28 protein-coding genes are annotated in these 41,818 nt (G+C 44.7%); 12 read left to right on the plus strand and 16 right to left on the minus strand.

Features of this window, described 5'->3' with window-relative positions; translation table 11 throughout:
* Positions 1 to 155 precede the first annotated feature (155 nt).
* The 6 genes from rtxH to AB204_RS09285 all read left to right on the plus strand — a co-directional run bounded on the left by rtxH (position 156) and on the right by AB204_RS09285 (position 17,526).
* Positions 156 to 539, plus strand: coding sequence for a protein RtxH (gene rtxH / locus AB204_RS09265; RefSeq protein ID WP_047963099.1), 384 nt, complete (start codon positions 156 to 158; stop codon positions 537 to 539).
* 35 nt (positions 540 to 574) lie between these two features.
* Positions 575 to 1,036 (plus strand): RTX toxin-activating lysine-acyltransferase RtxC, encoded by a 462-nt coding sequence (gene rtxC, locus AB204_RS09270; protein ID WP_047963100.1) that lies wholly within the window; start codon positions 575 to 577, stop codon positions 1,034 to 1,036.
* Between the two features lie 23 nt (positions 1,037 to 1,059).
* Positions 1,060 to 14,721 (plus strand): MARTX multifunctional-autoprocessing repeats-in-toxin holotoxin RtxA, encoded by a 13,662-nt coding sequence (gene rtxA / locus AB204_RS21980; protein WP_047963101.1) that lies wholly within the window; start codon positions 1,060 to 1,062, stop codon positions 14,719 to 14,721.
* Positions 14,722 to 15,265: 544 nt separating this feature from the next.
* Positions 15,266 to 16,282, plus strand: a complete 1,017-nt coding sequence (locus AB204_RS09280) for a hypothetical protein (protein ID WP_047963102.1) — start codon at positions 15,266 to 15,268, stop codon at positions 16,280 to 16,282.
* A 138-nt stretch (positions 16,283 to 16,420) separates the two neighbouring features.
* A complete protein-coding gene (locus AB204_RS22720) occupies positions 16,421 to 16,579 on the plus strand; it encodes a hypothetical protein (RefSeq protein WP_161796549.1) in 159 nt (52 codons plus the stop codon).
* A 140-nt stretch (positions 16,580 to 16,719) separates the two neighbouring features.
* Positions 16,720 to 17,526 (plus strand): inositol monophosphatase family protein, encoded by an 807-nt coding sequence (locus AB204_RS09285; RefSeq protein WP_053067873.1) that lies wholly within the window; start codon positions 16,720 to 16,722, stop codon positions 17,524 to 17,526.
* A gap of 156 nt (positions 17,527 to 17,682) precedes the next feature.
* On the opposite strand, the gene AB204_RS09290 is transcribed toward AB204_RS09285, so the two are convergent.
* A complete protein-coding gene (locus tag AB204_RS09290) occupies positions 17,683 to 18,420 on the minus strand; it encodes a class I SAM-dependent DNA methyltransferase (protein WP_047963103.1) in 738 nt (245 codons plus the stop codon).
* Positions 18,421 to 18,680: 260 nt separating this feature from the next.
* Entirely contained in the window at positions 18,681 to 19,460 is a 780-nt protein-coding gene (gene ybfF, locus AB204_RS09295; protein ID WP_047963104.1) for an esterase, read from the minus strand.
* 259 nt (positions 19,461 to 19,719) lie between these two features.
* On the opposite strand from ybfF, the gene seqA reads away from it, so the two are divergent.
* Together seqA and pgm are read left to right on the plus strand one after the other, a co-directional pair.
* A complete protein-coding gene (gene seqA, locus AB204_RS09300) occupies positions 19,720 to 20,253 on the plus strand; it encodes a replication initiation negative regulator SeqA (protein ID WP_047963105.1) in 534 nt (177 codons plus the stop codon).
* Between the two features lie 99 nt (positions 20,254 to 20,352).
* A complete protein-coding gene (gene pgm / locus AB204_RS09305) occupies positions 20,353 to 21,993 on the plus strand; it encodes a phosphoglucomutase (alpha-D-glucose-1,6-bisphosphate-dependent) (protein ID WP_047963106.1) in 1,641 nt (546 codons plus the stop codon).
* A 92-nt stretch (positions 21,994 to 22,085) separates the two neighbouring features.
* Here pgm and AB204_RS09310 read toward each other — a convergent pair whose 3' ends face one another.
* On the minus strand, positions 22,086 to 22,514 hold the full coding sequence (locus AB204_RS09310; protein ID WP_047963107.1) for an EamA family transporter: 429 nt from the start codon (positions 22,512 to 22,514) through the stop codon (positions 22,086 to 22,088).
* Between the two features lie 293 nt (positions 22,515 to 22,807).
* On the opposite strand from AB204_RS09310, the gene pulA reads away from it, so the two are divergent.
* The gene (gene pulA, locus AB204_RS09315; RefSeq protein ID WP_047963122.1) at positions 22,808 to 25,630 is read left to right on the plus strand and encodes a pullulanase-type alpha-1,6-glucosidase; all 2,823 of its coding nucleotides are present in this window, start codon (positions 22,808 to 22,810) and stop codon (positions 25,628 to 25,630) included.
* Positions 25,631 to 25,658: 28 nt separating this feature from the next.
* Here pulA and kdpD read toward each other — a convergent pair whose 3' ends face one another.
* From kdpD to kdpF, 5 genes are read right to left on the minus strand one after another with little or no spacing between them, the layout of a single operon-like run.
* Positions 25,659 to 28,385: a two-component system sensor histidine kinase KdpD gene (gene kdpD, locus AB204_RS09320; RefSeq protein ID WP_047963108.1), complete on the minus strand. Its 2,727-nt coding sequence runs from the start codon at positions 28,383 to 28,385 to the stop codon at positions 25,659 to 25,661.
* Positions 28,386 to 28,388: 3 nt separating this feature from the next.
* Positions 28,389 to 29,015, minus strand: a complete 627-nt coding sequence (kdpC, locus tag AB204_RS09325) for a potassium-transporting ATPase subunit KdpC (RefSeq protein ID WP_047963109.1) — start codon at positions 29,013 to 29,015, stop codon at positions 28,389 to 28,391.
* Between the two features lie 10 nt (positions 29,016 to 29,025).
* Entirely contained in the window at positions 29,026 to 31,146 is a 2,121-nt protein-coding gene (gene kdpB, locus AB204_RS09330) for a potassium-transporting ATPase subunit KdpB (protein WP_047963110.1), read from the minus strand.
* Positions 31,147 to 31,161: 15 nt separating this feature from the next.
* Positions 31,162 to 32,859 carry a potassium-transporting ATPase subunit KdpA gene (gene kdpA, locus AB204_RS09335; protein WP_047963111.1) on the minus strand — a complete coding sequence of 566 codons (1,698 nt, stop codon included), beginning with the start codon at positions 32,857 to 32,859 and terminating at the stop codon, positions 31,162 to 31,164.
* Positions 32,860 to 32,949 carry a K(+)-transporting ATPase subunit F gene (gene kdpF, locus AB204_RS23935; protein WP_047963112.1) on the minus strand — a complete coding sequence of 30 codons (90 nt, stop codon included), beginning with the start codon at positions 32,947 to 32,949 and terminating at the stop codon, positions 32,860 to 32,862. It lies immediately after the preceding gene.
* Positions 32,950 to 33,300: 351 nt separating this feature from the next.
* Between kdpF and AB204_RS09345 the strand changes: the two genes are divergently transcribed.
* Together AB204_RS09345 and AB204_RS09350 are read left to right on the plus strand one after the other, a co-directional pair.
* On the plus strand, positions 33,301 to 33,510 hold the full coding sequence (locus tag AB204_RS09345) for a YbfA family protein (protein ID WP_047963113.1): 210 nt from the start codon (positions 33,301 to 33,303) through the stop codon (positions 33,508 to 33,510).
* 299 nt (positions 33,511 to 33,809) lie between these two features.
* On the plus strand, positions 33,810 to 34,553 hold the full coding sequence (locus AB204_RS09350; RefSeq protein WP_047963114.1) for a type 2 GTP cyclohydrolase I: 744 nt from the start codon (positions 33,810 to 33,812) through the stop codon (positions 34,551 to 34,553).
* Positions 34,554 to 34,620: 67 nt separating this feature from the next.
* Here the strand turns inward: AB204_RS09350 and AB204_RS09355 are convergent, their stop codons facing one another.
* On the minus strand, positions 34,621 to 35,742 hold the full coding sequence (locus AB204_RS09355) for a multidrug effflux MFS transporter (RefSeq protein WP_047963115.1): 1,122 nt from the start codon (positions 35,740 to 35,742) through the stop codon (positions 34,621 to 34,623).
* 173 nt (positions 35,743 to 35,915) lie between these two features.
* Here AB204_RS09355 and AB204_RS09360 point away from each other — a divergent pair, with 173 nt between their 5' ends.
* Positions 35,916 to 36,713: an AraC family transcriptional regulator gene (locus AB204_RS09360; protein WP_047963116.1), complete on the plus strand. Its 798-nt coding sequence runs from the start codon at positions 35,916 to 35,918 to the stop codon at positions 36,711 to 36,713.
* 176 nt (positions 36,714 to 36,889) lie between these two features.
* On the opposite strand, the gene AB204_RS09365 is transcribed toward AB204_RS09360, so the two are convergent.
* From AB204_RS09365 to AB204_RS23950, 7 genes are all read right to left on the minus strand, one after another.
* On the minus strand, positions 36,890 to 38,035 hold the full coding sequence (locus AB204_RS09365; protein ID WP_047963117.1) for an acyl-CoA dehydrogenase family protein: 1,146 nt from the start codon (positions 38,033 to 38,035) through the stop codon (positions 36,890 to 36,892).
* Positions 38,019 to 39,620: an amino acid adenylation domain-containing protein gene (locus AB204_RS09370; protein WP_053067874.1), complete on the minus strand. Its 1,602-nt coding sequence runs from the start codon at positions 39,618 to 39,620 to the stop codon at positions 38,019 to 38,021. The genes AB204_RS09365 and AB204_RS09370 overlap by 17 nt, the downstream gene beginning before the upstream one ends.
* On the minus strand, positions 39,617 to 39,865 hold the full coding sequence (locus AB204_RS09375) for an acyl carrier protein (RefSeq protein ID WP_047963118.1): 249 nt from the start codon (positions 39,863 to 39,865) through the stop codon (positions 39,617 to 39,619). The genes AB204_RS09370 and AB204_RS09375 overlap by 4 nt, the downstream gene beginning before the upstream one ends.
* A gap of 34 nt (positions 39,866 to 39,899) precedes the next feature.
* Positions 39,900 to 41,024: a 3-oxoacyl-ACP synthase III family protein gene (locus AB204_RS09380; protein ID WP_047963119.1), complete on the minus strand. Its 1,125-nt coding sequence runs from the start codon at positions 41,022 to 41,024 to the stop codon at positions 39,900 to 39,902.
* A gap of 102 nt (positions 41,025 to 41,126) precedes the next feature.
* Entirely contained in the window at positions 41,127 to 41,381 is a 255-nt protein-coding gene (locus AB204_RS23940; RefSeq protein ID WP_411354711.1) for a S66 peptidase family protein, read from the minus strand.
* Positions 41,338 to 41,478, minus strand: a complete 141-nt coding sequence (locus tag AB204_RS23945; protein WP_200898222.1) for an LD-carboxypeptidase — start codon at positions 41,476 to 41,478, stop codon at positions 41,338 to 41,340. Before AB204_RS23945 ends, AB204_RS23940 begins: the two co-directional genes overlap by 44 nt.
* Complete coding sequence (locus AB204_RS23950; protein WP_047963120.1) at positions 41,453 to 41,665, minus strand: LD-carboxypeptidase; 213 nt, start codon at positions 41,663 to 41,665, stop codon at positions 41,453 to 41,455. The genes AB204_RS23945 and AB204_RS23950 overlap by 26 nt, the downstream gene beginning before the upstream one ends.
* Positions 41,666 to 41,818: the final 153 nt, after the last annotated feature.

Here is a 41,818-nt window from a genome sequence, read left to right on the forward strand (position 1 = left end):
CTGCTGAGGCAGTTCAAGCAGTTGTAGTCATGTTCTTAGTAATGAGGTTTAATTATAAATGAAACCATAATAAATATGGGATTCATTTGTCATTTAATCATTTTGTTTTAATGATATTTTAACATTAAATCAATATTTATTTAATGGATAATGATATGTCTGAGAAATTCGTTCAAACCATTTCAAGCGTTAATTATAACAAAGGTGTGTTCTCCCTTTATTTTGTTGGTCAAGATCCTAATCGAATGGCAAATGGCATATTGGCAGAAAGTGATCAGGAATTACAATTAAAACAAACTATTCATATGCCTGCATCGGGTTTTATGTATATGGTTTCCATGGTAAAAAACATGCTTGAAGATCCCAGAATGGAAGCTGAAATCAATAAACTGATTGCCGCAGGTTTTTTACCTATGCCAGAAATAAATGAAACTGAAACGTCGGCACAAACTGATGCGATGGTTGCAGAAACAGCTGATGTTGCAGAAACCACTGAGCCTAAAAAGCGCGTAACACGCAATTCAGAAACATCAAAATAATATCTGTACATTCCTAGTCAAGTGGTTGCTCACTTATGATGGTCACACATCAATCAGCAACACTGAGTACGACTGAAATACAGGCAATGATTGGTGGGGTAATGTTGCTTTGTCAACATTCCCCTTTGCACCGACGCTATTTGGTTGCTGAGTGGCAACAACGAATCTTGCCGTCATTTGAGCTTAATCAGTTTTGCTATTACGAAGATGAACATAAACGCCCAGTTGCTTTTTGTAATTGGGCTTTTTTGTCTGACAGCAGTCGGGAGGCGATTCTTGCGGGAGAGCGAGAAATATCGCGGGAAGACTGGCGTTCTGGTCAGCATATCTTTTTTCCAGAAATGATTGCGCCTTTCGGACATGCCCGTGACATTGCCTGCGATCTTCGTCGGCGTGTCTTTGCAGCATGGAAAGGGCAAAAAGCCTGCACAGTCAGGGGAACTCTGGATATTCAAAATGACCGCTGTATCCGCAAGGTACAGTGGTTTAATGTTTAATTTTTCTACCCAAGGATTATTTTATGGGGAAATCATTTAACCGCAGTGCAGAATATTTCTTTACTGGGGTATATGAAGATGATGATGGTGGACACAAAATAGATGCCATCAGATTAGGTAGTGGTGTCATTAACGCTTATGGTGGAAACGACTATATCGTCGTCGGTTCTTTTAGTGCGTTAGTCAATACAACATGGGGCAATGACACAATTGTGGGAGCGTCTGGCTATCTGGAAGTCAATGACACTAGTGGCGATCTTACTGTGAAAGGAGTAACTGGCTACACTACCATTACTAAGACACAGGGTGGAGCAATAACATTTGAAGGTGTTTCCGGTGCGGTAAAAATCAATCATACCGGTACCAGTATCGGTGAAAAGGATGACATATTTTATTCTGGCGCTGCCGGATACAATAGTATTACCCGCAAAGGGTTGCAGGGTGACGTTAGTTTCAAGGGCGCAGGTGCATACAACGAAATCTGGCATGAAACCCAGTGGAGCAATCTGTCTTTTAGCGGCGCAGGTGCCGGCAATAAGATCGACCGTACTTGGTTTGACAGATATCAGGGTTCTAAGGGAGATGTGACCTTTAATGGTGCTGGTGCCGCGAACGTCATTAGCTCCAGAGTCGAGACGGGTAATATTAGTTTTACGGGTGGCGGGGCATATAACCATCTCTCTCGTAAGGGTAAATTCGGCAACATCACTCTGAAAGGTGCGGGGGCTTATAACCGTCTTGAGCGTACACGTCAGGCGGATGATGTTTATTCTGAAACCCGGGGAGATATCCGGTTTGAGGGGGGGGGTGGATATAATAGCCTCTACTCCGATGTTGCGCACGGTAATATCTATTTCACGGGGGCGGGTGCCTATAATGAAATTACCCGCAAGGGTGCAGCCAATGACTTAGGCAGCGAAGGGATGGAATATGCCAGAGCTGAAGAGGTTGTGCTGACAACTGCAACCATGAGTGGTTCATGGATTGGCAACTCCCATCAGGTGACAGGGTTTAAATCGGCGCGGGAGGCGAACACTTACCTGTTTGCGTTTGAGGATGGTACTTACACTAAAATCAACAAGGTTCAGCTCCGCAATGATCCTGACACTGGCAAACTGAAATACGTTTCAACGGCTTGGTATAAAGAAGGTAAACATCTTAAGGGGCTGGAAAAACAAGATATCTCTGCTCAGGATGGCTTTAATTCAGTCGGTACTGACGGTGCATACACGTTATCAAATCTGACCGTTGAACAACGGAAACCGGTAACGGTTCATGCCGTTGAGAAAAAACTGACAGAAAACGAATGGGTGAATTATGGCAATGGTGTCCAGATTGACGCGGCAGATATTACTTTGTCAGACGCGAAAATGGGTGGTTACGCGATTGACAGAGATGGAACTACCATTGATGTAAAAGCTGTGAAATCCAATCGTATGCCAAACACTTATGTGTACGCCACAAGACACGACATATACACAAAAATTATTGTGGTTGAACTGAGGAACGATCCCAAAACAGGAGTACTGCAATATATTGCACGTCCTTGGTATAAGGAAGGTGATCACACCGCTAATGTGGCGAATGAAAATATCCCTCCTGCCAACGGTTATCACTGTATGGAAACTGGTGGCTACTCGCTGAGTGATCTTCATTACAGCGTGAATACTGTGCGCACAACTTCCGGTCGTGTGCCTGATATGCATGAATATCGTGATCTTGAGCTGTTCAAATCGACAACCAGCAGTGGTGAAAGTTCGGGCGATGTTCATTATATAGGTGTAGGCGGCGGCAACGTCATCAAATCCAACGTGACCCGTGGCAATATTTACTTTTATGGCGCGGGCATTGCCAATGTTATTGAACATAGTTCTGAGTTTGGTAATACAGAGTTTCGTGGTGCTGGCGGTGCCAATATCCTGACGAGAAAGGGTAAAGGAAATGTACAGGCTATCATGGGCGGTGGTGCCAATGTTCTGACACATGTTGGTGATGGCAAAACTACCGGTATTATGCTGGGCGGTGCCAATGTCCTGACGAAAAAGGGCAAAGGAAATGTACAGGCTATCATGGGCGGTGGTGCCAATGTTCTGACATATGCTGGTGATGGCAAAACTACCGGTATTATGCTGGGCGGCGCGAATATCCTGACCAAAGTCGGTGATGGCGACACCAAGGGCATTATGCTGGGTCTGGGCAACGTCCTGACACATGTTGGTGATGGACAAACGCTGGGCGTCATGGGCGCAGCAGGCAACATCTTCACTAAAGTCGGTGATGATACAACGATTGCGGCTATGGTCGGGATTGGCAATATTTTCACCCATGTCGGAGAGGGCAATGCCTGGGCGCTGATGGGCGGTGCAGGCAACATCTTCACCAAAGTCGGCAACGGCGATGCACTGGCATTGATGCTGGCACTTGGCAATGTTTACACCCACATTGGTAACGGCACCAGCGTTGCGTTGATGATTGCTAAAGGCAACATTGCAACCAAAGTCGGTAACGGTGAAGCACTTTCTGCCATGATTGGCAAAGGCAATATCTTTACCCAGATTGGTGATGGTTCCACTTTTGCGGCCATGATTGGCGGTGTAAACGTGCTGACCAAAGTGGGTGATGATCTGACAGCGGCATTGATGGTGGGTAAAGCCAACATTTATACCCATGTCGGAAAAGGAACAAGCATTGGTTTGTTTGCTGGCACGGCCAACGTCATGACCAAAGTGGGTGATGGCACAACGCTTGCTGCTATGTTTGGCAAGGCCAATATCATGACTCATATCGGCAATGGTTTGACAGGCGTACTTGCATTAGGCAAGGCCAACATTGTGACAAAAGTCGGTAACGACTTCATGGGCGTTGTGGCGGCGGCTGAAGCCAATGTGGTGACGCATGTTGGTGATGGCGCGACAGCCGCTTTGTTGGCCGGAAAAGGTAACGTACTTACCAAAGTCGGTGAAGGAACCACAGTTGGCCTGTTAGTTTCCAAAATCGGCAACATTATGACGCATGTTGGTAATGGAACAACGGTCGGGTTTGCCAAAGGTGACGCTAATATCATTACCAAAGCGGGTGATGGATTAGGTATCAATGCAGCTTGGGGCAAAGCTAATATCCTGACCCATGCTGGTGATGGCGATCGTTATAACTTTGCCAAAGGTGATGCCAATATCATTACCAAAGTGGGTGATGGTCAGGAAGTGACCGTTGTTCAGGGGCAGGCTAACATTATAACCCATGTGGGTGATGGTGATGATTATACCGGCGCCTGGGGTAAAGCCAACGTTATCACTAAAGTGGGTGATGGTCGCAATGTTGTACTTGCCAAAGGTGATGCCAACCTTGTCACTCAAATCGGTGATGGCGATAGCTTCAATGGATTGTTGAGCCAGGGCAATGTGGTCACCAAAGTGGGTGATGGCATGCAGGTCACGGCTGCTAAAGGTAAGGGTAACATCACGACTACCGTGGGCAATGGACTAAGCGTGACTGCTGTTCATGGCGATCTGAACGTTAACACCAAAGTCGGCGATGGCGTTTCCGTCAATGTGGCTTGGGGTAAACTCAACGTCAATACCCGCGTGGGTGACGGCCTGAATGTTTCAGTAATGAAAGGTAAGGGCAATGCCAACATCCGTGTGGGTGATGGCTTGAATATCAACGCATCTTATGCCCGCAATAACGTGGCAATTCAGGTGGGCAACGGGGATTTCTATAGCCTTGCCGTGGCGGAAAGCAATACCCAAAGCAATAAGCTGGATACATTGTTTGCTAATGTTAAACAAACATTATTGGGAAATGTGGGCAGTCAGGGGATCAGCTATCTGGTCAATGGCGATGAAGCCAATACATCGGGAACCCATCAAGGGCGCGGAGCCATTAATCTGCCGGAAGTTTCTTCCCTGAATGGCTTTAAACTGACAGAAATTGATGAAATCGCTTCTGATTTGCAGGGAAGCCTGAAAGGTTCCGTAACGGGTGTTGATACCCCGGATATGGAAGGTATCCAGAATTCATTTGACAATGATCGGCGGATCATGTCTTCCCAGTCACGTAATCTGATCGTCAATGGTGACTTTGAACAAGGTGAGACGGGCTGGAAATTCACTAATGGCTTTGAAGCCCGCCACTCGGCTCAGGCTTACGGCCTCAGTGTTGAAGGACATGGCAACCTCGTCAGTGAGCTTGATGTCAGCGGTAACACACATATCTATCAGGATATTCAGAATCTGGTCGCGGATGAAGAAATTACCGTTCAGTTCGACTTTGCAAGACGTGCTGGTTGCTCTGCTGATAACGGGCTGGAAGTGTGGTGGAATGGCAAGGTTGTTTTTGCAGCCGCCAACGGTAACGTCGAATGGCAAAATAAGACATTGACCTTAAAGGCCAAAAAGGGCAATAACCGACTGGAATTTTCTGGAATCGGTCTGAATGATGGCCTGGGCTATGTTCTGGATAATGTTTCTGCAACCTTATTGCCTGGTAAATCAGATAAGATCATTACTGAGCATATGCAGCAGGACAAAGCTTCACAACATGCCTTGCAGGATAAAGAAAGGGCGGAAGCTGACAAACAGCGTCTGGCACAGGAAAAAGACAAACAACTGGCGGCGATTTCTGGCACACAGGCACAACTGGAAGCCACGGATCTGGATGCTTTAAACGCGAACGGGCAAACACAGCGCGATGCCATCAAAGACGAAGCTCAGGCAGTGACAGATGAGCTGATGGCACATGCCAGAAATCTGGATTCACTGAGCAGTCATCACGCATATGATGGGGAATCTGGTGAACAATGGCGTGATCAGTTTGCTGGTGGCTTATTAGGGCGCTTGCAGACCGACCTGGACAAAGCAAGCGAGACTGCACAGAACCAGTTAGATAACTCACAAAAAGCGGCAGCAGCGCGTCTGGGGGATATCAAGGATGCGGTTGCCAAATCAGAATCGGGTACGCTTAAAGCTGAACAAAATCATCAGCATGCCAAGCAGGATGTTGAAGAAGCGCGCGCACAGGCCGAAAACAGAGAAAATGAATCCATCGCTCAGAAACAACGGGCTGAACAGGCAAAACTTGATGTTGACTATAAGCCGACACGCACAGGCGCAACAGGCAGCCATTTGTCAGGTAAAGCGTATGAATCTGACTATTCTGAAGACATAGAAAAAGCTGAAAAATCCAAGAGCAAAGTTAACCCTGAATTGAACGTTGAGGCAGATGGTGGGTTCAGTGAAGAACTGCAATACCTGAATGAAGATTTGAATGAACTGACCAATGCTAAAGATGCTTTGCATCGCTTGCAGATTAACGCGGGTATACGTACCAAAAAAGCATCTGTTGGATCGATTCAGACATCAGTATCTGCCGAAATATCGGTTAATCAACTAGTCAGCAAACCGGCTGATGTGACGACTGAGTGGCTCAGAACTACACCGGAAATTTCGGGTTTAGATCTCAGTGGCTTGAAAGCACTGGGTGAAGAATCTGTTATAAGCAGAGCACAGAAAGTGGCTTATGTTTACCGTTGGATAGAGAAAGGCAAAGATGGCCTTCGGTTAAATAAAGACAACGAGCTTGCCACTAAAAAATATATTCCTGTGCCGGGGTTTGATCGCGTGGATGCCGATATTCCGGATGACCTCAGACAGCAAATGGTCGCCTATATTGTTGATCCACAGTTAGGGGACACGAGTAATCTATCAAAAGCCCAAATTGCTTCACTGAAAAAACTATTTCAAAAGATCAGGGATACAAGTATACCGAAAGACCAGTTTACTTCACTGGTAAGACTCTTTGTTGATGCCACCATTGATTACGATTGGGACAAGCGCACCGAATTCGTCTCGAAACTGGAAAGCTATGGTTATAGCTTCGAGCCTGTATATGGTGATAAGAGTATTGTTTCATTTTGGTCTGGCAAAGGCTTTAAGCAATCCCGTGAAGTTCTTGATGCAATACAGACTGATGGCAAGAAGGTAGTTTACGATATTGATGTCAAAGGTAACGAGTTTGCTATTGTTCTGAACAAAATGCTGATGAATTGGAGCGTTTTATCCCTCGATTCAAGTATTGCGGAACAGGAAGCGGTGCAATCGTCCGTTTTGGCTTCTGCACGCAGCAATACCGGATTTTGGAGTTCCCTCTATGCGACCGGATCACGTGGTGATGTCTATGTCATTGCGGAAGGCGGATTGCGTCTTGGCAACTACTTCTGGAATGTTGAATTACCTGTATTGCGTCAATTACAGCGTGAAGGCTTGGTCGGGGAAATTCGCCTGCTGGATAAAGCGGCCGAAGAATATCAAGGGATGTCACCTGAATCCATTGGTCGCAGACTGACAGAATCGGGCGTTTCTGTAAAAGTGCGCTTTGATTCACTCAATTTTGAAGAACAAGACAGACTGCTTAAATTGGATCCTGACGGATATAAACCGCATACATTGATTGATCTGGATATCAAAACGAGCGCCATTGATAGTTTGCTGAACAAAGCCCTGCCATTCTATGGATTGCGTACAGAGCGTGATTTGCTGGTGCGTAAATCCGATGATGAAGGCTTTAAAGTCCGTCCGTGGCCGGATAATAATAGTGATGAGTTTAAAACTATCATTGTGGAAGATCCGGATGATTCAGCACAAATCAAAGCCGTTGAGCGTTTTATCCTTGCCAACTATGACAATTACGACCAACTGCCTGATGCGTTGTATCTGGTAGAAGGGCGCATTGTTTCCCACGAGCAGGGGCGTACCCGCATTGTCGCTGAAAAAGTGGACGGTAGCTGGCGCTATAAACCGAAAACTACTGACTTGATGTCTGCGGCAGAGTTGCAGGAAGCGGCTTATGTTAAAGGTAAGATCCTCGGTGACAGCTATCGGAATGTGTTAGATGCTCTCAGTAATTACCAAAATGCCTTGCAAAACAACAAAGATTATGACTTTGAAGCAGTGGAGAAATTAATCGACCTGCTTCACCAGGTTGAAAGCTATTTGAATGGGCATCCAGATTCAAAACGCGTTCCTGCGCTACAAAATTTGTTGTCACAAGTGAATGTCCGTCTGGAAGAATCGCTGGTACTGGCAGATATTACACCAAGAAGTGGCGAAAAAGTTGCCATTAATAACGATGGTACGCCACCGCGTGACAGAGAACCCTCCAATTCAATAACTCGTTTCATAAACAATAATCTATTTGGCGCCAGAGAAGAGCGTCGAGAGGTAGATTATGATACCCAACTAATATTAGATGATGCTGTTACTCAAGGTGCAACGGATAAAATCACGCTACAGGGTGAAGCTGGACGTTTAACCGGTTATTACCATAATGGTGGTCAAAAAGATCAGGATGATCATAACTCGGCAAAAAAAGTCGTTCTTTTCCTTCATGGTTCCGGCTCATCTGCGGAAGAGCAAGCCAGTACTATCCAAGGCCACTACCAAAGACAAGGTGTTGATATGCTGGCGGTGAACATGCGGGGCTACGGCTCCAGTGATGGTCATCCGAGCGAAAAAGGGTTCTATCAGGATGCCCGTACCATGTTCAGATATTTAGTTAATGACCGTGGCGTCAAACCTGAAAATATCATTATTCACGGCTATTCCATGGGTGGGGCGGTTGCAGCGGATCTTGCCCGTTATGCAGAGCGCAACGGACAGGCCGTTTCTGGTTTGCTGCTTGACAGGCCAATGCCAAGCATGACCAAAGCGATTACTGCTTATGAAATGCTGAACCCTGCGGGGATCACGGCAGTGCTGGCTAAATTTGTTAATGGTCAGCTCTCGGTGGAGAAAAATCTGCAAGGCATCTCGAAACAGACGCCAATCATGCTATTAACCGATAACGAAGGACTGGGCAAAGAAGGGGAAAAACTGCGTGCTAAGCTCGTTGTAGCGGGTTATCAGGTATCGGGTGAGCAGACCTTCTATAGCCATGAAGCCAGCGGTCGGTTAATGAGCCAATATGCTGATCAGATTGTTTCAACACTTTCTGAACCTCGGCATGAAAATGGTAGCGTGAAGGCAAGCTTGCTAGAAAAATTGCTTTACCTCGTGTTTGATATGAAAGCAGGGGGAAAAGAGTTGGGTGAACACTCATCCCATTTCGCTCAGGGAGAGTCTCTGCTCAATAATCTTCAGAAACTTGTACCAGAAATTGGCAATGTTCTCCTGACTAATGGGAATCACGTTGAGTCAAAAGAATTTCTGGAAGGTATCTGTTTTGCCTTGTCTGGCCGTTACCTGATAGAAGAGCGAGTCCATGGAGTCGGTGGCGGTAAAGCGTATTTGTCGTGGCTGACTGATGCGGTCAAGGCTTACAATGACAATACGGTAAATAAAAAGAGTGATATCAATTCGATTGAAGCCTCTTTGCTTAATCAGTATCGTCGCCAAAATATCGGTCCGGCAATTCAAGATCTGCTATCGATGCAGTATAGCCAAACTCAATATCTGTCTACTCTGGAAGATCGCAGAAAAGCCAATCAGGCTTATGGCGGCAAGCTGAAAGCCAATGGATTAACGGGAGATAGAATCGACCGCTCGTTGAGCAATGATATTGCTGGCTATGAGTTTGTGATGGAACAGTTGCGTGATGTGGATAAAACGACATATATGTCCTTTATGTCTGAAGATCACGCAATGGCAGTTGTTGTACATAAAGGGGAAAATCAAACTGTTTGGTCATTCTATGATCCTAACCTTGGCATCAAGTCATTTGATAACTATAAAAACTTTGAACGCTTTATGGACTCTTTCCATAAGGGAATGATAACGGGATATAAATCCAAGCTTGCTTATACCTATGAAGCCAGCCGAGAAGAAGATCAAAGTTTCTATGTTAACTACAATACGTTTGAAGATGGCACCATTACCCATTATGACGGAGTCTGGAAACAGGCGCGTGACGGTGAACAACAGTACGTATTGCGTGCGCTGAAAGAGCAGGGTAAGGCTTTCAAGCTGGGTTCAAACGTAACGGGGCGTGTGGTTGATTTCGGTGACGATGCCGTGACGTTGGAAGTGACGACGAAGAAAGGTGAGAAAATCAGGGTTGAAGTTGAAAGTCACAATTTCAAGCAGGCAGCTAACCTTGTGCAGTCGAATATCGATAAAGTCGTTGCTAATGCGAAAAATGGCACATTTATACTCAAAGCGTCGGCAGAGAATATTATCAACCAACCCAATACAGGGCAGATTGCGACTGATTCGTTTGATGTAAAACCGCAGCCTGACGAATCAGAGATTCTCAAGGGCATCAAGAGCGATCTGAAACGTTACAATGAAGCGCTGAAACCACAGGTAAACAGCGTAGGCATCACGGTGAAGGATATCCGCACCACGGATGATTTCCTGACAGGCTATAAGCAAGGTCATGCAGAACAAGCGGTAGATGGCTTCCGTCCAGACATGAACATTAAGCAATTAGTGAATTTACTGGTTAAAGGTAACTGGAGTCCAGAGCAAAAAGGCGCTCTGGCTTGGGAAATTGAAAGCAGGGCCTTGAAAATCGCCTTCCAGCCGAAAGCGGAGAAATTCAATCACCTGTTCCGTGATGTTGCTTCAACGGGCATTGCTGATACTAAGGCGAGTGAACAACAGGCACCACAATTGTTGTTATTGAATCTGTCAAACGATGGCTTTGGTGGCCGCTGTGATCCATTATCGAAATTGGTTCTGGTTGCGAAACAACTTGAAAACAATGGACAAGATGGTGCTGCCCGTCAATTGCTGGAAAAAATGTATTCTGCGGCCGCCGTATTCAACAATCCAGATTTATATTCAGAGACTGAACGTGCAAATGCGAATAAGCTGTTGGGATCTTTGGCAGCACTCCATGCCAAGAACCCGATGGTGGACACATCCATCAAAGTGTGGAAAGAAAAACTGGAAAATGAGAATGCACTGGCAGTAGATGGAGTCATTCAGAAAATTACCGCTGGCAATACAGAAGGTAAACCCGTATTGCTTGAACTGGATAGTCCAAGCCATGCAATGGCGGCGTGGGCGAAAGGCAACGGTGAAAATCGGGTTTATGGTTTCTATGATCCAAATGTGGGAATTGTCGAATTCTCGTCAGCAGAGAAGTTTGGCGCTTACGTGACTCGTTTCTTCGGTGAATCCGGTCTGAATATGGCCCAAAGTTACGGATTGCCAAAAAATGAGGCAGGGGAAACCGTCTTCAAGCGTGTAGTGGTGATCGATGGTGATGTGCTGGCAACTTATCGACCAAGATTGGCTGATAAAACTACAAAAATCACAATGCGAGACATGCTTGAACTACCGGTATTTGATGACACACCTATCAAGAAACCGGCAGAGGTTGACACCCCTGACGGAATGAAAAAACCTTTGGGTGACAACTCGTCAAGTCATGTTCGCGTGAACAACCAAAATGTTGACTCTTGGGTGAATGTTGAGGTCAAACCGCAGCCTGAAAATAGCGATAGCCGCTTTAGCGGTCAGATCATTATCCAGACTGAAAATGATCCTGTTGCAGCGAAAGCAGCGGCAAGTCTGGCAAGCAAACACCCTGATTCCAGCGTGATTGTTCAGCTTGATGCCAATGGTCAATATCGTGTGGTGTATGGTGACGTTGGACAATTACCATCCGGCAAATTACGTTGGCAGATTGTTGGGCATGGACGTGATCAAAACGATATCACACAAAAAAATACGCGTATGAGCGGTTACAGCGCAGATGAGCTGGCCTTGAAACTGAAAAAGTTCAGTGCTGATTTCAAACAAGCCGGTACACCTGACCATATCAGCCTTGTTGGCTGTTCCTTGATTGGCGATGACAAGCGTGAAGGTTTTGCCCGCCGCTTTATTTCGGCGCTGGATAGTCAGGGTATCCGCACCACCGTTTCGGCGCGCAGCAGTGAAGTTGCGGTAGACAGCGTTGGCCGTAAACACACGAAAGATGCGCAAGATCAGTGGGTTCATAAACTCACGGATAACAAGATTGTGTTGGGCTGGAATGATAAAGGAGAAGTGGAAAGCCACTCCGAACGAGTTCGCCGTGGTATCTCTGAAAATGACATCATCTTGTCCCGTGTGGGGCAAACAGATGTTGGTGCAAAAGCGCAAGGTGCTATTGCGGACAATGCAGAGACATTCCGTGCACCAAAACAACGCGATGCAGTGGATAACCATTCAGCGGCGGCATCGTCAAACAATCAACTGAGCTATTCCGGCAATATTCAGTTACAAGTTGGTGACGGCGAATTCACTGCCGTTAACTGGGGAACCACCAATGTGGGCATCAAGGTAGGTACAGGTGGCTTTAAGTCTCTGGCCTTCGGTGACAACAACGTGATGGTTCATATCGGCAATGGTGACAGTAAACACAGTGTTAATATTGAAGGCTATCAGGCATTGGAAGGTGCACAACTGTTTGTGGGTAACCGCAACGTCAGTTTCAACGCAGGACGCAGTAACGATCTGATCGTCATGCTGGAAAAATCCATTCCAACCCCGCCGTTGGTTAACCCATTCGATGGTGCTTCCCGTATTTCTGGTGTATTGCAAGACATTGCCGGATCGTTTAACTCACCGGATTGGCTGGAGAAACAGGATCAGCAATGGACATTGGAAAGTGCGAAGAAATATGTCAGTGATCTGTCCGGTCTCGATTTAACCAGCAGTGTGGACTATAAGACCCTGACTGATCACGATTCTCAAAATGAACGTAGCAGCCGTGGCCTGAAAAGTGATCTCGAAAGTGCACTGAACAAGCAATACAACCAATTTCTGGGTGGTAATGGCAACACCCCGGAAATGGGTAAAATCAGTCGGGCGGATAAATTCCGTCAGATGAATGAAAAACTGGCTTTCAACTTTGCTGTTGGCGGGCAGGGTGCAGACATTCAGGTAACGACAGGTAACTGGAACTTTATGTTCGGTGATAACATCCAGTCGATCTTGGATACCAATCTGGGTTCACTGTTTGGCCTGATGACGCAGGAATATACCTCCACGGGCATGGCAAAAACCACGTTTACCTTTAGCCCGACGGATTTGCCACGTCAGCTCAAAAACAAACTGTTGGGGAATCTGGCAGGCGTCAGTGCGGATACTACGCTGGCGGATATTTTTGGCGTAGATTATACCCCGGATGGCGGCATTATCTCCCGTTCAAACCAGCCTGTTGATGGCGTTGCCATTCTGCGCGAAATGCTGGAAATCGTCGGTGAATTTAGTGGTGATCAGTTGAAGGCCTTCATTGATCGGGACAAGTTACTCGACAGCCTGAAAGCAGGGTTGAAAATGGGGGCTGATGGCGTGAAATCTTTTGCTGAAAGCCACGGACTGAAAGCGAAAGCACCTGATGAAAATCAAGAAGGACATGTCACCATTGATGAAGGCGATAAATCTACTGCGGAAACTAAAGCACCACAGACAGATCGCGCCCTTGGATTGACTTCCCTGAACCTGCCAAATCTGTTTGCAACGCTGTTCCATAAGGATAAGCAGACGGAGATGAAATCTCTGGTGACTAATCTGAAAGAGAACCTGACTGCTGATTTGTTGAACATGCAGAATAAAACCTTCGACTTCCTGCGTGATAGTGGTCATCTGCAAGGAGATGGCGATATTCATGTTTCACTGGGTAACTATAACTTTAACTGGGGAGGGGACGGTAAAGATCTCGGTGCTTATCTGGGAGATAACAATAACTTCTGGGGCGGTCGAGGTGATGATGTCTTCTACTCTGTGGGAACCTCCAATATCTTCGCGGGTGGCACAGGCAATAACACTGGCGTCATGATGGGGCGTGAAAATATGATGTTTGGTGGTGCAGGCAATGACGTTGCTGTACTGGCCGGACGCATCAACTACGCCTACATGGGAGCGGGTGATGATCAGGTGTTTGCCTTTGGCGAAGGTGGCATAATTGAAGGCGGCAAAGGACGCGATTATATCGTGGCTTCCGGCAACTTTAATCGTATTGATGCCGGAGAAGATCAAGATTACCTCGTCACCATTGGTAACAACAATCAGGCAGATTTGGGTGAGGGTAACGATTTTGCGACGGTATTTGGTAACTACAACCGAATCGACGGCAATGCGGGCAACAACTCTATCAAATTGATGGGTTATCATGCGGTGATCAATGGGGGTACAGGCAATGATCATCTGATTGCTGATGTGGTATCCAAGTTCAGCCAGATTAATGGCGGTGCTGGTGATGACCTGCTGGTACTGGGTGGATATCAGAACCACTTCAAAGGTGGCACGGGCGTTAATAGCTTCGTGGTCAGCGGTAGTATGATTGATAACGTAGTTGAAGATATCAAACAAGATGACAAGATTATTTTCAACGATATCAACTGGCAAAACCTGTGGTTCCAACGTAGTGGTTACGATTTGGTTCTGCTGACGGATCGCAATGTCAAAGATACTTCGGCACAAGGGAAGTTTGAAGCAATGGGGTCTGTGACCTTCAATGATTACTTCAATGGTAACCGTGCGGATATTGTTATCCAAATGAGGGATAAAGATGCACAGGGCGAGCGTGAATATACCGCCCTCTCTGCTAATGCGGTGGATTCTTTGGTGCAGGCGATGAGTGGATTTGCGCCTAATATGGGAGACAGTGGATTTATTGATTCGCTTGATAACCAAACGAAAGCCACCATCATAACTGCTTGGTCGGATACGACAAACGGGAAATCGAAACTGGTCTGATGGCTGGATAGGTTTGATCGTTAGATATATTTATTAAGCAAAATGGCTCACTATTGTGGGCCATTTTATTTTGGAGTAAACACATGACACCAAAATAGTAAAATTTGTTTTTATTCAATGTATTATATGAAATAAGGTGTTAATTGAGATAATAATTTCATTTTGTGATAATTTTTATTTGAAAATATCTGACTTTGTACTAGATTTTAAGGTGTCAATAAAATTTTTAATGACATTATATACCCAATGGATTTTAAGTTGCATCGCGGCGGCAAGGGAATGAATCCCCGGGAGCATAGATAACTATGTAACCGGGGTGAGTGAGTGCAGCCAACAAAGAAGCAACTTAAAAGACGAAGGGTATATACCTAATAGATTTCAGGATCCCAAATAGGGAGTGTAAAACGATTTTTAGAAGAAAAAATAATGGAATACGGAAATTATCTCTGGTATTAAAAATGTACTGGAAAAATTGGATGTTGATGATGGTTGGAGGTAATTTGGTTTACTGATTCTTATATTAAATTTATATATGGAGTGCAAGATGATTAATGTGACACTGCTAGCTTTTTCGGGTAGAAAAAATTATGAGTGGGATTATGGTTTTGATGATGAAAATAATCATCAAAATAAAGGCTTATTGGAGTTATTTAAATTAAACAAAGAAGGGATTAACTCTGACCTTGAAAAACATTTTAGGAAACTTGGGTTTTCTGGGTTTTATGTTGAATTTAGTGGCACCACGGTTGATGAGGCAAAGCAGCTTGGGTTACCTGAATATTTTTATGTTTGTGATGGGCAAGTATCAGGTTTAGCAAAGAGCCAATTGATTGGTCGAGAATTGCTTAAGGGTTTTAAAGAAGATAATAAACTTAGGGAGTATATAGAACTTGAAATAGCTTCTATTGAGCCCCAAAAAAGTATTGTTTCTGTAAATTCAATTCAACTCGAAGAAGCATACAATGAAGAAAAATATATAGAAAAAAAAGATTCACTTTTACGTGATGTAGTTAATCCTCGAATTAAAGAAGTATTGTTTTTTGATCTAAATACTGGAGGGCGTTATAAGGTGGATTGGCATCATATTAGAGATGATAAATCATTCTGGAATGAATATGAAAATGGTTCTAGGCTAAAAAAAACTAATTGTTATGCTTATGCGTGTAATTATGCGATCGAAGGGTTTCCTCAACCCGGAGGTTCTGGAAACTTTAAAGCGTATAAGGATAACGTTATAGAGGGAGCAATTGCAGATGGGTTAATTAAAATAAAAGACCATAACAAAAAATACATGGAAAAATCCCCAAGTTGTGTTGTTGCTCTTTATACGACTGATGATGATGTGAGTTATTTTGATTATCATTGGTATAAATTTGTCCAAACAGGTACAGAAGATAACCCTTGGGACCGAATTTGGGCACATAAACCCGGTAATTCTAAGGTAAGAGAAACAGACAATAAAGGAAGAATTATATATGATCCTTGTCATTCTGACCGTGGAGTATATAAGAATTTTTGCGGTTATTTTTTAGTTAACCGGGATGTGGTAATAAAACAATGATATTGAATAATTTTAATATATTAAATTGAATGCAATATTTATAATTAAAGGAGTCTTATGAAATAACATTAATAGTTTATAATATTATCCTTACAGGAGTAATCGATTTCTTAAAAAGACAATCCTTTCTGGAACGAAATGGAAAAAGTTGTTTCGGCTATGATTTCGTTACTTGGAGGACTATTTAATATATTGCGTGAAATAGGTTATCCACCTAAAGATGTGACAAATCTCATAAATGAGATCATGAATTCCCTTCATGAGGCTATTAAAGAAATTTTGGGTAAGCGGCAGTAATGATGACAGCCTACTCAGTAAAAATACATTATTAACCACTCTGGAGTATTATTCTGGAGTGGTTATCTATTTTATATTTTTTTATCATTTTCCCATGTTAGAGTATAACCATTAAAAATGATACAGGGAGTTATAAACAGATGTTGAAGATAGCCCTTGAAGCAGTGACCGCAATAAGAAAAAAAACGCAAGATGCTTTTGACGGAGCAGGGAAATTTGATTACAAACCTGATCGTTCTGTTATTACCCAGACTGATTTGATGTTAGAAACAGAACTTCGTGACATATTCACCAGACGCAGCCCGGGCGTGCCTATTTTGGGTGAAGAGTTTGGTCTGGAAGGCGCAGAGAAATTTGAATCAGGTTGGGTGATTGATCCTATTGATGGTACAAGAGCGTTTTTATATGGCATTCCATTATTTAGTACGTTGATTGCTTTTGTTGAACAAGGTGAGCCTGTGGTTGGTGTGATGAGCTTCCCGGCGATTTCGACAGTGGTTTATGCTGCAAAAGGTGAAGGTTGCTGGATGAGCGTTGAAGGCAAGCCACTGCGTCAACTCAAAATTGCAGAGAACTCACCGGAAAGTGTGGAACAGGCGGTAATCACTGCCTCAGGAATACACAGTACAAACTACCATCTTGCCGATGGCACAATCGCTTATAATTTGGATTCATTGGTAAAATCAGCTCGTGATTTTACTTTTGTCAATGATTGTTACCAACATGCAATGGTCGCCGCCGGTCGTCTGCATTGTGCCATTGATACTTTGATGAAACCGTGGGATAGCGCCGCTATTTTGCCTTGCATTAAGGAAGCGGGTGGGGATTTTTGTTCGTTGGATGGGAATCGAGAAAAAGTGATGTTTGGTGGTAGCTTGATATCGGCATGCACACCAAAATTGCTTGATAGCGTAGTAGAGAGAATGAATTCTTTTATTAGAGGATGAAATAAGTATTTTTTATTTTATAAATAGAACCACAGATTTTTCATTGAAAATGAAAATTTATTTTCTCTTATGGTACTAATTAAACCAAAAAGAAAACATTGGTATATCCGAAAATGAATATAAAAATAACCCCCGGAATTTCAGGGGGTTATCTTATTAAAATTGGCAAACAAGCGCTGTATCAAGACAGTTCTGTTGATAATTATCCCAAAAACCCGGAGGGTAATTATCAATATCGCTTTGCAACAGCATGGGTTTGTGCCATTCAAAGTGTTTGAGGCCTGCTTTATTGATCGCTTCTTGATATTGTTCACGGCTCCAGCGATGCATTGTAAAAGGAGTGGGAGGTGTAGTCAGAAATTCCGCTTTTACAAGAGTTGTGTCTTTTACTGGCTCTTCACTAAGTACTTTTATACAGTAATTTTCATAATTCCCTTTCTCTAATCGATAATCAGGTTCAAATGTATAAGCAACTAATTTACCGGAAGGATTAAGTTGATCGGCAATGACACGAAACATGGCTTCAAGCGCTTCAAGGGATTCTGCATGGCAGAATAACCAGGCAGCATTGATGATGTCAAATTTACCAAATGACTCCATTTTGCTGACATCTCTTAAATGAAATTCGATACCGTCACCGTATTGTTGCGATTTACTTTTCGCAATTTCTATCATAGTCTTTGATATATCTACGCCAATGACTTTTGAAGCACCTCGTTTTTTGTATTCCCGACTAAATAAACCATATCCACATGCTAAATCTAATACTGATTTTCCTTGTATATCTCCAGCCAGATTGAAGATATTTCGGATTTCTACCTCTATATGGGGCGCGGCATCCGAAAAACTTTCGTAAAGATGTGCGATAGGATCATATAAGGCATTATATTTCATAATTTTTCATCCTTAATTAAAGTCAAGATATTTTAATTGTCTATGGGATATATGATTTAGTATTGATGTGATAAATATTGAATGCTTTTTCTTATTATATATTAGAGGGTCAGCAATGAGTTAGATATAACTATTTTTATATTGGTTGTTTCTTTTGGATAGGTGTGAGAAATAAAGATGGAATTATTTTTAAAAGGAGTTCATATATTGAATGTGTTTTGTTTTTTTATCAACTCACTGAATGTGAGTTGATAATATCATTATTTTGTTCCCAGAAAACGATGAATTGCTCTGAGCACGGCTTCAGGTTTTTCTGCATGCACCCAATGCCCGCAACCTGCAACAACCCATGCTGTCGCTTGTGGATATTGGCTAATAATATCTCCCCGGTATTCTTCGGTAATGTAATCAGAATTCCCACCACGGATAAATAATGCCGGCTGTGACCATGCAGGAATACGTTCCCAACCGATGATTTTTTCGTACTCTTGTTGCAGGACAGGCAGGTTGAATTTCCATTCTCCCTGACGGAACGATTTCAGCAGAAACTGAATGACGCCATCTTCCCGGATATCCTGACGCATGATATCTGTCGCTGCTTGCCGGGTTTGTACGCCTGCTGCCGTGACTTTGTTCAGTGCCGCGAAAATACTATCATGGCGGCGGACGGGGTAAGCAACGGGAGCAATATCGATCACCACAATTTTCTCAATACGTTCTGGTGCAACCGCTGTCATGGTCATGGCGATTTTACCACCCATAGAATGCCCGATAATCGTGGCCTTTGGCACATTCAGTTCATCAAGGAGTGCCAGAACATCGTGTGCCATATTGCGGTAATCCATGTTTTCCATTCGTGGTGAAATACCGTGATTACGCACATCAATTTGAATCACCGGATAATGTTGCTGTAAATCACGCCCCAATACGCCAAGGTTGCTTAAATCACCAAAAAGTCCATGAATTAAGACAATGGGTGTGGATGATTGCGGATTTTCCGGTGTGTGAAAATGATAATTTAATTGACTATTTGACTTCATGATTTGCCTGAATTTAATGTCATTTATACAATGTTTAATATTGAGATGTTTAATATCATGACACGCAAGCCCTGACAAACTCAATGGGGTGAAAGAGTTGTAACTGATTGATTTATTTTAGAGGAAAGTTGCTTTTTTAAAGATTAGTAATTTTAAAAAGAATCACTTTAAGTTATTGAAAGTTTAATTGTTTTGTTTTGTGGCATTATATCTTATAATCTCAGGATAATTTTTTCATTAAGAACAGTACTGGATAGAAATGAAAACGATAGAAGTTGATGAAGACCTTTACCGCTTTATTGCAAGCCAAACTCTGCATATCGGTGAAAGTGCATCTGATATTTTACGGCGCATATTAAAATTGGACGCCGGGCAGCCAGTACAAATTACACCGCCTGCCAACGATCCTACACTTGTTGATAAAACTCCTGTTGCCCGTTCTCGTGATGCTGTTCGCGTTATTCGCGAATTACTGCTTTCCGATGAGTACGCTGAAAAGAAAAAATCCGTTGAGCGCTTTATGTTGATCCTGTCCACGCTGTATAGCTTGAACAGTGAAAGCTTTTCTAAAACAACGGAAGCGATGCACGGCCGTACCCGCACCTATTTTGCGGGCGATGAGCACACACTTTTGGCCAGCGGCAAGCAAACTAAGCCACGTCATATCCCCGGTACCCCTTTCTGGGTGATCACAAATACTAACACTGACCGTAAACGTAGCATGATCGAACATGTCATGCAGGATATGAAGTTTCCGGCCAATTTGATTGAAAAAGTGTGTGGCACTATTTAGTTTAGCCTTTTAGTTCAGCTCTGTTAGCTGCACTAGAGCACTTAACTTATTTATACTGCACTGGAAGGTAAGCCAGTGCAGTCTCCCAGGAGAAAAAACGTGGCAATTCACCCAAGAGCGGGACAACCCGCCCAGCAACATGATTTAATTAATGTTGCCCAGCTCACATCACAATATTACACCTTACAACCACATCCCGAAAATCCAGCACATAAAGTCAAGTTTGGCACTTCCGGTCATCGCGGCAGTTCTGGACGCAACAGTTTTAATGAAGCTCATATTCTGGCTATTTCTCAGGCGATCGCAGAAGTTCGTTCGCAGCAGGGAATTACAGGACCATGCTATGTGGGTAAAGATACTCATGCGCTTTCAGAAGCGGCGTTTATTTCCGTATTGGAAGTGTTAACGGCGAATGGTGTGGATGTGATTGTGCAGGAAAATAACGGTTTTACCCCGACGCCTGCGATTTCCCATGCCATTTTATGTTACAACCGTCAGGGAAAAAATCTGGCTGATGGTATTGTGATCACGCCATCTCATAATCCGCCGGAAGACGGTGGCATTAAATATAATCCCCCCAATGGCGGGCCAGCCGATACCGATTTGACTGCTATCATTGAACGGCGTGCCAATGAGTTACTCGCAAATGATCTTAATGGGATAAAACGGTTGCCTTATGAACAGGCATTGAAGAGTGAGTCCCTTCATTCGCAGGATTTGGTTGACCCTTATGTTACAGCGCTGGGTGAAGTTGTGGATATGGCCGCGATTCAGAAAGCCGGCCTGAAAATCGGTATTGATCCATTGGGCGGCTCTGGCATTGCTTACTGGCAGCGCATTGGAGAATACTACAATCTCGATCTGACGCTGGTTAATGATAAGGTCGATCAGACATTCCGCTTTATGACACTGGATCATGATGGGGTGGTCCGTATGGATTGCTCATCTCGTTGGGCAATGGCAGGATTGTTGGAGCTGCGTGGTAAGTTTGATCTGGCTTTTGCCAATGATCCTGATTATGACCGTCACGGGATCATCACACCGGCTGGTTTGATGAATCCTAACCATTATCTGGCGACGGCAGTGGATTACTTATTCCGCCATCGTCCACAATGGCCTGAAAATGTCGCAGTAGGCAAAACACTGGTTTCCAGTGCCATGATTGATCGTGTTGTCGCTGATTTGGGGCGTGAATTAGTCGAAGTTCCTGTCGGCTTTAAATGGTTTGTAGATGGCTTATATAAAGGTGAACTGGGCTTTGGCGGAGAAGAAAGTGCGGGGGCTTCTTTCCTGCGTTTTGACGGTACGCCGTGGTCAACGGATAAAGACGGCATCATTCTGTGTCTGCTGGCTGCTGAAATGACCGCAGTTACCGGGGAAAACCCACAGCAACGTTATGACAAACTGGCGGCTCAATTCGGTACACCAAGCTATAGCCGTATTCAGGCTGCTGCTACTCATCAGCAAAAAGCGTTGTTATCCAAGTTGTCGCCAGAAATGGTTAAAGCCGATATGCTGGCTGGTGATCCGATCACTGCCCGCCTGACAACTGCATCGGGTAATGGTGCTTCCATTGGCGGTTTGAAAGTGATGAGTGATAACGGTTGGTTTGCTGCCCGTCCTTCTGGCACGGAAGAAGCCTACAAAATCTATTGTGAAAGTTTCCTCGGCGCAGAACATCGCGAAAGAATTGAGCAAGAGGCACTGGAAATCGTCAATCAAGTATTTGCTGCGGGTTAAGCCATCTCTTTTTTGACTCGAATAATGAAAGCCGTGGCGTTTGCTGCGGCTTTTTCATTTTTATGGGTGTTATTGATGGCGGCTATGGCGCTTTATCCCAAAGCAACCATCAAAGCACCTATGGTAATCAAGGCAACGCCTGCGGCAGCGACCAGAGAAACCTTTTCACCGAATAGGATCACCGCTAAAATTACGGCAAATACCACACTTAGCTTATCGATCGGCGTTACTTGGGAAACGTTGCCATGCTTGATCGCCAGAAAATAGAATAACCAAGAGAGAGCACCAGCAACTCCACTTAATAGAATAAACAGCAACGCCTTACGATTGGTAAGAATTTCACTAATAAGATTTAACTTTCCTTGTACTACGACAACACCAACGAGAAACAATGCCATGATAACGGCGCGTACGGCAGTTGCTGTGTTGGCATCCAGATTTTGTAATCCGATTTTACCAAAAATAGCCACCAGTGCTGCTGTCAGCGCTGAGAGTAAGGCATAAATCAGCCATGTACTCATATTCAATTAGTCCTATGTGGGTAAACAGCAAATAAATAGTTCATCCTTTATTCTCCTCCCATCTTTATTGATAAAAGGATGAGGCGAGAATGTCTAATACAATATTTAATCATTATTTTCGTCTTTATTAAAAATAAAATGATCGATGTTATCTTCCCATATAAAAATATTTAACTATGAAATTGAATTGTTGGAGAAAGATTTATCTTATTTTATTCAGCGGGTTATTTATTTTATTGCTCACAAATTGCACTAAAAATAAAAATTATTTATTCAAAATTCAGGAGGAGCCTGTGACACATAGTTTGAATCAGATATCAAATGAACAAATTTATCTGCATCGTGCAGAAGCCTCTGGTTCTGAATCCAAAATTTCTCAGGCTTCTGCGCATTGGGTTGATAGGCACACGCTATTATGGTCAGGTGGGGATGGGAAAGCCATTGTTCGCCTATATTACAACCAACGTAATAAGGTCGAGATTAATGACCAGAGCTATTTTACTGATAACTATCTGACACTCACACCAACAATTTTAAGTCAGGAAACTGCAAAAAAGTTTCCCCATCTGTCAACGTGGGCGGCTTTTCGTTTGCCTGAGAATACGATTATTGATCAATTGCTTACTGGCGATTTGGTGGCCGTGGCTGCCGATGAGCAAGGTCTGTTGATATCGGCAACTCAAGTGCAAACTGCTGGTGTGCTGGATGACCGTTTCGCCGATGTTGCTGATAAACTGGAATATGGTGCGAGGATAAACGATGAGGGTGTGATTTTCCGGTTGTGGGCACCGACCGCACAAGAGGTTGGTTTGGTTATCTATGATAAAAATAAACAAATTATTGCCAAACATGCCATGCGACGCGACGCAGAGAGTGGTTCTTGGTCATGGCAGGGAAATAAGTGTTTAATCGGGGCTTATTACCGCTATGCTTTGAAGGTATTTCATCCATATTCCCGCAATATTGAACGTTATGAAGTGACCGATCCCTATTCTCACAGTTTATCCACCAATTCGGAATATAGTCAGGTCGTCAATCTGAATGACGAATCCCTGAAACCACAAAACTGGGATGACCTGTTGGCCCCACATCCGCAAAATACACCAACAGATATTGCGCGCATGGCTATCCATGAAGCCCATATCCGCGATCTTTCTGTTTCAGATAGCACGATACCGGAAGGTTGGCGTGGTAAGTATTTGGCACTGACTGACAATAACAGTGATATGTTCAAACACCTTAAGGCCTTAAGTCGGGCAGGAATGACGCATATAGAGCTGTTGCCTGTGTTTGATATCTCTTCTGTGAATGAATTTAGCCATCAGGTCGCTGATCTTGATCAGCCTTTTAGCCGCCTGTGCCAAATCAACTCAGAGGTGAAAAATAGCCGTTTTGCTGCTTATTGCCATGATTCACGAACCAGCTCATTGACTGTGCGGGAGGTTTTGCAGCAATTGCAACGTAATGACAATATTAATAATCCACAAGTACAGGAATTAAATACTCTGGTGGCAAAAACGGATTCTTATAACTGGGGTTATGATCCGTTTCATTACACAGTACCTGAAGGCTCTTATGCGACTAACCCTGAAGGCTCAGATCGTATAAAAGAATTTCGTACTATGGTACAGGCCATCAAACAGCAATTGGGCATGAATGTAATCATGGATGTTGTTTACAACCATACGGATGGCGCTGGCCCGACAGCCCGAACGTCGGTATTGGATAAGATTGTGCCCTGGTATTACCACCGTTTGGATGAAATAACCGGCCACATTGAAAATAATACGTGTTGTTACGATACGGCACCGGAACGCCGTATGTTTGCCAAGCTTATTGAAGATTCGCTAGTGACTTGGGTTAAAGAATATAAGATAGATGCGTTTCGATTCGATTTAATGGGTTATCACCCAAAAACGCAAATTTTATCGGCATTGGCAAAAGTCCGCGCTATTAATCCGTCGATCTACTTTTTCGGTGAGGGATGGAATTCCGGGCAGGATGACCGGTTTGAAATCGCTTCACAGATTAATCTGAAAGGAACTGGCATTGGTACTTTTTCTGACAGACTAAGAGACGCTGTGCGTGGCGGCGGACCGTTTGATTTTGCCGATAGTATCCGCATTAATCAGGGAGTCGGTAATGGTGTTGGAACGTTACCCAATGAAATTGCGCGATTAGACGCAAATGAAATTCGCCATTTATGGGATTTGGTGCGTCTTGGCATGGCTGGCAATTTGGCTGATTTTGTCATGATTGATAAAGAGGGTGCAGTGAAAACCGGTCGGGAAATTGATTATAAAGGTGTCGCTGCGGGTTATGCCTCAGATCCTGTTGAAGTGCTGAATTATGTTTCTAAGCACGATAATCAAACGTTGTGGGATATCATTAGTTATAAAGCTGCACCGCAGGCAGATCTCATGACAAGGGTTCGTATGCAGGCAGTTTCTCTTGCCACAATATTTCTTGGGCAAGGCTTGGCTTTTGATCAGCAAGGATCGGAGTTATTACGTTCAAAATCGTTTACCCGTGATTCTTATAATGCAGGTGATTGGTTTAATCGTGTGAGCTATGACTACAAGGATAATAATTATGATGTGGGAATGCCGGAACGCAGCAATGATGGTAACAATTATTCACTGATTAATCGCGTTAAAAATCGGGCAAAAAAACCAAGCCAACGTGAATTATTGCAGATGAACACTTTTTATCAGGAATTATTGCGATTACGTCAATTTTCACCTTTGATGACGCTGGGTGATGGTGCTGCCGTTAAGCAACGAGTCGATTTTGTAAATGTTGGCCCACGTCAGCAAATAGGATTATTGGTAATGACCATTGATGATGGCAACACGACATCTCATGATTGTGATTGGCGATTTGATGGTTTGGTGGTGGTGATTAATGCTGCTCCGTGGTCCATCACGGTTAAGGATCTGAACGTTGGCGGATTGAAATTAAATGATATTCAACGTGAATTGGGCAAGGATTCTCTGGCTGCGGGGATACAAATAACGGAAAAGGGTGAAGTAACCATGCCGGCCTGGTCAGCAGCAGTGCTGGTTTTACCTCAGGAAGGGAAGCGTGGTACAGGGCTGCCTGTCCGCCGGAAGTAGTGTGTCGCTATTTTGAGTTTTATGGGATTTAAGGATTTATGGGTTTCATGCCCTTAGGTGGATCTTCTAACGGTAGAATAAAGTGAAAACTGGCTCCACCTTTTTTATTGTTATTTGCCCATATCTTTCCTCCGTGAATATCAATAATAGATTGGCAGATGGCTAAACCCAATCCGACACCTGGTATGGCAGATTCTTTGCTGGCGCGTGAGAATTTATCAAAAATAAGTTGCTCCTGCCCGGGGGGAATTCCTGTCCCTGCATCCCAGACTTCGATATGCACCTGTCTTTGCACATTTTTTTGTTCAATGGTGGCGTTTATACCAAGAGGGGTATGTTCATGGGTATATTTTATGGCATTTTCCAGCAGGTTGGTAAAAACGCGTTCCAACAAAGCGGCATCACAATGCAGAAGTAAATTGGCAGGTAAAGAAAGTTCTACAGTATAACGATTAAGGGCATATTCCAGTGAACGTAAAGCACTGCCGACAATTTCTTCCAACGAATACCATTCGAGATTGAGCTGAATCCCGCCTGATTGGATGCGCGCCATATCCAGCAGATTATTAACCAGTCGTGAGGTGCTGAGAATTTGCTGGCGGATTTGGTTAACTTGTTGGGTGTGTACTGAATTTTCAGCAGATAAATCCAACATGAGGATTTCTGTTTGTCCAAATAACACAGTTAACGGAGTACGTAAATCGTGAGACAAGGCGGCTAACAATGAGTTGCGGAGTTGTTCCCGTTCGGTTTCCAATTTGGCAGATTCAGCGCTGCGGGTAAGGTGTAAGCGCTCCAGTGCATTGGCGATAATTCCCGCGAAGGTTTGTAATAACCGTTGTTGTTCCGGGACGAGTAGCTGGCGCAGGTTAGAGGATTCAATGGCAAGAATGGCAAATACCTGTGAAGGTGTGGCAATAGGCAATAATTGGTAAGGTACTCCCGGTAATGTATCAGTACCTGCCCCGGCAGGTTGTTTTTTATCGAAGCACCATTTGGCAACCGCTTCGTCAATTTGCATCTGACCACCGTCATTGGATTTTACCTGATATAAATTATGGCTGCTGTCTGGCAGTAACAGCCCGGTTTTTGCCTGAAAACTATTGGATAAAAAGTGATAACTGATACGGGCAATATCTTCTTCATTCATGGCCTTGCTCAGTTCACGGGTAATTTCGTATAGATGCCGTGTGCGCTGCTCTCGATAACGGGCAACTCTGGCCTGATAGCGTATACCCGCAGTCAGGTTTCCTACGACAGCACCGACAATCAGCATTACAGTAAACGTGAGCAGGTATTGCATGTCCGTAACCGCCAGTGACCAGTGCGGTTGGACAAAAAAAATGTCGAAACTAATGACGTTGACAAAAGCAGCAAAAACTGACGGCCAACGACCATAAAAAAGGGCGATGATGACAACACCGAGCAGGTAGAGTGTCACCAGATTGGCTTTATCAAGGGTGAATAAGAAAGTGCGGGAAAATAGAGTAATGAGGGCGCAGAGCACGATAGCCATCATGAAGCCCTGAATCGGGACCCGCCATTTTTCATTGAATGATCGGTTATCTTTTTGTTCTTTATCCCAGCGTTTTTTGTCTTCCAAAGCAACAATAATCAAATCAAGATCAGGGCCTAGTTTTCCCAGTCTTTCCGAAAAATCGGGACGCCATTTATAGCCAAAGAGTGTCGGGCCAAAGAGCGTCGGGTGTGAGTCGTAATAGCGGCCAATAAGGATTTTGCCCAGATTATGCTCTCTTGCGTAGCGCAGAATCGCTTTTTCTTCATAAGAATCGGAAAGTGTTGCAGTTTCAGCTCCCAAATCTTGTGCGAGTTTCAGGGCCTTCAAAATGGTACGCCGTTTGCTTTCTGGCAGCCGGTGTAATCTGGGGGTTTCAACGTAAACAGCATGCCAGACACAATCTAGTTTTGCTGCTAAACGGGCCGCTTTCCGAACCAATTTTTCATTGCCGGCGTTGTAGCCAATGCACAACAGCAAATTATCCCGAGTGTGCCACACAGGTTCTTTTCCCCGGGTATCACGAATAGCACGCATTTGATCATCAACGCGATCTGCGGTACGACGCAATGCCAATTCACGCAGAGCAATCAGGTTCTCTTTACGAAAGAAATGTTCAATGGCTCGTTCGGCCTGATCTGAAATATAAACTTTGCCGTCTTTGAGCCGTTGGCGCAGATCATCAGGGGGAAGATCAACCAGAACAACATCATCGGCCTGATCAAAGATATGATCGGGAATGGTTTCCCGAACACGAATACCAGTAATACCACCGACAATATCGTTCAGGCTTTCCAAATGTTGCACGTTGATGGTGGTCAGAACATCAATGCCAGCTTCCAGTAGTTCTTCAACGTCCTGCCAGCGTTTGGGATGCCGGCAACCTTGAGGGTTACTGAATGCCAGTTCATCCATCAGGATAATGGCTGGATGGCGGGCGATAGCGGCATCAATATCAAATGCGGCAACCCTACGTTCATGATGGTGGAAGTACTTTGGTGATAATCGGGGCAATCCTTTCAGCAGGGCGGCGGTTTCTTGTCGCTCATGGGTTTCAACAACGCCGATAATAATATCCAGACCTTGGGCCAGCAGGCGTTGGGCTTCTTGCAGCATGGCATAGGTTTTGCCGACACCGGCACAAGCCCCGAAAAATATTTTGAGTTTGCCGCGTGGCTTTTCATTTACCAATGCCAGTAAGTCATCTGGATCAGGACGTTGAAGTTCATGTTGAGCCATCTCTTATTTACCCCTTGTTTTCAGATCGCCTGTCTTCAGATCGACTGTTTTAAGGTCGCTTAGATTCAGGTTATCCAGTGCCAGATTCAGTTCCAGTACATTGACTACGGGTTCACCTATATATCCCAGCAGGGGATGTTTAATATTTTTCTGAATTAATTCATCAATCACCTGTAGCGGTAAATGGCGGGCTGTCGCCACACGTTTTGCCTGAAACTCGGCTGCCGCAGGAGAGATATGGGGATCAAGCCCACTGCCGGAAGCGGTCACTAAATCGACAGGAATTGAAAGGTTTTCGGGGTAATTAAATAGACGTGCTTTAATGGTGTTTTCGTGAATTTTACTGATCAACGCCGGATTAGTCACAGAGAGGTTGCTTCCTCCGGATGAGAGTGTGTTATACGGTTTTTCTGCCGTCATGGAAGGGCGTCCATGAAAATAGACGGGTTTCGTAAAGTTTTGACCGATTAATTCAGAACCAACCAATATGCCATTTTGCTTGATCAACGAACCTTGAGCCTGATGGGGAAATAGGACATCTGATATCCCTGTCACCAGAAGTGGGTAGGCAATTCCGGTAATTAGGGTAAGAAATGTCAGCAAAACAATCGAAGAGCGTAACCAAATCATTTTCATCCCCTTATTTAAAAACTAATGCAGTGAGTAACATGTCAATGATTTTGATACCGACAAAAGGTACAAGCAAACCGCCAAGGCCATAAATCCATAGGTTTCGGCGTAAGAGTGACAGTGCGTTCATTGGCCGGTAATTGACGCCTTTTAAGGCCAATGGAAGCAAAAATATAATGATTATTGCATTGAAAATGACAGCAGACAGCACCGCAGATTCTGGCGAGTGAAGGTGCATGATGTTCAGGGCATTAAGCTGTGGATAGGTGACTGCAAAGGCAGCAGGAATGATAGCGAAATATTTGGCGATATCATTGGCAATGCTGAACGTTGTCAGGGAGCCGCGAGTCATCAGCATCTGTTTGCCAATATGCACAACTTCAATCAGCTTGGTCGGGTTGGAATCCAAGTCCACCATATTGCCTGCCTCTTTTGCTGCTTGTGTTCCCGAATTCATCGCAACCGCAACATCCGCTTGTGCCAGCGCCGGTGCATCATTTGTACCATCACCTGTCATGGCGACCAGACGTCCTTCAGACTGATATTGGCGAATCAGGGCCAATTTTGCTTCGGGAGTGGCCTCTGCCAGAAAATCATCAACGCCTGCTTCGGCTGCAATGGCTGCGGCAGTCAGATGGTTATCCCCCGTAATCATCACGGTCTTGATCCCCATTTTGCGCATTTCACTGAAACGTTCTTTGATCCCACCTTTAACAATATCTTTTAAGGCAACTACGCCCAAGACTTGTTGATTCTCAGCAACAACCAGTGGTGTTTCTCCTTTGTGGGCAACTTGCTGTACCAACTGATCAATAACGTTAGGAAAATGGCTGTGGTTGGCTTCAATGTAGCGACGAATAGCATCGACTGCGCCTTTGCGTATCATGCGATCTCCAATGTTGACGCCGCTCATGCGTGTCATTGCAGAGAAAGGAACAAATGTGGCATTTAACGTCCGGAGATCGCGCTCACGCATATTGAAACGTTGCTTTGCCAGAATCACGATGCTACGTCCTTCCGGTGTCTCATCCGCAAGAGAAGAAAGTTGGGCGGCATCGGCCAATTGCTGTTCCGTTACGCCGGGCGCGGGTAAAAATTGAGATGCCTGACGATTACCTAATGTAATCGTGCCGGTTTTATCCAATAGCAGAACATCTACATCACCCGCCGCTTCAATGGCCCGCCCACTTGTGGCAATGACATTGGCTTCTAACATACGGCTCATTCCGGCAACACCAATGGCTGAAAGTAATCCGCCAATGGTGGTGGGGATCAGACAAACCAGTAGTGCTATTAATACGGTGAGGGTAATCGGAGTACCCGATTGATTAACGTGTACACTGAACAAAGAAAAAGGCAGAAGACTAATACAAACCAGTAGGAAAATAATGGTTAATGCAGTGAGTAAAATAGTGAGGGCAATTTCATTGGGCGTTTTGCGTCGTTTGGCTCCTTCAACCATTGAGATCATTCTGTCCAGAAAAGTCTCTCCCGGATTGACGGTACATTCAATGATTAACCAATCTGATAAAACCCGTGTGCCACCAGTAACAGAAGAGAAATCTCCTCCTGATTCGCGAATGACCGGAGCTGATTCTCCTGTAATGGCACTTTCATCAACAGAAGCGCCTCCTTCAAGGACTTCGCCATCACAGGGAATAATTTCTCCAGCCTCTACCAGCACTATGTCTCCTTTGCGCAAAGTGTCAGAAATGACTTTTTCCTTTGTGGCCTCACGGCTGGGTGATGCCAGTTTCGTCGCCCAACTGGTTCTTTTTACACCTTTTAAGCTGGATGCCTGAGCTTTGCTACGCCCTTCAGCCAGTGCTTCTGCAAAGTTAGCAAATAGCACGGTAAACCATAACCAGAGTGCAATCGCACCAGTAAATATTAAGTTATTGATGAATAATAAATTATTGGTGAATAACAAGTTACTGGTGAATGTCACGCTTCCTGTTAATTGCCCTATTAATAGGCTGAACCATAAGGCTGTGGTCAGGCAACTTCCCAGATAGACAACGAACATGACGGGGTTATGCCATTGATGGTCTGGATGGCATTTTTTAAATGAATCAATGAAGGCATGGCGAATTAAAGTGGGTTCAAATAAGACTTGTTGTTTGTTTTTCATGAGTTACCTCACACTTTACTGCCAAAGTTGTAAATGTTCTGCGATAGGGCCAAGAGCCAGAGCAGGAATAAACGTGAGTGCGCCAATCAGCAGAATGACCAGAATTAATAATCCGATGAAGAGAGAACCGTGGGTTGGTAGAGTGCCGCTGCTGATAGGTTGGCGTTTTTTGCGGATCATGGAGCCTGCGATAGCCAGAACAGGCAGAATGACACCAAAGCGTCCCAGAAACATGACTGTTCCCAATAGCAGGTTATAAAAGATGTTGTTGGCATGCAGGCCAGCAAAGGCACTACCATTGTTATTGGCTGCGGATGAGAGAGCGTAAAGTATTTCAGTAAAGCCGTGAGCGCCGGGGTTTGCAATCCCGCTGCGTCCCGCGTCGGTTGAAATTGCCAGAGTCGTTCCCAACAAAACAAGGGAAGGGGTGACTAAAATCGCTAATGCGACCATTTTCATATCGTAAACATCGATTTTTTTGCCTAAATATTCTGGTGCGCGGCCAATCATCAAACCCGCGATAAATACCGCGAGCAGAACGAACAGTAACATGCCATAAAGGCCGGAGCCTACGCCGCCGAATATCACTTCGCCGATTTGCATCAACCAAAGTGGAACCATTCCGCCCAGCGCAGTGAAGGAATCAAGCATTGAATTTACGGCACCACAGGAAGCCGCTGTGGTAACAACGCTATAAATAGCAGAAGCCAAAATACCAAAACGGGTTTCTTTGCCTTCCATATTAAAGTGGCTACTGATGTTGGGCTGTATAAGGTGGGGATTTCCCGCAACTTCGGCATACATTACAACGCTCACGGCCACAATGAAGACAATGCTCATTGTCCAGAGTAAGGCGTATCCTTGGCGGTTATCTCCAACGACCAGGCCAAATGCGAAACACAGGGCACAGGGGATCAAAAAAATAGCCAGAATTTGTACAAAATTACTCAACGCGGTTGGGTTTTCAAACGGATGGGCTGAGTTCGCGCCAAAAAAACCACCGCCATTCGTTCCCAAAAGTTTTATCGCTTCTTGAGATGCAACAGGTCCCATAGGGAGTAATTGTTGCTGGCCTTCAAGGGGGTGGATGAGCACATAGGAGGAAAAATTTTGGAGAACCCCCTGACTGACAAAGAATAAGGCAATGATAATAGCGAGTGGAAGCAAGAGGTATAAAGTGATGCGTGTTATATCGATCCATGCATTTCCTAATGTGTGAATACCTTGACGGGAAAATGCCCGTATTAAGGTGAAAGCCACTGAGATTCCTGTGGCTGCCGAGAGGAAGTTCTGCACAGTTAAGCCAGCCATTTGGCTCAGATAGCTGAGAGTATTTTCTCCGCTATAAGCCTGCCAATTGGTATTGGTGATAAAACTGATCGCTGTATTAAGTGCCAGATCCCATTTCAGGCCAGCAAGATGTTGTGGATTTAGTGGCAGATATTCCTGATTTATCAGTAGGACAAATAATAAAAGTAATCCGGCGATATTGAATGTGAGAATGGTAAGGGCGTATTGCCACCAGTTCATTTCTTTAATGTCGCTGCCGGGCTTTTGCAGGCCACAGCAGCGCCACAGGCCCATTTCTGTTTTCGTGAGCCAGCGGGGGAATGTTCCTTCGACTAGACTGGCAATGAGATTGCCGAGAGGTTTGCTCAATAAAAACAGAGTGAGCAAAAAACTGGCAATCAATAGAAAAGCGGATGCTGCCATTTAGAAATCCTCCGCATTTAACAACGCATAAATCAGGTAGCTCAATAATAGAATTACCAGAAAAATTCCAATAATGAGGAATGTATTCATGGCATATCTCCTTATCTATTTCTTTAATAATTAGCCAGTTACAGCATATAAATGACCATATAAAGAAGTTGTTAAAAGAGATCCTGAAAGTATAAAAAAAGTATAAATGACAAACGGGATAAGTTGATAAGACGTTATTAAAGCAAGTGTAGCAAACTCTGACTGGTTAATTTTTTGTTTTCAATTTGTTGGTTTTATTTCTGTTTAGGTATGAGTTCTGTAATTAAATTACGCCATCAGAGAAAAAAGTGATTTTCAGCACTAAAAAAGTGGTCTGATGAGTAGTAAGTTTTCATTTTATCAGGTAAAATTTTATACGTCTTACAGGTTCAGCCCATGAGGAGGGTTCCAATGTCTATTTATCGTACATACTCTTGGCATCAGGTTCTCTTGCGGCGTATTGGCGCTATATCACTGGGCGTCATTGCGCTTCCTGTCATGCTGTTTCGCCGAGATCGAGCCCGTTTTTATAGCTATTTGCATAAAGTATGGGTAAAAACCAGCGATAAGCCAGTATGGTTGGAATGTTTAGAAATGGCCGCAGGTAACCGAAATCGCTAAGATGGCATTATGACGGGGTTTAAGCACATTTTTCCGTCTCTCAGGTTTCCATTCTTGGTGTTCTTGCCTTTGAATATAAAGTATTAAATATGTATTTTGACACCTTGTCAGTTTATTCTGGCAAGGTGTTTTGTTTTTATACACTGTTTTGTTTTTATACACTATTAAAACGAGCATCTAATAGATTGCGAATTGCCGTTTGAAAGGTAAAAGTGACAGGCAATTTGGCGAGTGAATTGACTTAATTCATGGCAGGTATGTATTTTATAGTGAAAAGTCTGAATAAAAGGGGGAATGTGATGAACAATGTTGAATTGGAATATGTGCTCAATACAGAATTAAATATCCGTGAATTTCAAGACTATGCCCCCAATGGATTACAGGTGGAAGGACGCTCTCATGTTCAGCGGATAGTTACCGGCGTGACAGCCTGTCAGGCATTGTTGGACGAAGCTGTTCGTTTGGAAGCAGATGCTGTCATCGTTCATCATGGGTATTTTTGGAAGAATGAGTCTCCCGTTATCCGTGGCATGAAACGTCGCCGTTTGCAAACGTTGCTCTGCAATGACATCAACCTGTATGGCTATCATCTCCCGCTTGATGCTCATCCTGCATTGGGTAATAACGTTCAGTTGGCACGTCAGATGGGAGTGAAAATCATCGGCAATATCGATTCTTTACTTCCTCATGGCGCTTTTGACCAACCCATTACACCCGCAGAATTGACTGAACGTCTCGAGAAAGGGTTGGAGCGCGAGGTACTGCATTGTGGAGATAATGCGCCAGCAGAAATCCGCACACTGGCATGGTGCACTGGTGGCGGTCAGGGCTTTATTGAACAGGCCGCCGAGTTTGGTGTTGATGCTTTTGTAACAGGAGAAGTATCAGAAAAAACAATCCATGTTGCCCGTGAGATGGGGCTGCATTTCTTTGCTGCCGGACATCATGCAACAGAGCGCTATGGTATCAAAGCACTCGGTGAGTGGCTGGCAAACTATCATGGATTGGATGTAACCTTTATTGATATTCCGAACCCAGCTTGATGTTTTGCTACATTAGCATGGCCTCCAATCTTCTTTCAGGGAGTTGGAGGCTTTTTAGACTGATGCGTTATCGGGAAGAACGCGCTAAAAGAATTGTCGCTACCCCACAACAAATCAGTGTGCTTCCCAATGCTTGGCTCCAACCTGCCACGGCTAAACCAAGACCGAGCAGAAAGTAATAAAACAGCCCCAGTAAAGCACCCGCCGTACCCAACCGATCTGTGTAGTTGTTTAATGCCGAAGCCAGAATATTCGGGATAGCAAGCCCATAAGCGATAACTATTCCCAACATAGGCAAAATAAATAACCAGCTATTTTCGAGCAGATATACGCCAATTCCACTTAATAAAGTAATCCATGAGGCAAGGGTAATTAATTTGGCTGATCTCCACTGCTTTTTTAAGAGAAATTTGTTTAATAGCGAACCGAACCCGACACCGAAAGCCAGTAACAGACCAGTGTAACCAAATATTTCTTGTGATAATCCGAATTGTTCGAAGCGGAATGGCGCTAATTGGTAATAGCTGAACAGGCAAATATTGAAAAATGCGATCAGAAACGCATTTCTCCAAATCGCAATATTTTTGAGCATCATGATTGCAGTGCCGGATAAAGCGACTTTTGTCACTTTGGCGGGAAGCGTTTCTGGCAATTGAAGAAACGCCCAACAGGTTAAAATAGCGGCCAGAATAGCGAGTCCGGCAAATACCGCTTTATAACCAGCAAAATAGTTCAATGTTGAGCCGCTAACCATGCCAATAGCGGGGCTGGCTGCTAAGGCAATTCCCATGATGGAAAAAACACGGGCCAGTTCTTCACCACGGTAAGTATCCCGCATGATGGTTTGTGTACCGACAGAACCAACCGCTGCCCCGAAAGCGGACAACATTCTGGCAACAAGTAATAGCCAGAATTGTTGAGTCAACAATGCTAACAAGGACGCGAATCCATAAAGTGATAAGCCAGCAATAATAGTCGGGCGTCTGCCAATCACATCACACATACGTCCCCATACCACGACGCCGAGCGCAAAAGCAAAAAAATAGAGTGATAGAGTCTGGGCTGCCTGTTCTGAACTGACAGAAAATCCATTGGCAATATTGGTTAATGCAGGGCTATAGATAGTTTCGATGATCTGCGGAAACATCATCAATGCGATAGCGAGCCAAAGCGACGGTTTGGTGTGCATGATTTTTTCTTCTACTATTTTTCTTCTATTAACGAATAGAGTACCCGTTATCTTGAAATCCATCGGGTATAAGTGAGCGATGGCTTGCAAGGTTACCATTCCGATTGATGTCCATTTATGATAATAAAGACAATTTATTTATATAATCGGACATTGGATTGGTAGGCGTTAATATGGCGTGGCTGCGACAAAGTGATTATTTTGATCCGGATAGTTTGAATGAAAATTTGAATGTGCCAGTGATAGGGATTGCGGCAGAGATGGGACAACACGATTCTGGCTTCCATCAGCATGATATGGGGCAGTTATTGTTTACCCGGCAAGGTTGTATCAAGATCACACTGGCACATCAGATCTCTATTTTACCGCCAACCAGAGTGGCCTGGATCCCGCCTAAGACACAGCATCGGGCAGAAATGCGTGGTTCGGTAGGGTATCGTTCTATTTATCTCAATACTTCTGAGACAGAATTAATTTCAACACACTTAATTCCAACACACAGTGAAGTATTGGAAGCCACACCATTATTACAGGCGATCTTGGAACGGATCGCGATATCTTCTTTTGATTCAGCTTGGTATCAAGGTAAGGGGGCGAATTTATTGATGGTATTTTTTGATGAAATTCGTGAAGCTCGCAGGGAACCCACTTTGTTGCCTCTGCCTTTTGATCGGCGTTTAGCGCGTTTATCACTTGAACAATTGCCGCCGCCATTACACACCCTTACGACTTATATTGGTGCCAGTGAGAAAACGATTACCCGGATTTTTCATCGTGAAACCGGAATGAATTACCAACAATGGCGGCAACAGTGGCGGTTGGTAAAGGCGATAGAGTTACTGGCGCAGGACAAACCCTTGTCTTATGTTGCACAGGAGCTCGGTTTTGCCAATGATAGTGCATTTGTGACGTTTTTCCGTAAAACGATGGGAAGACCGCCAAGGGAGTATATGGCGGGTTCAGGGAGATGAACAATTTTTGCTGTGTGCTCGGCTTTTTGCGGGAAGTGATATATGGATTAATTGCCTATATGTTCCAACTGAAAAAGCCGAGCTTGAATTTATGTGATTCTGATCTTGCTATTTTCAAACAAAAAAGCTGAATTTATTACTCTCTTAGCTTACTTACTATCCCGTGCCGTACCAATTCATAATCCGAGTTCACTGGCGATGATATTGCGTTGAATATCGGATGTGCCCGAATAAATGACTGATGCGATGGAGTTGCGCAGTTCTCTCTCCGTAGGGCTATCGGCTAGATAGCCTTGTGCTCCGTAAATCCGCAGTGCATCCAGCGAGAACTTCGTGTATGTCTCAGAAACGAACAGTTTCGCACAGGCTGCTTCCATCATGGCGTCTTTGCCTGCGTCCTTTAGTCGCCCTACTCGATAGACGAGTTCACGGGCGGCATCCAGATTGACTTTCATGTCAGCGATACGATGAGATATAGCCTGATTCTTCCCAATAGGTTGACCGAACTGGCGGCGTTTACGTGCGTGAGTGATACATGCCTCAAGGCTGCGGCTCATCGCTCCTAAAGTGGTGGCAAGAATGCATCCACGTTCGTGTTCCATGGCGCTTTCGAAAACTTTAACGCCTCGTCCTTCTCTGCCCAGTATCGCATCGGCCGGAACACGGCAGTCTTTGAGCGTTATCCGTCCCATCTGTGCTGTGCGCATTCCCATCTTTTCCAGAGGTGAACTTAACTCTATACCCGGGTTCGTTGTTTCAACAAGGAAAGCCGTTATACCAAGTGGGCCAAGAGTGGGATCGACTGTGGCGTAAATAACACAAAGATCAGCAATTGGGGCGTTCGTGATATAAGTTTTCGAGCCGTTGAGGATATAGCTGTCGCCGTCTCGCACTGCGTGGGTACGCATAGAGAACACGTCCGATCCTGCTTCTTCTTCTGTCGAGCCATTAGCACCGATCAACGAGCCGTCCATCAGGCCGGGTAGAAAACGTAAACGTTGTTCTGGTGTGCCGTGGATGGCCAGCGGCATGGCAACGGTCCACAGGTGGGCGTTGAGTGAAAACAGCAGTCCCAGATCCTCGCAACCATACCCCAGTCCTTCCATGACCGTGAGGAGATCGGATAATGGTGCTCCGGCTCCACCTCGGTCTTTGGGTATGGCCATGCTGATCAGTCCGAATTCTGCGCATTTTTGCCAGCCGTCCCGATGGAAAGTACCGGCTCGGTCGGAGGCTGCTATATCCATGCTTAGCTGGTCGCGGGCAAAACGCACGGCATTATCACGCAATGATATCCGGTGTTCATCAATTCGGTTTGACATCGGAAAGGTGCTCCAGAAGTTGATAATTGATCTTACCTGTTGAAGTACGGGGAAGATTCGGTAGGTATCTGAAATGGTCAGGCACCATGTACTGTGCAAGTCGTTCGTAACAGAACCTACTTAGATCCATTGGGGAGATCAGTGAATCGTGTTGTACGAGAAATGCTGTGATGGTGGTATTCTCGTCTGTCTTAGAACTGACTACCGCACAGCCGGTAAGTTCAGGATGAGCCATCAGGCATGACTCGATCTCGTCCAGTTCTATCCGGTATCCATGACGTTTGATCATTCGATCAAGCCGCCCCATAAAAATGTAGCCTTCAGGCGAAGTGCGAACCATATCTCCGGTGTTGTACCAACGTTTGTTGTTGAGGTAGAAGACCTTCTGGGCTGTTTTTTCGGCATCATTCCAATAATTGGAAATGACGGAAGGTCCTGAGACGCACAACAGACCAGGTTTACCCTCTGGTACCGGTTGTAGATGCTCATCGACAACGATAGTCTCGCAGTGATCACAGGGATGACCTATCGACAATGGTTCGGTACGGTCTGGCGGTAGGAATTTAGGCACTTGATAGACAGTGCACACGTTGGTTTCTGTGGGGCCATACAGGTTGTAGTAAGCAGGTTCAGGCCACAATTGCAGCAACTTGCTCAATTTCGTGATAGGGAAAACTTCCCCCGCGAATAACACGAGGCGTAGTCGGTTATGAGCAGAGTTTCCTTTCTTGTGTTGCTCAGCCAGCATACCTAAGATTGCAGGGGCTGAGTACCAGATAGTAATCTCTCGCTTGGATATGAATGTGGCGAGATGCCGTGGACTCGCAGCAAGATCGGTGTCAATTAGGTGAACACATGCGCCGTTCTTCACAGAAACATAGATGTCAAAGATTGACAAGTCGAAGTGAAATGGCGCGTGGCTGGAGACTTGATCTTCTGCCGTCACATTAAAGAAGGCTGAGGCCCATTCGACGAAGCTAACTGCGTTGCGGTGGCTTATCGCGACCCCTTTCGGGATTCCGGAAGAACCGGAAGTGTACAGGATATATGCGAGCCTATCTGCATCCGGCAAGCTGCGCGGGTAGTCGTGTTTCTCACCATGCAGTATATCCAGCATTTGCCACTCATTACGCGTGTCACTCATTTTCTCATTACGTGGCTGTATCACAACCACGCGAGATTCAAGCTGGGGTGCGGCTTGTGTCAGAGATGACACTGATTCGGGATCGGTAAAGATGATTCGAACATCGCAATCGCCGAAGATGGTCGAAGCACGCGAACCTGAGCTGCCCACGTCAGCGGGCACGTATGCTGCGCCCAGACGAAGCACGCCAAAAATGGCCGCTAGAGTCAGGGAGCTCTTGTGCATGAAAAGTCCTACACGATCACCTACGACAACTCCCTTCTGATGGAGAAAAGCTGCAATTCTATCCGCTGCGGCCGAAAGTTCTTCGTAACTCATTGCCGAATCGTCAGAATCAACGACTGCATGAGCATCGGGATATCGTGCAGTGGTATCGTCTAAATATTTCGCTAAGTCTGCCAAAGGCTCGATCTGTTCTGGCAATACAATTTCGGTTGTCATTCTTTACCCTCTGACAACTTCTCATCCACATAACGCGCGATTTCGCGAATAGTAGTGAAGCGCGTCCTCGGATCACTGACACCGACAATGATGTCGAATTCATCTTCCACAAACGAAACCAGACGCATAGTCGCTAAGGATGAAAGGGCTCCTGACTCTCCCAGATTCAGGTCGTCAGAAACTTCTGAGTCATTTCCTTTCAAAATTTCGTTGATAACAAAAGCACGGATTTTCATCAAAGACATAGGATTTCCTCTAATGGTAATGGGTTATTAATGTTCACTGTGGGGTTGTTGGATTGACGACTGAAGCTTCTTTTGGAGGAAGAGCCAAGACGACGTGTGGCCAGCGGAATACGGCTGCGGAGGCCTCAGCTTGACCGCCGAATCCGTACAGCAACACTGTATCTCCTGGTTTAATGCGACCATCAGCCGCTGCAGTATAGGCGTTGAATGGCATTAATACTGGCCCAATATTGGCGACCTGCGGGAAAGTATTCACGACCCGGTCAGGTTCGATACCTAACGCATTAGCAGAGAACTCAGCATGCCAAGCCGTCGGCGTGTTTACTACGACAAAATCAATATCCTTCAATTCAAGCCCGGCTTTCTTCAGAGCGCCTTTAGCGGTACGTAGGAGATATGGCTCAGCTGTAGCACGTAGTACGTGGGAGATGGAAGGATCTACGCGTAAACGGATCTTCTGCCCAGCAGGTGCCGTTCCCGAAGTATCCTCGACCGCGTCCAGCAGCCAAGTCCCGCAGGTTTCGCCAGTGTGTAAAGACTCTGCACCCAATAAACCAAATCCGTCTTCAACTGGACCAACTAAGAAAGCCGCTGAAGCATCCCCGCACAGGCGCAGAGTGACATCGTCGGCTTCGATCGCACGTGATAATCTGGATGTTGTGACAACCAGAACCCGTTCTTTCAGACCTGCCTGCACCAAGGCGCACGCTGTCAACAACCCTGACATAGATCCGCCACAGGTTGCTTCTACGTTGAATGCGCCACCACCCGTTCCCAGTGCCTGTGCAAGATATCCTGCGTCACCCGATCCGATGCGATCAGGGAACATTGACACTGCAATTAGGCAATCTACCTCAGTTGGTGAAATACCTGCTGCATCCAATACACGGCGCCCCGCTTCAACTCCGAGTTCTACACTTCCCTCACTATTGGTCACAACCCGGCGCTCGATGCTACCAAAAAAGGGATCGTCCAAATAACGATCCATAGCCGCATCATAGTGATTAATTTTCCGGTGCTTTTGCGAACTTGTTGACGCCGATGCCATTTCTGATGGCTCGCTCTTTTGCGATGACGGAGTTTCTTCACCCCACCAATTGTTTGTGCGTACTCCATCAGGTAAATACACAGCTATCGCTTGAATTCCTGCCGATCGCATATAGTTTCCTCAAAGAATTAAAAATAAAGTTAACCAGAGGTCTGGTTAAGTTAATTTGCACACCAAAGTTCTGGTAGAAAAACAGATTCGGAGCCGATGACATTATCGACACCGAGAGGTATGGTGAACATCGGGTGTATGGCAACTATCAAAATCTGCCAAAATGGGCACTTCCCTATTATTTAGGACTTCTTTAAGAATATTCAGGGAATTTCTACCTGTTCGCCGAACATTAAATTGCCCGTGTTTTCCAGGAGTAATTGCTGAAGTTTTATTAAAGGTCCCACATAACAGAAGATGGGCAAAAGCGCGTTCAACTTGCTCTTCCCAACGTTGGGCCATAAAAAGTGACAACATCTGTTTTACTATATATTCCAAGAAATAAAGCGGTAATATCAGAATAACCAATAATGATTTCTGGGTCTTTTTTAATTTTTAATAACGTTATAATCAATATAAGGCAACATTGAATTGGAATTATAGTTACCTATTGTGGGAATAATACATCTGACTTTTTTGGCCAGAATCAAAGAATTAAATCCTGCCATTCTTTGCATAATGCTCTCTGAACGATAGAAAACACTTTTCGCTGTCAGTATTTCTGTTTTTGTTTTAAAACTTACTTTATAGATAATTAACACTTTTAGATACTTAACACTTTTAGATAATTAATACTTTTTGTAAAACGAGTGGGAGTAAAAGCTGTGGTGGGAGTTGAAGAAGAAAATCCAATAGTTTCACCGATAGAAAGTTTTTGAGGAGGAATCTGTGGAGGAATCATAATGGCTTTATAT

Origin of the sequence: Xenorhabdus khoisanae, assembly GCF_001037465.1 — a bacterium.
In the GTDB taxonomy this organism is placed as follows: domain Bacteria; phylum Pseudomonadota; class Gammaproteobacteria; order Enterobacterales; family Enterobacteriaceae; genus Xenorhabdus; species Xenorhabdus khoisanae.

What these genes read in the sequence shown, in the direction of transcription:
- rtxH (WP_047963099.1), top strand. Translation starts at nt 156, where the DNA reads ATGTCTGAGAAATTCGTTCAAACCATTTCAAGCGTTAATTATAACAAA.
- rtxC (WP_047963100.1), top strand. Translation starts at nt 575, where the DNA reads ATGATGGTCACACATCAATCAGCAACACTGAGTACGACTGAAATACAG.
- rtxA (WP_047963101.1), top strand. Translation starts at nt 1,060, where the DNA reads ATGGGGAAATCATTTAACCGCAGTGCAGAATATTTCTTTACTGGGGTA.
- AB204_RS09280 (WP_047963102.1), top strand. Translation starts at nt 15,266, where the DNA reads ATGATTAATGTGACACTGCTAGCTTTTTCGGGTAGAAAAAATTATGAG.
- AB204_RS22720 (WP_161796549.1), top strand. Translation starts at nt 16,421, where the DNA reads ATGGAAAAAGTTGTTTCGGCTATGATTTCGTTACTTGGAGGACTATTT.
- AB204_RS09285 (WP_053067873.1), top strand. Translation starts at nt 16,720, where the DNA reads ATGTTGAAGATAGCCCTTGAAGCAGTGACCGCAATAAGAAAAAAAACG.
- AB204_RS09290 (WP_047963103.1), bottom strand. Translation starts at nt 18,420, where the DNA reads ATGAAATATAATGCCTTATATGATCCTATCGCACATCTTTACGAAAGT.
- ybfF (WP_047963104.1), bottom strand. Translation starts at nt 19,460, where the DNA reads ATGAAGTCAAATAGTCAATTAAATTATCATTTTCACACACCGGAAAAT.
- seqA (WP_047963105.1), top strand. Translation starts at nt 19,720, where the DNA reads ATGAAAACGATAGAAGTTGATGAAGACCTTTACCGCTTTATTGCAAGC.
- AB204_RS09310 (WP_047963107.1), bottom strand. Translation starts at nt 22,514, where the DNA reads ATGAGTACATGGCTGATTTATGCCTTACTCTCAGCGCTGACAGCAGCA.
- kdpD (WP_047963108.1), bottom strand. Translation starts at nt 28,385, where the DNA reads ATGGCTCAACATGAACTTCAACGTCCTGATCCAGATGACTTACTGGCA.
- kdpC (WP_047963109.1), bottom strand. Translation starts at nt 29,015, where the DNA reads ATGATTTGGTTACGCTCTTCGATTGTTTTGCTGACATTTCTTACCCTA.
- kdpB (WP_047963110.1), bottom strand. Translation starts at nt 31,146, where the DNA reads ATGAAAAACAAACAACAAGTCTTATTTGAACCCACTTTAATTCGCCAT.
- kdpA (WP_047963111.1), bottom strand. Translation starts at nt 32,859, where the DNA reads ATGGCAGCATCCGCTTTTCTATTGATTGCCAGTTTTTTGCTCACTCTG.
- kdpF (WP_047963112.1), bottom strand. Translation starts at nt 32,949, where the DNA reads ATGAATACATTCCTCATTATTGGAATTTTTCTGGTAATTCTATTATTG.
- AB204_RS09345 (WP_047963113.1), top strand. Translation starts at nt 33,301, where the DNA reads ATGTCTATTTATCGTACATACTCTTGGCATCAGGTTCTCTTGCGGCGT.
- AB204_RS09350 (WP_047963114.1), top strand. Translation starts at nt 33,810, where the DNA reads ATGAACAATGTTGAATTGGAATATGTGCTCAATACAGAATTAAATATC.
- AB204_RS09355 (WP_047963115.1), bottom strand. Translation starts at nt 35,742, where the DNA reads ATGCACACCAAACCGTCGCTTTGGCTCGCTATCGCATTGATGATGTTT.
- AB204_RS09360 (WP_047963116.1), top strand. Translation starts at nt 35,916, where the DNA reads ATGGCGTGGCTGCGACAAAGTGATTATTTTGATCCGGATAGTTTGAAT.
- AB204_RS09365 (WP_047963117.1), bottom strand. Translation starts at nt 38,035, where the DNA reads ATGTCAAACCGAATTGATGAACACCGGATATCATTGCGTGATAATGCC.
- AB204_RS09370 (WP_053067874.1), bottom strand. Translation starts at nt 39,620, where the DNA reads ATGACAACCGAAATTGTATTGCCAGAACAGATCGAGCCTTTGGCAGAC.
- AB204_RS09375 (WP_047963118.1), bottom strand. Translation starts at nt 39,865, where the DNA reads ATGTCTTTGATGAAAATCCGTGCTTTTGTTATCAACGAAATTTTGAAA.
- AB204_RS09380 (WP_047963119.1), bottom strand. Translation starts at nt 41,024, where the DNA reads ATGCGATCGGCAGGAATTCAAGCGATAGCTGTGTATTTACCTGATGGA.
- AB204_RS23940 (WP_411354711.1), bottom strand. Translation starts at nt 41,381, where the DNA reads ATGTTGTCACTTTTTATGGCCCAACGTTGGGAAGAGCAAGTTGAACGC.